Source organism: Streptomyces sp. NBC_00984 (assembly GCF_045162475.1).
Lineage (GTDB): Bacteria > Actinomycetota > Actinomycetes > Streptomycetales > Streptomycetaceae > Streptomyces.
Map to the genome: position 1 here is coordinate 4,804,375 of NZ_CP108734.1, position 56,459 is coordinate 4,860,833.

Here is a 56,459-nt window from a genome sequence, read left to right on the forward strand (position 1 = left end):
TATACGAAGGCATCGAACGATGTCGTACGCCATCCGCGTCTGAACAGTGACGCGAACCTGGCGCGAACGCATCGCGAGAATCAACGGCACACCGACGGCTCTGCCCGCTGAGGCATGACCCCGCCTGCGGCCGGGGCTCCCGAAGGTTCCGCGGCCCGGCCCGGCCCAGCCCCGAGACGATCACGCGGGGAGCGTGGCACGATCGTCCCGGAGTGCACGAGCACCCGGTGCAGGTCCGTCATCGGCACGGCGGTCACATCCGTCCCCCGGTCCGCGGCCATCGCCGCGAGCGCACCGGCCGCCTGCCCCGTCGCCATGGCCGTGGCCTGCACCCGCAGCGCGGAGTTGGCCGCCTGGTCGGAGCCGATGCAGCGCCCCGCGACGACGGCGTACGGATTGCCGCAACGGCAAGCCCGCCGTCGCATGCGTCGTCGGTGGGGACGCGGGTGTGTCAAACATCTGCGGCAACACGAACATCTTCAACCCCGACATTCTGGGCAGCTTGCTCAACCTGCTCTCCCCGCCGCCCACCACTGGCGGCGGCGGAGGAGGAGGCAACAACGGCGGAGGCAACGGCGGCGGAGGCAACAGCTGACCCCGCCTGGCCCTGGCGTGTTCGTGCCCTGGCCGGGGCTGTTCATCCAGCCGTGCACGGGCCCCGGCGCCCCGCACGTCTTCCGCCCCTGCTCGGTGAATCCGAATACCCCTCCTGCCGCCGCGCCGCCGTCGTCACACCGTGGGCGGTGAGCTCGGCGGTACGGGAGGCGCGGCCGGAGGGCTCTGCGGCGGCGGGTTGGGCGCCGGCTGGTCGGCCGACGGCAGGTGGGGCGGCGGCTGGTGGAGCGGCGGCTGATAGGCCGGCGGATTCTGGTGCGGCTGGTGCGGCTGGTGCGGCTGGTGCGGCTGGTGCGGCTGGTGTGGGTCGTACGGGGCCGGATACGGGTACTGCGGGGGCTGGTACTGCTGAGGCGGGTACTGCTGCCCGTAGATCACGGCGGGCGGCTCCGGCGTCGGATCGGGCCGGGACGCCACCAGCCGAACTATCGCCGCCAGCAGCCCCGGCCCCACGGCGACGGCCGCGATCATCAGCGGCCAGTACTGAGCCTCCCCGCCGGACGACTCGGACCAGGGGTCCGGCGCCTGGTCCTGGCAGTAGAGGTACGCGATCAGCAGGACGAGCAGGGAAATGCCGATGTAGATCCCGATCCACAGCCGCCGCGCCGAGGGATTGCGCACCGGGAGTAACCCGAGGACCAGCCACAAGAGCACTATCGGCAATCCAAAAGTTATGGCCATGCCAACCCCCCGTACGCATAGGTGACTTGACCTTCGCACAGCAGCATCCTGCTGTCACTGGGGTCTCACCCACCTTCCGCACCCGCTTCGCCAAGTCGGCGACTGTCGTCCACCGCCACCATCGGGGAACCAGCGGCTACTGCGGGGACCTCAGCCGGTCGCACCCGGCATCTGCTTGATGTCGTCGACGACGGCCCGCTTCATGATCGCGCTGGTGAACGTCACCGTGCCGCGCTTGACGACGCCGTCGGTCCCGCCGTCCCCGCGCACCTGGACACTGCGTTCGCCCAGTCCGCGAACGCGCTCGATTCCCCGGCCCGTACCCGGGTACGGGCCATGTGTGCTCACCCCTACCGTCTGTCCGGCACCCTGCCCGGAGTTCCCGTGACCCGCGTCACGTGACGCCCGGCGCGGAGTCGTACCCCGACCGGCAGGCCGATGGGTACCGTCGCCCCTACCGCCGCCGGGTCGCCGCCGCGACGGTGGCCATGAGTTCCGCGTCCAGTACCGACGGGTCGGCCAGCCGGGTCGGGGCGGCGTACGAGTTGAGCAGCGCCTTCGTGACGCGCAGGGCGGCCTCGGGGCGGCGCACGATGGGCTTGGTCCAGGCGGTGACCGCCGCGTCCAGGTCGCTCTCGGGCACGATGCGCTGGAGGATCGACAGCTCGTGCGCCTCGGTGGCGTCGAAGGCGCGTCCGGTGAGGATGAGTTCGCGGGCGCGGGCGGCGCCGACCTCGTGGATGAGCCGGGGCAGTACGCCGCCCCAGGCGGTGGGCAGCCCGAGCGCCAGCTCCGGCAGCCGGAAGCCGGCGGTGTCGGCGCCCACGCGCAGATCGCAGGCGAGGGCCAGCGCGAGGCCCGCGCCGATCGCCTTGCCCTGGATCCGGGCGATGGTGACGGCGTGATTGGTGGAGATCGCCTCGCAGACCCGGCGGGCCTTGTCACCGGCGATCCGGATGCCCCGCCCGGTGGGGTCGTCGTCGAGCCAGTCGGCGAACTCGTTCCGGTCGCCGCCCAGGCAGAAGTCGTCGCCGGCCCCGCTGAGCACCAGCACCCGGACATCGGGGTCCGGTACGGCCAGGACCATCAGCAGATCGTCCAGCATCGCCTCGGTGACCGCGTTGCCGGTGGCGGGGGAGTCCAGCTCCACGCGGAGGACGGCGCCCTCGCGTTCGGTGCGCACCGTGCCCGGCCGCCGGTTCGGGGTCAGATACTGCGAGAGCGAGAGCTTCATATCGCCACGCTCAGCGAGGTGACCCGCCTGAAGACCAGCCGGGACGCGTAATCGGCCGGCGCGACGGCGCGCAGGGTGGGGAAGCGTTTCAGCAACTGCGTCAGGAGCGTGCGTGCCTCCAGGCGGGCGAGGGCCGCGCCCAGGCAGTAGTGCACTCCGCCCCCGAAGGTCAGATGCGTACCGCCGCGCCGGACGTCGAAGGCGTCCGGGTCCTCGTTGCGCCGCGGGTCGTGGTTGGCGGCCCCGTACATGACGTGGACCATGCTGTCCTTGGCGATCGGGACGCCCGCCAGCACGGTGTCGTCCGCCGCGATCCGGGTGTTGATGTGGATCGGCGGGTCGTACCGCAGGACCTCGTCGACGGCGGAGTCGATGTATCCGGGGTTCTCCCCGAGCCACGCCCACCTGCCGGGCTCCTTCAGGAGCAGCTCCACCATGGCCGACAGCAGCGTGGCGGTGGTCTCCAGCGAGGCGATGGTGACGAACATGGTGAGCCGGTAGAGGATCTCGTCCGCCGCCTCGCGGTCGGGTTCCTGGGCGTCCCAGGTGTGGATCCAGCCGGTCAGGACATCGTTGCCGGGGTTGGCCCGGCGCTGCTCCACCAGGTCGGTGAAGTAGGCGCGCAGCTGGACGGTCGCCTCGGCGGACACGGCGAGCTGGCTCTTGGTGGGCAGCAGCTCCTGCGCGTGCACCTGGTTGTGGGTGATCTCCAGGATGTGGGCGTAGTCCTCGGGCGGTATCCCCAGCCAGGAGCCGATGGTGCTGATCGGGAGCTGCTCGCTGACCGTGCTGACGAAGTCGGCCTCGCCCCCACGCAGTTTGTCGGCCAGCTCGTCGAGGAGCCGGGTGACGTGCTCCTCGACGAGCGGGGTCAGCCGTGTGATGGTCGACCGGTCGAAGAGGTTGCCGAGGCTGCGGCGCTGACAGGTGTGCTCGGGTGCGTTGAGACGGGAGAGGGTCTTGGTCATCTCCTGCGTGGCGACGGCCTCCCAGCGCCCGGTGTCCGCCTGGCGTTCCTGCCAGGCGAAGTCGGGCGCCAGCCAGTTGCGGCCGCGCAGCACCTCGCTGCACGCGTCGAAGCCCGTGACGAAGTACGCGTCCCAGGGGGCGCGTACGACATCACCCATGGATCTCAGATCCGCCAGCAAGGGGTAGGGATCAGCCTGCCCCTCCGGCGATTTGAGACGTCTCAGGAGGGAGATGAGGGCACGGCGGTCGACGGGGGGCCTGTCTGTGCCACATATAGCGCTCACGCAGAGTTCCTTGACCTGGGCTCATGGTTACCGGCAGAACCTACCCCTCCGCATATGTCAGCCATGCGTGGATTGTTGTTGCCCGTATCACAGAGAAACCCTGCTTCAGCCCCTTGTTGTTCGCCGCTCGCGCCTCAACTCCCTCTCTTGTCACAGCCGTTACGGGTAAGAAAGCCCGTGTTATGCGTACAAGCCGTACGCCACGGTCAGGTAGACGTTCCTCACACCCGGAACACGTCCAGGAAGGAACTCCACCAGCCCTTCGTCTTCTTCTGCGGCTCCGCGTGGTCGTAGTGCGCGGCCGGCGTCTCGTTCGGGGCGGCATTCCGGGACGGAACGGGCGACTGCGCCGCCGACGCCGTGGTCCGGCGCGCCGGGGCGGCGCTGAAGATCACGGGCAGTGACACCAGGGCCCGGTGGAAGGGGCCCGGACGCCACTGGACCGCGGAGGGCGACACCGCGAGGGTGAGGTCGGGCACCGTGTTGAGGATCTTCTCGATCGCGGTGAGGGCGATGAGCTGCGCGGGAGACTTCGCCGGGCAGACGTGCGGGCCCGCGCCCCAGGCCAGATGGGCGCCCTTGCTCAGGGTCTGGCGGGCGTCGGTGAGCGCGGGGTCGCTGTTCGCGGCGGCGAAACTGATCAGTACCGGGGTGTTCGCCTTCAGCGTCACACCGCCCAGGTCGATGTCCTGGACCGGGTAGTGCGTCGCGTAGTTGGCGATCGGCGGGTTGTTCCACAGCACGTCGTCGAGGGCGTCCTCGACCAGCATCCCGGTACCCCGCCGCTGCGCGACCCCGGTGTCGCTGGAGAGCATGAGCAGCAGCGCGTTGGCGATCAGATTGCGCTCCGGCTCGACACCCGCGCCCATCAGCATGACGAGCTGGTCCTTGAGCTCCTCGTCCCGCAGCCCCGCCGGGTGCTGGATGAGCCAGGAGGTGATGTCCTCGCCGGGCTGCCGCCGCTTGAGCGCGACGAGCTCCATCAGACACTCGGTCAGATCGTCGTTGGCCCGGAGCACGTCCTCGCCGTCGAAGATCGCGGACATGCTGCGGGTCAGCCGGTCGCCGATGTCGCCGGGGCAGCCGAAGAGCTGGTTGAACAGCAGGAGCGGCAGCAGCTTGGCGTAGTCGCCGAGCAGGTCCGCGCTGCCGCGCTCGATGAACTGGTCGATGAGGTAGTCGGCGATCCGCTCCACGTCCCGGCTGAGCCGGGTGGTGTTGAGCCGGCCGAGGCTCTCGGTGACCGCCTTGCGCAGCCGCAGATGCTCGGTGCCGTCCGTGAAAAGGCAGTTGGGCCGGTACGCCATCATGGGCAGCACCGGGCTGTCCAGCGGTACGCGGCCCTCCCGCAGCGCGCCCCAGCGCCTCGCGTCACGGGCGAAGAAGGACGGATTCTGCAGCACCCGGAGCGCGGCCTCGTGCTGCACGACCAGGGTGGCCTCCACGCCGGGGGCCAGCTCGATCGGAGCGGCGAGTCCGTGCGCCCGGAACGCGTCGTACACGCGGTGCGGATCGGACGCGAACTCCGGCCCGTAGAGCGACGTCTGCCGCTCACCGCGCATCGGACACCCGGTGGGGGCGCTGTACGGGGTGGATCCCGGCGACGAGTCCATGTGTGATTCCTCGATGTGATCGCGGGCCCCGAAGGACCCGGACGGTGGACGGAAGACGGGCCCGGAAGCCATGGCCCGACCAGGGCCGTGCGAACGGCGGTCGGGCGACAGCCTCTCAGAGGCTGTCGGGTGACCTCCGACCGGGCGGCCACGCCCTGGCACGCACGCTTCCCGCGTTGTCGTCGGTCGCCAACGCTCCGCGTCGACTCCCTCCTCCGCCTTGGAATCGCACGCACCAGACCGCGTCCGCCATCCGATCCGAGGTCACCCGACAGCCTCTCAGGCCACGTGTGCCAGAAGGTGCTGGACCAGAGTGATCAGGGCCCGCGCGGACGATTTCTCGTCCCGGGCGTCGCAGTACACGACCGGGGTGTCCGGCAGCAGATCGAGAGCCTCGCGCAGCTCCTCCTCGGCATGCCGGGAGTACGGATCGAAGCTGTTGACCGCGACCGCGTATTCCAGCCCGTACGTCTCGACCAGGTCGATCACCGGGAAGGTGTCGGCGAGGCGGGCCGGGTCGACGAGGAGCAGCGCGCCGAGCGAGCCGCGCGCCATGTCCTCCCACAGCTCGACGAAGCGCTGCTGGCCCGGCGTACCGAACAGGTACAGCACCAGCTCGTCGCTGAGGGTCAGACGGCCGAAGTCCAGCGCGACCGTCGTGGTCACCTTGTCGGGTGCGCCCCGCAGATCGTCGATGTGCGCCCCGGCCTGGGTCATCCGCTCCTCGGTGCGCAGCGGAGTGATCTCGGAGAGGGTGCCGATGAGCGTCGTCTTGCCCACGGCGAAGTGCCCGACGACGAGAATCTTCGCCGCACGCCGCACCGCGTCCGGCACATAGATGCTGTCAGCCGAACCGGACGTGGAGTCCATGCAACACCTCTTCGAGGATCTTCCTGTCAACGAGCTGAGCCGGCGGTGGCGCCTTGCGGCGCATCAGGTGGCCTTGTTCCGCTAAGTCGTTCAGCAGCAGTCGCGCCACACCGACCGGCTGGCCGAGGTGGCCCGCCACCTCGGCCACCGACAGATAGCCGCCGGAGCACAGCTCCCAGATGGCCCGGACCTCGGGGCTCTGGTTCGGGGGCGGCTGCCGGTCGGGTGCGATGGTGACCAGGGTGACGAGGGAGAGGCCCTCCGCATCGGGCAGGCCGCGCCCGCCGGTGATGACGTAGGACCGGACGAACCCGCTGCTGACTGCCTGCTCCTCGCCCGGCATCGTCATACGTCGATTCCCGCGTCCTGGCGGGGAGGTGTGGTCATCGCCTTCCCCAGCGCGGTGACCTGCTGCTGCATGCGGAAGGACATGGCCTCCATGTCCACATCGGCCGCGGCGGCCGCCGCCAGATAGGCGCCGGTGCCCGCCGCGATCAGGAAGATCCAGCCGTGGTCGTACTCCAGCAGCGTCTGACGCCAGCGGCCCGGGGCCTGGGCCCCGATGAAGGGCGCGACGGCCCGGCTCAGCGACTGCATGGAACTCATCGCGGCCGCCACGGTCTCCGCGTCGTCCCGGCCGATCTCACTGGAGTTGGCCAGCAGCAGGCCGTCGGCGGAGACCAGGATCGCGTGCCGTGCTCCGGGTACCTGAAGCACATCGTTGAGTACCCAGGACAGATCGGGGTTCACTGGAACTCGGGTCCTTCCATCGTCGTCATGTCACGCCCGGACCGTGTTCCGCGCTGGAACGCGCCCAGGCGGGAAGCGGTCTCCTCGTTGCTGCGCACCGGACCGGGCTCGGCCGACGGCACCACCGACACCGGGCTCTTGCGACGACGCTTGGGCAGGCCACCGGCGGTGGTGGCGGGCCCGGTGGGCTGCGGAGCGGCGGCCGGGTGCGCGGCCGGAGGGAACAGAGGGGTCGGAGACGGCGCGGGCGCCTGACGCCGGGGGAGCGCCGCGACGTCCGCGTCGTAGCGCTCGGCGGCGACCGGGGGCGGCGCGGGCACATCGCCGGTCAGCAACTCGTCGGGCAGGAGAACCACCGCGCGTACGCCTCCATAGGGGGATACGGAGTCCACCGAGACCTTGAACCCGTAGCGGGCGGCCAGCATCCCGGAGACGGCAAACCCGAACTGCGGGGGAATGCCCAGGCTGGAGAGGCTGATCGCGGCCTGCGGAGCGAGGAGGGCCGCCGCGCGGTCCTTCTCCTCCTGGCCCATGCCGAGACCGGCGTCGTCGACGATGAGGCAGACGCCCGTCGGGACGGCCTGGATGTTGATCTCCACCGGGGCGCCGGGGGCGGAGTAGTTGGTGGCGTTGGCCAACAGCTCGGCGAGGACGACCGCCACGGGTTCCACGGCCTTGCTGACGACCGAGAAGTTCACCTGTCCGTTGACCCGCACCCGGTCGAACTGCCGGATACGGCCCTGGGCGCTGCGGGCCACGTCGAAGACGGAGGCGACGGTCTCCCGGCGCCCGAGCCAGCCGCCGCACAGCACCGCGATGCCCTGCGCCCGGCGCCCGAACTGGCTGTTGGCGTGGTCGATGGCCATCAGGTCGGCGAGCATGCCGGGGTCGTCGCCGTACTTCTGCTGCGCGTTCTCGATGACCACCTGCTGCTCGTCCGCGAGCCCCTGGAGGGTGCGCACGGCGGCCTTGAGGACCGCCTTGGTCTCCTCCTCGGCGTCCTTGCGGACCTCGGTCAGTTCGGCGGAGTGCTGATGCGTCAGGCCGCTGTAGGCGACATGGAGTTCGTCACGCTGTCTCTGCAGCACATCCCGTTGCTGGTGGAGTTCGGAGTTCTGTCTGCGCAGTCCGATATTGGTCTTGCGAGCCCGCAGAACGGCACCCACAGCGACCAGCGCGACGACAACCAGTGCCCACAGAAGAGGGCCCTGTGCAAATGTCATGAGACTCACTTCAAGTGCCATGGCTATGGATACGGCTTGACGCTCCCTCATGTGCCGCAAGTGCCTGGCTGGTCGGGCCATGGCTTGCGCCGCTCAGGGAGGGCCCCTCCGGGTGTGGGGCCGAGGAATTCATCCCTCCCGGAATGCCCCCATATGCCATCAGCCCACTGGAAGTAAGATGATCTTAACATCGGTCAGGCAGGCAATTGTCAAGACCGACACGCCAGTTGCACTCTTGACGCCGAATGTTCACAACCGGGGACGGTGGGGCAACGGTCCGTGACAAAGCGCTAAGGGGCCGGGCGGCCGGCCCCGCGCTCCGTGGCAGCTCCGGCGTACCGGCGCAGGTCCGCGGGCAGCAGATCCGCGATGCGGGCACGCTCATCGGCGTCCGGTTCCGGACTCGCGGCCAGTCGCAACAGCCCCAGATGGGCCTCGGCCACCTCCGATACGGCGATCAGCTGCCGGCCCGCGTCGATGCGTACGGCGACGGGCGCCGCGCGGTCCCCCAGCACGCCCTTCAGCGCCCGCACGGCCCGCCCGCGCGACGACCGCCACCGCGCGAGCTTCGCCGCCGCGGCGACCCGGTGCCGCGCGTGGGACCGCTCGCCGGACCGCTCGTCGTCGAGCACCCGGAGGCAGGCGGCCACCGCCTCCCGCCCGACATCCAGCTCCTCCCAGGCCGCCGCCGCGGCGAGATGCGCCTCGGGATCAGTGGTGTGCGCCCCGGACAGCTCCCGCAGGGCGCCACGGCCTTCCTCACCCAGATCCTCGGCGAGGAGAGCGGCGGCCTTCGCCCGCGCGGTCACGGGGGCGGCGGGGTCCGCGACGAGGGCGCGGGTGATAGGGATGCGGTTGTGCGCGCCGCTCGTGGCGAGGAACTTGCAGATGGCGACGCGGAGCTCGGAGGGTGTTTCCGGGTTGCGGGCGAGGGTGTGCCAGGAGCCGCTGAACGGCCAGAAGCTGGTCTCGGCCGCTGAGATCCTCTCCGTCAACGGGGCTTCGGGGTCGGCGGCCCATGAGTGGAGCAGGTCGTTCGCCCGCTTCTTGTCGTGAGCCTCCCTGGGCAGTCGGCCGAGGTTGCGCATGCTGGTGACGGCCTCTGGCCGGCGCTGCTCCAGAAGGCGGAGCCAGCGCGCGAGGGCCGTGTGGGGATCCAGTCCCTGGAGGGCTCCCGTCGGGGCCGAAATGCTTTCGGGGTCCCGGTAGTGGGACTGGTCCTCCCAGACCCCACCGTGTATTCCTTGTGAGGACATGCCCGCATGGGCGGTGTACAGGCTGAGGGCGACCATCGGATCGGTGCTCAGTTCGGCAACGAGGGCCTTCCACTTCGGGTAGGGGACCCACCCGAAGGAACGGGCCACGGCCCGCGCCCGGATCTGCGGCTCGACGGAGGGACCGTCCACTGTCCGAAGGATGCCCTTCCGGAGCAGGGGAACGATGTCCGTCCGGTACTGCTCGCAGTCGCTTTCGATCTCCAGGAGGGATGCGGCGGGAACGCTTGGGTCCTCCAGCAGGAGGTGCAGACGTTCCTGGAGCGTCGCGTCGGGAGTGAGGGCGTCGGCGAGGTCGAGAAGCCGGCACAGGTGCTCGTCCAGCAGCCCGGACTCGTCGAGCATCCGGTGCAGCGTGTCCGAAGCCGCACGGAGGTCGATCTCGGCCAATGTGGTGAGTGCGTCGATCCGGTCGCCCGTACCGACGAGCCGGTCCTCGGCCAAGAGGCGCAGCAGCCCCGAGGCGGTGTCCCGTTCCCCGCTGTTCAGGAGCTCTTCCGCTGCACTGTGGCGAACGCCGCCGGGGAGCGTGGCATCGGCCGCGACGGTGGTGAACGAGGTGTTCGGCGCTGCTGGAACCAGGGCGTGGAGTTGCGTGATCGCCTCCAACCGTTCGTGGGCCGCTGTGTCAGGATCCTCTGCCAGACGGTTCAGAACGCCGACGACCATGTCCTGCGCCCCCATGTTGACCAGTGCCGGAGCGCAACGGATGCGAGCACCGGTGGACAGTTCGCCGTTGTCCAGGGCGCCGACAAGGATTTCTCGGCTCCGGTCCTGCTGTCCGAGTTCGCGCAGTATCTCGGCCCCGCGGGGGACGATCCAGATGTCCGAGCAGCCGAAGAGGACTTCCTCCGTGCACTGCGCCGCGACGGTGTGCTTGCCGAGCTGAACGAGTCTCGTGGCCGCTTCGAGGCGGGTGTACCGGTCCAGCTGCGTGTTCCGTGCGGCACGCTCGACCAGTTCCTCCCCGAGAGAGCCGGAGACGGCTGCACTGACGGCGTCGCTGGAGGACTCCGGGTCACGGAGGATGCCGGAGAAGAAGATGTCGTCCTCGGAACCGGCCAGGTGTTCCTCGTCGTCCGACAGGTCCCATGTCGCCATGTACCGCAGGTGCACGGGGGCTGCGAGGTCCATGCGCAGGTTCCTCGCGAGCTCTGGCCGGTCGGGGGACAACAGGCGGCATTCGAGGTAACGGAGAATGTACGGATCGCCCTTGTCCAGGACCGGGTTGGTGGCCAGCGCATCCGCCAGCAGGGCACGTGTGGCGGGGTCCGATGCGGCATGAATCCCCAGCGCTGCCGATTCGACGTGATGCTTGGGGAAGTCGCTGGTCGCGAAGAGCTCGCTGAGGACCGTCGTGCCGGCGGCGCGGTCCACGGTCAGGAGTGCGACTGCTGCCCTGAACCTGGCCTCGGGCAGGTGACCGGGGTCGCGGGCCAGTTCGGTGAGGCGCAGCCCGGCCGCCGTGGGGTCACCCGCTTCGGCGAGCAGCTTGGCCGCCGATACGCGCAGGCCGACGGGGAGGTCCGGCTCGTCAGCGAGCTCGGCCGCGAGGGGCGCCGCCAGCTCGCTGTCGCGCCGCGCACAGTGCCACAGCGCATCGAGGCGTGCCCGATGGGGAGCGGCCGGGTTACGGACCACGGCTGCCACGCCCGCCGGGTCGAGCACCGCGTACAGCCGGGCCAGTACCTGTGTCGGTTCGAGATCACCGACGGAGAGGGAGCGGCCGTGCAATTTGAGCACCGCTCGGGTGAACTGCCTCGCCATGTCCTCGTTGATCACCAGCCCATCGCTCAGGACCGTGGCGCACAGGAGCAGGTCCCGCCAGCCGCCCCCGTCCACGACCGTGCGCAGGAACTTTTCGAGAGGCATGCCCCGTTCGTGCCAGCGCGCGGAGATGAACAGCACGATGTTGGGCTGCTCGGCGGCGATCGACTGGCGTACGGTCCTGAGCGCCTCCGGGTCCTTCGGGGTCAGCCGGTCGGCGATCGCGCATCCGGCGAGGTACTCCTGGATGGTCTGGTGCGGGAACTTGAGGTCTCCGCCGATCTGTGTGACCAGGCCGGTGAACATGAGCGCACGGGAGACCAGCTCCTTCGGGGGAGCGGCATCGGGCGCGTGCCCGCCGAGCAGCTCGACGGCCAGGTCGAGCAGCGGACGCGTATCCCCGCCCTGCCGCAGTTCGGCCGCCGGGCGCAGTACGTCGTGCACGCTGTTCAGCAGGTCCTCGGTGATGCTGTGGACGCCCGCCTCGGTGCGGGCGAGCCGTTGCGAACCCTTTTCCCGCAGAATCCGGACGAACCGCGTGTACAGCTCCGCGGGGTTGCGGGGCAGCTCCGTGAGAGCAGCGACCACGCAGATCATGGTGATGTAGAGCGGAATGCGAGCCACCTCGCCGAGCCGCCCGTGCCGGAGCCCGGCCGTCAGCTCCTGGGCTCGCTGCTCGGGGTCCGGGACCTTCAGCGCCTCGAACCAGGCCTGGGCCACCTCCGCGATCTGCCGGTCGCCGAGGCTGAGGAGCGAGTACCGCTTCAGCACCCGCAGTCGGTCCATGTCGGTGGTGACCAACGACCGGGTGGCCACCACGAACCGCAGATGGGGCTCCTGGGACCAGCGCTGGATCATCCGGATGACCTTGGCGCGGCCGTCCGGATCGAGCACCTCGTCGAGGCCGTCCACGCAGACCAGCCAGTCCACGGCCGGCATGGGCGCCGTCTCGAAGAACTCGGGCGTGGGCGTACGCCGCAGACCGGGCAGGTCCCGGCCGACCGCGGTCGCCAGAGCCTCCGGGAAGGGAAGGCTCAGCAACTGCTCGGCGGTGATCCGCACCGGCACGTACTGGGGAGCCTGTGCCGGGTCTGTGAGCCAGTCGGAGGCGGCGGTGAACGTCAGACGGCGCAGCAGGCTCGACTTTCCCGACCCCGCACCGCCGGTGAACAGCACATGGCGGTCGGAGTCGAGCACGCTCTCGGCCTTCGGTCGCTTCACGTGCGGCTGGCGGTCGCGGTCCTCATCGGCGTCGCCGCCGGTGTGAGAGGCGTTCTGCCGTACGTACACCGAGGAGAGCGGGATGTCCCGCACGTCGGTCAGCAGCGCCGCGTAGGGGTGCTCGTCCGCGGCGTCCCGCGCCGCTGCCAGGTAGTCCCGCAGCTGCGGACCGGGATGGCGGAACTCCCCGGCCCGCAGCTGTTCGTCGGTGAGCGTGTTCAGCCAGGCCACGGGCGCTTCGGGGAGCGGATGGCGGGCCAGGATCTCGGAGAGCGGGATCATGTGGGTGCTGCCGGCCTTGTTGGACCGTACGAGCATTCCGCACACCGCGCCCGTACGCCGATTGACCACCGGGCTGCCGCTGAAGCCCTCGCCCACCGGTGTCCCGTACGCGCGAGGCATCGCCATGGGGTCGTCGAAGGAGAGCCGTGAATCGCCCAGGTATTCCAGGGCGGCCCACTGTCCGGCCCGGAAGTCCCCGCGCGGATGACCGTAGACCGACATCCGATCAGCCAACGCGGTGTGGGGTGAGGTCAGTACGTGGGCGGGGGTGGGGGCGGAGGAGGTCGTCTCGTCCGGCTCGTAGTGGAGAAAGGCGAGATCGAGGCCGTTCGCGGCGCGGTAGCAGTCATCGGCTGAGACGGTCAGGACCAGCTCGTGCCCGGTGGCGACGACCCGTCCCCGTACTCGCGTCGCCTCCGACACGACGTGGGCGCAGGTGACCACAGTGCCCGGAGCGAGAACGAACCCGGTCCCGCAACCGCGGTCGTCCGGGAGATCCAGGGCGACGGTGGCCGCCTCCAGCAGTTTTCTCCAGCTGTCCACGCCTACGCTCCGGGGGTCCCCGGAGCGGGGGCGGGCGGCGCCCCCGGAGCGGGGGTGCCCGGCGGAGTCTCGGGCGCCGTCCATTCGAGCGTCACCTTCCACGCCGACTTGGACGTGGCCTTGCCGAAGACGGCGAGCAACTGACCGGTGTCGAGGGAGACATCGCACCCGAACTCGACCGTCGCCTTCGACGCCCCGGTCTGCTGGAGACGCGTGCCCATGGCCCTGGCCACATTGGTGAGTCCGTCCAGCACCGGCGCGAGAGTCGGGCGGCGCCAGCTGATCTCCTGCTCCTCGCCGAGCTCGGGCTGCGTCTGCCGTCCGCCGGGGGCGATCGAGAAATGCACGGTCTGGCCGTCCACGTCGACCGGGACGGTGACATCCGCTGATTCCTCAACGCCCGTGTCATCGCTCATTGTTCAGCCTTTCCCCCGTCGGTTGAGGGCCAATCGTAGTGCCGGGACGGGGCGGGACTACGGGGGCCGTTCACGCAGGCGTGGGCCTCGATGGCCTTGCGCAGCGGCTCCGCGGCTGCCCGGGGCGTGATGCCGGTGTGCAGTCCCAGTACCACGATGGTGCCCAGGTGCCCGCGCGGCCCGTCGACGCGGAGCACGCGCTCGGTGGGACTCTCCGAAGACGGGTGCACCACCAGTGCGGGCGGGGAGTCGGGGGTGGTGTATCCGGAGATGTAGGTGAGGAGTTGATGACGGTCGGGGGCCGAGACGTTCTTCTCCGCGTACGACTTGTACTTGGCGTCCACCGCCAGGAATCTCGTCCTCTTCGCGTCGTCCGGAGTGGGGAAGGCCAGCAGGACATCGGGACGGAACGCCGGAGTCCGGCTTCCGGGGCCGCCGTACGTGAGGATCTCGCCCTCCGAGGTCAGGGCCTCCCGGCCACCCAGCTCGGCGGCGGCGTCGCGGGCCATCTGCCGGACGACCATGGGCAACAACGTGACGGTACCTGCGGGAGGTTGTGCGCAGTCGGTGTGTTGCCCTCGCGAAGATTGTTCGCCGGTGACCAGTCCGTACACGGCTCCGGTTCAGACCATGATGTGAGACAACCTGTCTTGCATGGTGGATGTGATGCCATAGTTTCATCCTGCACGCACCAGGGAGGACGAGGGGCGAGGGAGGACTGCCGTGCGCCGTTGGATGATGCTGGCTCTCGGGACCGCGGCGCAGACGGTCGCCTGCACCTTTCTCTACGGGCTTCCGTACACCTCGGAGACACTCAGGCGGGACAACGGGCTGACGCTCAGTCAGGTCGGATTGCTGATCGCCTGCCCCACCGTCGGCCTCATGCTGACGCTCATAGCCTGGGGTGCCCTGGCCGACCGCTTCGGCGAGCGGGTCGTCATCACCTCCGGTCTGGCCATGACGGCTGTACTCCTCTCCCTGGGGGCCACGGTGAATGGCCTGGTTCCCCTGGGCGTGCTCCTGGCGCTGGCCGGGGCGGCGAGTGCCTCGGTCTCCGCGGCCAGTGGCCGGCTCGTCGTCGGATGGTTCTCCGCCCGGGAGCGCGGGCTCGCCATGGGTATCCGGCAGACGTCGACCCCGTTGGGCATGGGCATCGCCGCTCTGGTGGTCCCCACGCTCGCCGCGCGCAGCGGCGTGGCAGGGACCGTCCTGTTCTGCGCGGTGCTGTGCGGTGTCGTCGCCGTGCTCGTCGGCTCGTTGACCTCGGATCCGCCCCGTACCGCGCGGTCCGTGGGGCAGGAGCCGGCTCCCAACCCCTACCGCCACTCCGGCTTGTGGCGCGTCCATGCCTCCAGCGCACTGCTGTGCGTTCCGCAGTTCGCGACGAACGCCTTCGCGATGGTGTTCCTGATCGACGTCCGGGGCTGGAGTGCCGTGCACGCGGGGCAACTCCTGGTGGTGTCCCAGGTGTTGGGGGCCGCCTCGCGGGTCGTGGCGGGCCGTTGGTCCGACCGGGTCGGCAGCCGGATGCGGCCGATGCGGCAGCTGTCCGTGTGCATCGCCGTCGTCATGGGCGCGACCGCGCTGGGCGCCCTCTGGCCCTCGCCGCTGACGGACCTCGCCATGGTCGTGGCCTGCGGGATCACCGCGAGCACCAACGGCCTGGCCTTCACCGCCACCGCCGAGCTCGCCGGGAGCGCCTGGTCGGGGCGGGCCATGGGTGTCCAGAACACCGGCCAGAACCTCGCCGCCTCACTGACGCCGCCGCTGCTCGGCGGGCTCATCGCCTCGGCCGGTTACGCGCGGGGCTTCCTGCTGGCCGGAGTGCTGGCCGCCGCGGCGTGCTTCGTGATCCCCGTGCGCGGGAGTTCGAAGGCTCATTCCTGACCAGCGGCGCGCGGGGAGACCGGCCGCTCGAAGAGGGTCTCCAGGACCACCGTGGCCCGGGTCCCGTTGACTCCGTCGATCGCGTGGATCCGGCGCAGCACGTCCTGCAACTGCTCGGTGGTCGCGGTCCTGACCTTCACCAGCATTGAGGCGCTGCCGGCGATGACATGCGCCTCAAGGATCTCGGGGAGCGCGGCGAATCCGACACCCGGGCAGGTTTCATCCGCCGCGCCTTCGACGTACGGGAGGACGGCACCCTCTCGGACGGCGAGATCTTCGCGGAGGCCGGGGCCCGCCCGGCGGCCCCCTTCGACAACCTCCGCTTCGACGACGCCCTGCAGCAGGACGAGCAGCATGCGGGCAGGTGCGCGTGGATTGCGATAGATGCTGGCGCGACCGATGCCGAGGTGCTCGACGAGGCCGGCCATCGACGTGGCTTCGTAGCCGCGCCGCCAGAACAACTCAAGGGCCGACTGCAGCGCGGCGTCCGGATCGCATTCCTTGGTCCTGGCCACACAGGAGGCCTTGGACCCATGCAGAACGATCGGTCAGTAAAAGCCCGCCATCAACGGACCCAACAGAACACCCCAGCCATGAACAGGTCGTTGATCAGCAGCAACAGGCACTGGTGCCGACGGCTACTTCGGTGGGTTGAGCTTGCGGAAGTACGTCCAACTGGTCTCGTTCGGCTCGCTCCACTTCTCCGGGGCCTGTGCGAACTCCGGGTGGTGGTCGGCGATGTAGGCGCGGGTGCGCTCGGGGACCTCGGCGTACGAGCCGAGCTTGCGGCCCCGGCAGTGGAAGGTGAGGCCGCCGGGCCGCTGACTGCGGGCCATCCACGGGAGCCACGGGGACATCCGGGTCCACGACATGGTGGCCGGGACGCTGGGCGCCGGGCCGGCCAGGTCGGCGCGGTCGGCGAAGAACTGGAAGAGCTCCAGAGCCTTGTACGTGTCGCCGGCCGAGTGGACGGGGTACTGGGCCACCGGCAGCGGCGAGGGGTAGGCCAGCGGGATCTCCAGGCTGAAGCAGACCTGTCCGCCGAGCTCGGTCGTCGGGATCGGGAAGGGGCGCCACTTCTGGTTCGCCGGGTCGTTCCAGACGTGCACCACCGGCAGGTCCTGCCAGGTCTCCAGGATCTCGCGGGTGACGGGGTCCAAGTAGAAGGCGGCCTCGCGGGTGAGTAGTTGGTAGGCGTCCGGGCCGGCCTCGGCGTCCTGGACCAGGCGGGCGACGTTGAGCCCTTCGAAGCCGAAGACGCGCTGGTAGGGCTCGTCCGGGGCCCAGGAGTACACGTCTCCGGACCACCAGTACGTGACGTCCTCGCTGTCGAGCGAGGCGCGGGTGCGGGCGAAGGAGCGGAGCAGCTCTGCGGGTGTCGTCATGCGGAACACTCTGCGCGACCGCCGCCCCGGCCGGGCAGAAAACGGCAGGGCCGGGGCGGAAGCGGCCGGAATAAGCCGCTCCTGGGCCGACGGGCCCGGTAGGTCTCGAAAGAGATGGCCGAATCGCGTGCGTGACGCAGGCTGCCTGAATTCGATTTCGTGATGCGGGGTGGCGGAGTGGGATCCCCGGTCCGGGGCAGCACGGAAGTGGTCCGGATAATGAACCCGCTTTGATCTCTTATCAGGGCCTTCGTCATGGAGCGGGTGACGAGAATCGATTCCGCGTTCTGAGCTTGGGAATCACCAGAGCTTGCGGCATTCATGCACGCTTTGACCTTCCCTTGTTCAGCATCAGGGGTGCGGTCGGTTGGGTGCTTCGGCACCCTGGCGGACACGGACCGCTGTTTACCGCTCCGAAGGACACGGGCGGGGCATGAGAGCGGAGGATATCGCGTCGTGTGCAGCTGGTGGTTTGAGCGATGAGTAAGGAGGCGGGCGAGGTCGCGGTTGTCGAAGGGTTTGTTCTCATTGTTCTCATTGTTCTCCAGTTGATTGACCGGGCCGGCAAGGGGGATCTTCTTGGTGATGGGAGAGTGGTCGGCCCCGACGAGGTCGATCCCGGGGGCATTGGCGCGGGCCCAGTGGCCGCCGTTCGGCTACCGTTCGGCCGCCGATCGCTTTGGTGATCGGGGAGGCGACCGCCGTGGTTCGCCCGATTGGGTCGCTGGGTTGCCATTCGGTCAAGGCCGCTCGCATTTCACTTGGCGGCTGACTTGGTTCCGAAAGCCCCGCCGAAGCGGTGAGCCACTTCTCTTGGGTCTCGCCGCATTTCTCTACGAGGGCTGTGTTTCGCCCGGCGATACGAGATGATTTGTCTGCTGCCCTGTCGGAAGAAATTACTCGAAGGGTTTGACCGCGCCACCGTGAGGGCGGAGGTGTACGTAAAGGGATTGGCGGTTCGTTTTCGTGGTATAGTCCTAATGGATTTACAGGACGCCGCGAAAAAAGGGGAATGGCGTGAATACCGAGAAGGTTACGGCTCGACGTCTTACGGCCGGAGAGGTTTCGGAATTGGGCCTCCAGGACGACATCTTTGTCTCGGCGGAGATGGATGGCCTTCCTCTCGACTGCTACGCTCCGGCTTTCCTTACGGGGCCGGGTAAGAACTTCGAGGGAGGGTCCTTCACTGCGAGGACGATCTTCGGTGAGGAAATTCATGTCCTCCCGGACAATGCCGAAGAGCGCGGGATCTGGATTGCCGACAAGGCAGGGGAGGAAATCGAGGTTCTCCAGAGTGCCGGCGTCCTCCTGAACCTCGCCCTCTTTGTGCCTGACGGGAAGAAGGAATCCCTGGAGTCGCTCTACTCCGCCGCACGGGACGCGTTCGGCGCGGGGATCGTTCAGCGCTGGAGCGAGGAAACCGTCGAGGTGCCGGACGTCAAGGTCGACCTGTACGAGGAGCCGGCCCGGGGGCGGAAGAACACGAACAACCAGAACCGCGACCGCCGTGCCCTGGACATCTACCCGACCCGAGTGCGGTTCCTGGAGCCCAGCGATGGCTGGAGGTTCATTGTCGAACCGCACAAGGAGATCGTCGATGACACACCGACGATCTGACCTGATGGCAGGTTAGCTTCGATCTTTCCCGGGAGCCCGTCAGCTTGCTGACGGGCTCCTCTTCGTTTGTCGGGGCGTGCAGGCAGGCCGCCGGCCCGATTGTCGCGTCGGGTGGGCGCCGGAGTTCATGTTTCCGGTGGGATGGTTCAGGCTCGTCGGGACAGGTGGATCTGCTGGTCAACCGGGGTTCGGGAGGGCGCCGAGCGGATCAGCGTCCGCCGCCCCCGCTGGCACCCCCCCCGGAGGCCGTTGCGCCCCCTCATCTGTCGCGGGGCTCCTGCGTTTGTCGCCGGTCCCCTGCGGATTCGTCTGCGATCGGTAACAGAGGGAGCTTGCACGGGCCTTCGTATGTCTTGATGAGTGCAGGGCATCGGCGGAGACAGCAAAGGGGCGGGCGGACATGGCGAAGCACAAGGGAAGGGGATGGCACAGCCGGCTTCTCGCGGCGGCGCTCGGAGTGACAGCGGTGGCCGCTGCCACCTCGGTGTGGACCGCGCAGGCCGACACCGCCGGAGGACGGCAGCCGCAAGCGCGTGTCTCATCGCCGGACGCCCGGCCCCAGGACCGGACCGTGACCAAGGTGGCGGCGGACATCGCGCACGCCTCGGACCGCGGCGCCCGGGGCGTCAACATCACCATCGACGACGGACCGGACCCGGTCTGGACGCCGCAGGTGCTGCAACTGCTGAAGGACAACGGTGTGAAGGCCACGTTCTGCATGGTGGGCACGCAGGCCCAGGCACACCCGGACCTGGTCAAGGAGGTCGTGGCGGCCGGGCACCGGCTGTGCGACCACACGATCTCGCACGACACCGCCATGGACACCAAGTCCGAGGCATACCAGTCCCAGCAGATCCTGGATGCGGAACGCATGATCACCAAGGCGTCCGGAGGCGTCCGGCCGCAGTACTACCGGGCCCCGGGCGGCGCTTTCACCCCGTACAGCCGGCACCTTGCCGCGTCCCGGGGGATGCGGCCGTTGGGCTGGAACGTCGACTCCAAGGACTTCGAGCGTCCCGGTGTGGACACCATGGTCGCCACCGTCAAGAGGGAGATCTCCAACGGGCCGACCGTCCTCTTCCACGACGCGGGCGGGGATCGCTCCCAGACCTTGGCCGCGCTGCGCGAGATCCTGCCCTGGCTGAAGCAGCAGGGGTACTCCTTCGGCTTCCCCGTGCGGTGAGTGAGGCTCGCCCGCACTGACATCAAGACCCGGACCCCCGGCACCAGCAGACAGACATGACTCGTCGTGCTGCCGGGCTTTCCTCCGGACCGGACCTGCGGCGGCATTAGGCCCAGGCGGCGGTCTCGACCCGGTTGCGGACTCGGAGCTTGGTCTGGATGGTCGCCAGATGGCTCTTGACGGTGCTCAGGGAGATGAACAGGGCGGCGGCGATCTCCTGGTTGGTACGGCCCCTGGCGATGGCGCGGACGACCTCGATCTCGCGGGCGGAGAGCGGCTGGACGGGCCGGGCCGCGGTCGCCCTCCGGGCGGGGGCGAGGTCGCGTAGCAGACGCAGGGTGATGGAGGGGGAGATCAGGGCGTCGCCGCTGTTCGCGGCGCGGACAGCCTCGACCAGCAGGGCCGGGCCGGCGTCCTTGAGTATGAAGCCGACGGCCCCGGAGCGCAGGGCGCCGCGGACGTACTCGTCGAGGTCGAAGGTGGTGACGATGACCACCCGCAGCGGGTCGGCCACGCCAGGGCCTGCCAGGGCCCGGGTGACCTCGATGCCGTCCAGTTTCGGCATCCGGATGTCGACCAGACAGACGTCCGGGCGCATCCGCCGGGCCAGCTCGACCGCCTCGGCGCCGTCCGCCGCCTCGCCGACCACGGAGATGTCCTCCTGGTCCTCCAGGATGAGCCGCAGGCCGCGGCGGACCATCGCTTGGTCGTCGGCGAGCAGGACGGTGATGCTCAACGGCGGTCTCCCACGGGGAACGGCAGGGTGGCGAGGACGGACCAGCCGGTGTCGTGCTCCGGGCCGGCGGTGAGTGTGCCGCCGAGGGCCTCGACCCGTTCGCGCATGCCGATCAGCCCGAAGCCGCCCTGATGCAGATGGCGGGCCGGACCGCCCGGAGCGTCGTCGTGGACCGTGACGGTGACGCCGTCATGCTCCTGGGCGATGTGGACGGTGGCCGAGCGGGCGTGTGCGGCGTGCCGGGCGATGTTGGTCAGTGATTCCTGGACGATCCGGTACACGGTGGTGCTCACCTCCGGCGGCCAGGCCACCCGGTCAGCGGGCAGGTGCAGGTGGACCTCGGGGCCGTGGCCCTCGAACCGGCGGACGAGGTCGGTCAGTTGCTCCCGGCCCGCGACAGTGGGGGAGGTCGTGGCCGCGTCGTCGGTGTCCCGCAGCAGGCCGACGACGCGGCGCATGGCGGCCAACGCCACGCTGCCGGCTTCCTCGATGTCGGGCAGGGCGCCGTCCAGTGTCTCGGGTCGTCGTCGGCCGACCAGACGGGCGGCCTGGGCCTGCACCACGATGCCGGTGATGTGGTGGGCGACCACATCGTGCAGCTCCCGGGCCAGGGCGAGGCGCTCCTCGCGCCGCACGGCTTCGGCGGCCGCACGGCGGCGGAAGTCGAGGAGGCGCAGCCCGAGCCCGATCCCGAGCGCGAGGACCCAGACTTGCGTACCGACCCGGAACGGGGTGCTGGGAGCCTCGCTGGACAGCAGGCCGACGGCCATGAGCGCCAGCCCGCCGACCGCGATGCCACCCGCCTGGCGCCAGGGCAGCGCCCTGATCGCGGAGCCGCCGAGGACGAGCAGGGCCAGCACCGCGGCGGCGCCGGGCTCGCCGGGCAGGTGGGCGAGCCGGGCGGTCAGGCCGGCGATCCCCGCGACGGCGAGGCCGATGACGGCCGCCCGGCCCGGGTGCCGCTCTCGTCCCAGCGCGACCAGGCAGATCACCGTGCCGACCGCGCTGTCGAAGGCCCAGGCGCGGCCCTGGCCGGCGTACTGGACGGCCATCAGGGCCAACACCACGGAGAACACCACCCCCAGGATGGTGTTGACGGCGGCCCTCGGCCCCCAGGCCGGTCGATGTCCCGTGCTCACCGGGCTCACGCTAGGCGATCACCACCGGCCGCTGAACCGGCCGAAAGTACGACTCGGGGGCACCTGAACCGTTCTTCCGGTCGGTGCGGGGACTGCGGCGCGGTCAGCAGGCTGTGGCCATGGCAGACCTCATCTCCGCTCCTCTTGCGCTCGCAGCCTCGGCCGCCCAGGCCGAGAAGACCGTGCGAAGCCCGCTGCTGTACGCATGGTGGGCCCTCAATCTGGCCGTCCTTCTCGCGGTCGGCTACGGCATCTACCGGTTCGTGAGGAAGTCGCGCGAGAACCGCGGCTCGCGCGGCTGATTCGGGAGGAACACATGACACCGGTACTGGAAGCCGTGCGGCTCGGCAAGCGCTACGGCCACCACCCGGCGCTGACCGACTGCGACCTGGACATCCCGCAGGGGCGGGTGGTCGGCCTGGTCGGTCCCAACGGCGCCGGCAAGTCGACGCTGCTGAACATGGCCTGCGGGCTGATCAGGCCGAGCTCGGGCAGCATCCGCGTGCTCGGCGCGGAGCCGGCCGCGAACCCGGCCCACCTGGCCAAGGTCGGCTTCGTCGCGCAGGACACGCCCGTATACACCGACCTGTCGGTCGCGGACCACCTGCGCATGGGCGCCCGGCTGAACCCGAGTTGGGACGGTCGGCTCGCGCAGCGGCGGATCGCCCGGATCGGACTGGACCCGGAACGGAAGGCGGGCCGGCTCTCGGGCGGTCAGCGCGCCCAGCTCGCACTCACCGTCGCGGCAGCCAAAAGACCGGAGCTGCTGATCTTCGACGAGCCCGCCGCGGCGCTCGACCCGCTGGCCCGCTCCGGCTTCCTGGACAGCCTGATGGAGTCCGTTTCCGAACTGGGTGCCGGCGCGATCCTCTCCTCGCACGCGCTCGCCGACGTGGAGCGGGTCTGCGACTACCTCGTCGTGCTGGCCGGATCCCGGATCCAGCTCGCCGGCGATGTGTCCGAGCTGCTGGCGAGCCACTACCGGCTTGTCGGGGCCCGCGACGCCTTCGCGGCGCTGCCCGCGGCGGTGGAGTGCGTCGGCGTCGATCACACGCCGCGGGAGAGCACCGCGATCGTCCGCGCCGACGACGGGCTGCCGGCCTCCGGTTCCTGGACCGTGGACGCCCTCGACCTGGAGGAGCTGGTCCTGGCCTACATGACCCGGGCGAACCAGACCGCCGCCCAGCCCGCCCCGATGCCCACGGAGACCCCTTCGCCGTCCTCCCGCGGTAGTTCCTGAACCGCGGGCATCCCCTCACCGCCGCGATTGACCTGGCCGAAGGCCGGGTCACCTCCTACCCCTCGGACAGCACCGGAGCCCCAGGTCGTCGACCTGAGGCTCCGAAGAAGTGCGGGTGACGAGAACCGAACTCGCGCTCTGAGCTTGGGAATCAGCAGTGCTTGTGGTGATCGCATACCGTCTGACCTGGCGATAGCAATTCTGGACATCCTTCTGCCGGGGACTCCCGGTACCGCTGTTCACCGCTGTTGACCGTTCCGCTGGGCACGGATGGGGCACGGGCGGTGGCGATGCAGCGGTGTCCGCCAAGCTGCATGCCGCGGTTCGCCCCACAAGGGCGCCCCGAGGCGCAGCTTCTCGAAGTGGGCTTGTGGATCAGAGAGGGATGATGCGAACCCGGCTGCCGCAGAGCTTGGTCATGTCGTCGCTGTCGGACGTCAGCAGAGCGACCGGTTTCGGCTGGCGCAGTGCGACCTCGGCCACAGTGGCGTCGATGGCGTACTTGTGCCCGTGCAGTCCGGCGCCCTTGAGGAGTTCCGCTGCTGCTTTGGCCGCCTGTTCGGTGACTGGCTCCACCTTGATGCGGGACAGGGCCCAGTTCAGGCGTGGGATGTTGGTACGGGAGTGGCTGACTTCCACGATGGTGTTCGCCCCGATGACAAGGTCGGCTCCCATGTCGTGGAACACCTGCAACATCGCGAGGAACTTGCGGTCCTGCGCGATCCAGGCGGAGAGTCCTTCCGCGTCCAGGACAACGGTCTCGATGCGCTCACTCACGCGGCGTCCGCGTCCTTGGTGGAGCCGACGGCACCAAAGATCTTCGAGTGGGCCTCGGCGAGCTCCTCGTCGCTGAAGCGTCCGTGCTCTTGTTCATGGCGTCGTAGATCGTCGCCCAGCAGCTGGTGCCTGATTTGGCGGGCTACGGCTTCCGCCACGTAGCCGGAGACGTTGTCCGTGAGCTTGCGGAGCTCCGCCACCTGGTCGCTGGGCAGCGTGACGGTGATGCGAGTCGTTGAGGACATACACCAAGCATACTGAAGTATGCACAGGCTTGCGCTTGCTCCCATGGCCTCGTCAGTCAAGGTCGAGTGACCCGGAGGAAGTGCGGCTTGCGGGCGCTCCGGCACTCGCGGCGGGGCGAGCTCCGGTAGCGGCGGCGTGGTGGGCAAGCGAAAGGCCCCGGTCATTGACCTGGGCCTTCACCGAAGAGCGGGTGACGAGAATCGAACTCGCGCTCTGAGCTTGGGAATCACTCGGTGCTTGGTCCGTGTATAGCCTGTGAACTGCGGGAACGCGCTTTGGTGGCCTCGTCCTGATAGCGGCTTCAGCCCTTTGGTGACCGCTGTTTGCCGCCTCTTCTGGCACGTTGTGGCACGGCCTCCTGTGTGGCGTCAGGGGAGACGCCGGGCGGGAGGAAAGTCGTGTTGCGCGGCGCGGTGGTGGGGCTCGGCAGGATGCCCGGTTGTATGGGCGTCAGCTTGGCGTGCCGCCGTCCATGTATCCGTTCCGAGGGCCTTGCCAGGTTGGTGGGCGGCAGAGCCGGGAAGCGGGGTGTCGCTCCTGTGCGGGGCACGTCGGCACCAGCATGTCCGTCTTCCGGTCGGACGCAGCGCGCGACCGAGCGCACCGGGCGTGATTGTTCAGGCGGGCGGTGCCCCTCGCAGGTGGCGCATGAGCTGCTCGAGTGCGTACCAGTTCTCGGGGGTCTCTCCGTCGCCGAGTGGGTAGTAGAAGCCGGGCCGGGCGTTCGGGCCCAGTTGCACCGGGCGTTCCTTGAGCGGTGTCCTGCTCGCGGTGTCGCGTCCTGCTTCCCGGACCTCCGCGGGGCCCAGTACGAAGGCGTAGGGCAGCGGCGGGTGCTCGAAGTGGGGCGGGGTGCTCAGGTCCCGGCGTGCCGCGCGCAGTTGGCACAGCATGGTCTTCAGTCCGTGCCGGGTCACCAGTTCGTCGGCCAGCTCCGGCAGTGCCTCCAGGGCCGGCTTCTCACCCTCACCGTGCCCCACGGTGAGGGTGATGTCCTCCTCCACGCCCTCCGGGGTGCGGATCACTCGCAGGGTGGCGACGGCGGGCCGGTTTGGGGCGCCGACGACCACCGTCCAGGTGGGCCGTGGGGCACGTTCGTACGCCAGCTCGGTCAGCTGCCGCCTCGACCAGGCCAGACCGGCCAGCTCCGATGTTCCCCAGCCGGCCGGCGGGCCACCGGCCAGCGCCTGCCAGGCGGCTTCCAGCGCGCCGCCGAGGACGAGGTCCGCCCTGGGAGGGTGCAGGGTGCGGAAGGAAACGACGAGCTGGCGCTCGCCGCTGGGCCGAACCTCTGTGAAGGCCTCTGCCACCGGAGTCTCACCGCTTTCGTCCCGGGCCGGGGAGAAGGCGTCGTCCTGCCAGCGCAGTACCGCGCCGGTCAGTCCGTCGTAATAGCCGCACCGTTCGTCCTGGACCACCCAGCGCGAGGGTGTGGACTGCAGCAGCATGCGGGTGGGCAGGGAGAGACGGCAGTGCGGTGGGGTGACGATCTGCAGGGACCGGTCGCTGTCCACGGTGGCCCGCAGCGCCTCGGAGAGCCAGCTGGTCATGGGGACGACCGGTCGGTCCTGGAGTACGACGGCAGCCTTGTCGGTGAGCATGTCGACGGCCGGCTGGGCGGCAGCGGGGGCCGGTACGGCAGTGACGCCGGAGACATCGACCGGGCGGGCCGCCCCGACGGTGCCGGGGGCGTCCGGCGGCCAGACCCTGCCGCCCAGGAGCATGGTCAGCCGGGCTGCGAAGGCACCCGCGAGCTGTTCGGCCTGGGGGACGCCCGCGGCGGCGCGGGCCTCGACCCACCACGCCGGACCGTCGCCCGGCGGCTCGACGCCGGGCCCCAGCAGCCGGTTCGCCTCACCCTGTACCTGGAGCAGCAGCGGCACCTCGATCGAGACGAGCGGCCGCCCGTCGGCGTCACACAGCTGGACCACAGCGCCCTGGCCGGCGGTCTCGACCAGCAGGTCCGGGCCACCCGCGAGCAGGCCCGCCAAGATACTCAACGCGTCCGGCATTCGCCTGGTGAGCGCGATCACGTCCTTGGTCATGCGATGTTTTCTCCGATCATGCGTGGTCGGCCGTCGTCTCGATGCCGCCGTCCGCGGCGGCACGGATCACCGTCCCGTATCCCGCCGCATGGCCCCAGGGCGTCCGCACCACGCGAGCCGGCAACCGCTCGATCTCGGGCGGCTCCGGAGGCGTTCATCAAGGCGACGAGGCCGGGGACGCGGGTCCGGTGTGACGGGGACTTTCGAGCGCGTCGTGGATCACGTCGTCGATGTCGTCCGTCGGCCGACCGTCGAAATCCGTGCCGCACAATTCACGATGGCGGTGCATGGGACGGCTCCTGGCTCCTCTGAGCTCGTCGCCCGAAGAGCTGCTCGATTTCGAAACCAGAAGAACGGGCAGCTCGGCGAAACCAGTCACCTGCTGCGGAATTCATGGAACCGGCTGGACGATGCCGGGCCCTATTGTGACGGGCGGCGCGGAGGAATCACTCGCACCTGTCCGCCTCGCGCACCGATCCACGCCTCGAGTTCTGCGTCGGCCAGCTCTCGGGACGATTCGCCGCTGAAAACGGTGATCGGCCCGAAAACGGTGCCGGTCAGGCCGCGCACCACTGTAGCGTCGTCGACTTTGATCTCGAAGAAGTTCTCGTCAAGGACGGCATCAGTCAGGTCCGCTCCCCTCATATCGGTGTCGATCAGCGAAGCGCCGAGAAACCGTGTTCTGCGGAAGCTTGCTCCCGACGCGTCGGCATCGCACAGCGAAGCCCGGACCATGTCCGTCCCGTCGAGCCGCGCCGATCGGAGCACGGCCTCGTCCAGGTTCGCCCTGACGAGATCCGCTCCGGTCAGATCCGCTCCGGTCAGATCGGCCGACTGAAGGTCGGCCCGGTAGAAGGACGTGCCGACAAGTCGTACGCCCACCAGGATTGCGTCGGTGAACCATGCATTCGAGAAGTCCCCGCCCGAGAGGTCGGCGCCCCGGAAGTCACGCTCCATGCCGTTGAGGTTGTACTCCCCCGAGGCAAGCCATTCCTGCAGTTGCCGCGTGGCTTCCGGATCAGTGGGGAGCACGATCGGCTTCCAGTTCTTACGGGTACCAGATGACACGATCTCCTCAACCGCGGCTTTCAATAGCTGCCTTGACGCTGTCGATTGCTGCTTGATTTGCATTCCGGATGTCAATAATTACTATACGTCCACGCTTTTCGATCTGCTTCGCCAGCTGTTTGTTGACCCACGCCTCATTATTGGCCGGGTCGTACGCACCCTTGAACGGCTGGGACTTGTCGCGCTGTTCTCGCCCTGCTAACAACAGAAGACTCGATTGTCCTCATGTCTCACGAGAGTCTGACAGGGAGGGGACTACCGGGCATCTGGCACGGATGTGGCACGCGACGCATGGAGCAGGTCTCAGACAACAAACAAGGCCCTGGTCTCTGACCAGGGCCTTTGTCATGGAGCGGGTGACGAGAATCGAACTCGCGCTCTGAGCTTGGGAATCACCGTTGCTCGGTGGGATCGTCAGCTATCTGACCTGCGGGAACGCTCTCATGGGTGGCTCTTGGCGGTGATCCGGTCGTACTCGTTCTGACCGCTGTTCACTGCTCCGAAGGGCATGGTTGGGGCACGGTCGGCTCAGCTTGAATGGGCAGGTTCTTCCCCCGCCAAGGAGTCGAGTGGCGTCCCTACTGCGTCGTGTCGCAACTCTCGCAGCGGCTCACAGCCGCCCGCTCGAGGTTGCCCTGGGTGGCGCGGAGCGGGCTGGAGGGCGCGAGACGACGCCATGCCCCGGGTGAGGGGGTGAGCACCCAGCCGTAGCGGGGTGGCCGGATGTCGGCCGGGACGATGTGCGTGCAGCCGGGAAGGTGGGCCTTGCCGCTGGCGTGGATGATGATCGCAGCCACCGGCCAGCCGTCCCATTCGCTGGTGGGTGCGCTGCCGCGGGGGGCGTGCGGAGCGCATTCTGCGCAGTTGTGCATTTCATGGCGTTCGCAGTACTGCATGGTCCTCACCCTGTCAGGTTTCGAGCCGTTGCTCGGTGCGCTCGAGCCAACTTCGGTACCAGTACGCGAAGTCATGCCCGGTCGGCTCGATCCCCCGGTCCATCGGTCTCAGATCCTCCCAGATGGCACCTCGGTGCGGGCCCGTCATCACCATCAGCGACGCATAGCCGCATCCCTGCTCGCTGAGGAACACCGCGCCCGCCTCCTGCGCGTCATACAGCTCCTCGTAGCGCGCATCCCAGGCCGCGTACGCGCGGCGGAACTTCTCTTCGGCCGCGAAGGCGTCCTTCTCGGGCTCCTGCGCCTCAAGCGCGGCAAGCTCACTTTGCAGCGCCTCGGCCACGAAGGGCCGTCCGGCGAACTCGGCGGTGGTCGGCTGCGCAGAGAAGGCGAGTCCGATGCCGCGCCACTGCCACCCGCCGTCGCCCAAGGTCGGTGTCATCAGGCCGTAGTCGGGGCCTGCTCCCCCTCCTCCGACATGGAGGAGAAAACTCCGATACTGCGCGGGAAGACCCACGCCCAGGTCCGCCTCCAGCGCCCGGAGCTGTTCCTCGCTCATGACCGGACCGAGGCGAAAGCCATGCCCCTGTGCCCCGAAGACTTTGCCCGCTCCGGAGTGTTCGGTGAGCCGGAGCACCCGCTCCCGCACTCCCGCCCACATGTCCTCACCCATGGGTACACGCTAGGGCGACGCGCACCGCACCGACACGGAATTCACCGTGGAGCACAAGTGCCCAGCGCACGCTGTCCTCTGCCGTCGCCGGCGTGATCGCTCGCGACGGCAGGAACCAGATCGGCGGGCTCGCCGGCCGTACGCGGCAAGGGTGCCGACCGCACCGGCCGAGAAACCTGAGAGGTCTAGACAACAAACAAGGCCCAGGTCGCTGACCTGGGCCTTCGTTCAAGAGCGGGTGACGAGAATCGAACTCGCGCTCTGAGCTTGGGAATCACCCGGTGTTTGCGCGCCGAGGTGAAGGCCGTCGCCGACCGGATCGTCGAACTTGCCAACCTCGGCATCGACCCGGTCGAACTCGGTGCTCCCACCCCTGGCACGGCTCGCCGTCACATGCTCGCCTCCGGCGGATGGTTCGAGACCCAGGCGCTCCCCCGGACAAGGCCACGTCTCCTCGCCGTGGTCCTGGTCGTACCACCGCTGCACCTGCTCTGACTGCAGCCGCCACACCGGCGCCAGTGTTCCCCAGCCGCAGGCCCTACGCGTCGACTGCGGCCGGGTCGAGGGAGTCGACATCCTTCATGAAGCTCAGCATCCGGGCGTTGACCACGTCGGGATGGTCGATCTGCGGTCCGTGGCCCGTCGCGGCGATGATCTCGGCGCGGGCCCCGGGGATCAGGCGCGGCACCCGCTCCAACTGCCGTTGCGGGTGTACCAGAAGGCTGCGCTTGCCCATGATGACGTAGAGCGGGGTCCGGATGGAGTGCAGCGCGTCCTCGGCCAGCGGCAGCGGTGCGGGGCGGCGGATCCTGAAGGCCCGGGCGCCCACCTGGACCCACTTCCGCAACTCGGGAACGGCGATGACCGGCTGCTCCAGCCAGGAGGCGAGGCGGGGGCGCAGCGCCTTGGGGGCGAAGCTGGCGAAGAGGCTCACGAAGACCCAGGCGAAGAAGCGCAGGCCCACCTTCTCCAGGCCGCCGGGGTCGAGGGCGGTGACCGAGGCGAGCCGTCCGGGTCGGCGGTGCGCCTGGTTGAGCACCAGCCAGCCGCCATATGAGGAGCCGACGAGGTGGACCCGGTCCAGGCCGAGCGCGTCGAGGGCCTCGTCCATCCACTGGGCGGCACGCTCGGGCTGCCACATGGGCTCGCGGTGGACGCTGCGCCCGGCGTCGCCGGGGGTGTCGAGCGCGTAGACGGGCCGTTCGCCGCTGAGCGCGGGGGTGTTGGGATACCACATCGCCGAGCAGTAGCCCGCGCCGTGGATCAGGACGACCGGCGTGCGGGATTCGGCGGCGGGGTCCGTGGGACCGTACCGGTAGACGTGCGTGGTGCCGAAGCTCGTCTCGACGTCCGTCTCGGAACGAACGGGTGCGCCCATCGCGTAGAGGACGTCGCTGGCGGCGAAGTAGCGGTCGCGCAGGGTGTCGTTGACGTAGCGGCCGACGTCGCGGCGCACACGGGTCGTGTTCTCGGGCACGGGGCACCTCCGGGAAGATCCGTTCTTCGTAATACGACCGTACCATGGGGGTGGTACGGCGGTACCATAAAGGTGTCCGGAGAGAGCGGACGGCGAACCCCACCACCGACGGGCGGAGACACCGGCACATGCCAAAGCGCGTGGATCACGAGGAGCGGCGCACCCAGATCGCTGATGCGTTCATCCGGGTCGCGGGGCGGCGAGGACTGCACGCCGTCGGCATGCGCGACGTGGCCGCGGAGGCCGGAGTGTCACTCCGGCTCGTGCAGTACTACTTCGAGACCAAGGAGAAGCTGCTCTTCTACGGGGTCCAGCACCTGACCGATCGCTTCACTGCACGCGTGGGCACCCGCCTGGCTGCCGCCGGCCCGGACCCGGGCCCCCGCGCGACCATCGAGGCGATCCTCCTGGCGTCCCTCCCCACCGACGAGGAGAGCCGCACCTTCCACCTCCTCTACAGCTCCTACTCGATCCTGTCCGTGACCGATGAGGCGCTGGCTGCTCAGCCCTTCCTCGACAACCCCGACGCCGCGGAGAACGCCCTGACAGGCTTGCTCGAACAGGCCCAGGCATCAGGCCTGGCCGATCCCGGCGTCGACGCGCGCACAGAGGCGATCAGTCTGCTCGCGATGACGGCGACCATGGGCACCAGCATCCTCGTGGGCCAGCGGAGTCCGGAGTCGGCCATCGAGGTACTCCATCACCACCTGGACCGGATCTTCGTGACCGTCGAGACGTCGGCGGCTGGGGAGGGTCCAATCTGACGTGCCGTTGCGGCACTTGTGGCACGCGGATAGTGCGCGGCGCTGAAGGATTCAGGCAACACAGAAGGCCCAGGTCGCTGACCTGGGCCTTCGTTCAAGAGCGGGTGACGAGAATCGAACTCGCGCTCTGAGCTTGGGAATCACTCTGCACGTGATGGACCACAGAGCTGCTGACCTGCGAGAACATCCACTGAAGGTACTGTTCTTGCCACCTTGGCCGATGCCTTGTCGACCGCTGTTCACCGCCGCTACTGGCACGTTGTGGCATGCGGTGCTGCCAGGGGACGGAGGAGGCGAAGCTCCTGCCCAGTACCGTCGTTTCCCGGCCAGCACCCCACACGCATACATCCAGAACCCGCATGATTGCGTGAGCGAGCCCCGGACCGGGGCGGTCCGGGGCCGCCGTAGCCTGCGGCCGGACCCAGAGGATCCCGGTTCCGCCGGAGGGGTGGGGAAGGTCAGGCCGGGTTGATGTTCTCCGCCTGGGGGCCCTTCTGGCCCTGGGTGACGTCGAACGTCACGACCTGACCCTCCTGGAGCTCACGGAAGCTCGAGGAGTTGATCGCCGAGTAGTGGGCGAAGACGTCCGGGCCGCCACCGTCCTGAGCGATGAAGCCGAAGCCCTTTTCCGCGTTGAACCACTTCACAGTTCCCGTAGCCATGTCTCATGCCTTCCAGTCGACTGACGTCTCCCGCTCCATGCGGAAGGCGGAGGTGATCGTCCTGGTTCCTGCGGCACAGCACAGCAAAACGCCCACACCGAAGGGGTGGGCAGAGGGAACTTCCGAACCACGACAACTCACCGGGACGGTACACGTCCGCACACTCCGTCACCAGAGGAATCGCCTGCACCTGTGCGGGGTGCCCGCCGGTGTCCGGCGGGCACCGCCTCAGTCCGCGGTCGGCGGCTCTGCCGATTCGGCGGCGCGGCGGTACTCGGCGTTGATGCGCTGCGCCTCTTCCAGCTGGTCTTCCAGGACGACGATGCGACAGGCGGCCTCGATGGACGTGCCCTGGTCGACCAGTTCGCGGGCGCGGGCGGCGATGCGCAGTTGGTAGCGGGAGTAGCGGCGGTGGCCGCCCTCCGAGCGCAGCGGGGTGATCAGACGGGCTTCGCCGATGGCGCGGAGGAAGCCCTGGGTGGTGCCGAGCATCTCGGCGGCCCGGCCCATCGTGTAGGCGGGGTAGTCGTCGTCGTCAAGACGGCCGTACGAGTCGTCTGCTGTCACTTGCACCTCTCTTGTGGAACGCGTGGAGGGGCCCTGGTGCCGTACGGCACCAGGGCCCCGAAGGAACTACTACACCACCTGCCGGCCCTGATACTGCACCGGCATTCTGTATCCGCGGCCCCGACCTGGCTGCTGTCGGGTGTGCGGGGATCGCGGTTGCTTGACCGGAGACCACCTCACTATCGATGTCCTGCGGTACCCGGGCCAAAGACTCCAGCCCAGGCGATCCTGATGGCGCGGGCTCCTCCGTTCTTCCCTCGGTGATCAATTACCTACCATGGGGGTACTGCGTACTACTGGTACTGCTCTACTGCGTACTGCTGGTGTGCGAACTGCTCAGTGGCCTGTGACAGCGCCACTCTTCGGCAGCCAGCCCCGTTGCCCGTCCTGCGTCTGCTCTGGCTTGGAACCCCACTGCCGAACTTCCCGGTGCGCGCGTCCGCAGCCGACGCCTTCACCGAGGTACCGCTCAGTCACTTCACTGCTGGGTACTGCGGACTGCACTCACGGGCACCGCAACGACAGCGGTCCCGCTCCGGCGGCCCCTCACTGCGGGCCACCCGGTCCGGCTGTCAGTCCCGTCGCCGTCCTTCAACAACCCTGGCTTCGAAACTCCACTGCCGCACCGCCCTGCAACTACATGTACTACCGGCAGTTCGTCTCTGCCAGGTCTTGCTGTCTCTCTGGGTTACGAGAGAAACCATAACCACGTCACCACCCAATGTCTACTCTGGCCAATAGAGATTTTTGTGTGTCTCGTGAGGAGGTAATCGACCTCGCCGGAGACTTCGGCCGGCCCGTGGTCAACCGACTCGTCAGAGCGACCGCGATCAGCCGGCGGGCCTCTGAGGGGAAGACGGTGACTGCCCGTCTCGCTCGGCAGTACGACCGGTCGAGGGGACGGACGGGACGACCCGCGAATAGGATCGGCTCTCATGTCGAAGCCTGACGAGCTGCTCGTTGACGTCGCCACGCTGGTGGAGTCCGGGCACAACAATCAGATGTCCCTGACCGTGGTCACCGGTGGTGCTGTCATCACCGGCCGGCTGGCGCCCGAAGCCGTGTGGAGGCAACGGGTGTCGGAGGTCCTGACGGACTCGTCCCGTCTGGGCGAGTTCTCCGCCGCGTTCACCGCTACGACGCGGGGGGACGGGCCGCCCGCGTATCTGCACTTCCATATGGCGCGGATCCTTCAGGGCACGGTGGGGATTCCGGAGACGGGTGGGATGTACCGCGTCTCGATCGCGGATGTCAGCGCCTGGACCATGGGCGACTTCAGCTACTCCGATCACTGACGTCGCGCCGCGTGGAGAAACTCACCGGTACGCGGGAGGGCCCGACCGGCGTGTGCCGGTCGGGCCCTCCCGACTGTTCAGGTGTCAGCTCGCGCTTCCCATCGGCCAGGTGGCCAGATGGTCAGACGGCCACCGGAGTGCCGAGCATCGCGGAGGCGTGCTGGAGTGGGCTGAGGGCGCGGGTGGGCGCGGCGGTCCGGGGGAGGCTGCGGCAGGTGAAGCCGAGCTTGGTCATGGCCCGCAGGACTTCGTCGGCGCTGAAGTCGCGGCGATCCTGGCGGGTGATGACCTCGCCGACCTGCTTGACGGGGTAGGCGCGGCGGCCGATGGTCACGGACTCGCCGACGACCTCCTCGGGCTTGATGCCCTTCATGGATTCCAGGACGCCGCTCTTGGTGAGTTCGAACGGGAAGCGGGCGATGACACAGCGCACGATGCCTCACAGGGAGAAGAAGGGGATTGTTCCGCCGTGGTGAGACGGTTCAGAGGGCCAGGGCGAGGACGCCCGGGGCGCTGTCCTGCTCGTCCACGACGGACTGGGTAGCGAGCCGGCGGCGGTGCGTGGCGTGCTCGGCCATCATGGTGGCGGGCGAGGTGTGCGGCCCGCGGTCGCCGAGGATGTCGCGCAGCTGGAGCCGGTCCGTGTAGGCGGGGCCGTCGCGGACGATGGTGAGCTGGGCCCGGGTGACCAGTCCGGTGCACAGGCTGTCGTTGTCGCAGACCCTCAGGTGTCCGGTCCTGGCACTGGCCATGACGGACAGGGCCACCTCGACGGTCATGTCGTCGCTGACCTGTGGCCCGGCCGTGTTCATGGCCTTGAGCGCCGTCCGGGGCGCGAGGCCGGCGTTCGCCGGGTGGGGCTGCATCTGGACCAGTGTCACAACGTGCCTCCTGCAGAGATGGGTCAGCTTCCGGACCACGCGGTGCTCAGGCCGCCGCATCGAAGGCGGACTGTCGCCCGCTCACGCGCCGGGCAGCCGCGGCCGGGTTGCGTCGACCGCGGGAGGCCGTGCCGCGCTTGCGCCGCTCGGGTGTCGGCGCGGTGATCGTCACGGGGATGCCGGAGGGGGTCCGGGCGCCGGTGATCCGGCTGAGTGCTTCCTCGCCGGAGCGGACCTGGGTGGTCCGGGGCACGATGCCGGCGGCCGCCATGAGGCGCGTCATGTCGCGGCGCTGGTTGTTGGTGACCAGGGTGACGACACTGCCGGACTCGCCGGCCCGCGCGGTACGGCCGCCGCGGTGGAGGTAGTCCTTGTGGTCGGTCGGCGGGTCCACGTTCACGACGAGGTCGAGGTGGTCGACGTGAATGCCGCGCGCCGCGACGTTCGTCGCGACCAGGACAGTGACGTGCCCTGTCGGCATCCCGCCGACGACAGTGGTCAGGCGCAGCTTCACAGCGCGGGCGTAAGGGGTGAGGGCATCGGTGACCTGCTGAGCGAGTTCCCGGGTGGGAACCAGAACCAGGGCCAGCGGCTGACGGGGCTCGGCGCGCTGCCCGGCGGTGCGGGCCAGCAGGGCCAGGCCGAAGGCGAGAGTCTTGCCGGAGCCGGTCCGGCCGCGGCCCAGGACGTCGCGGCCCGCCAGAGAGTTCGGCAGCGTCGCACCCTGGATCGGAAACGGCATGGCCACGCCTTGCGCGGTGAGCGCGGCCAGCAGGCTCCTCGGCATGTCGAGGTCGCTGAACACCTCGACTGCGGGCAGCGCCGGAGTGATCGTCTCGGGCAGGGCGAACTCTCCCTGCATCGCGGCGGGCCGCCGACCACCCGAACGGCTCGGACCTGCTGAACGGTTCGGACCTGCCGAACGGTTCGGGGCGGACGAACCGAAGCGACTGCCCCGAATCGAACCAGCAGTGGAGTCGTACCCGTGGCCGCCGTTGCGGCGGGCACGGGAGGAACGGCTTTTCGTGCGTGTGGGGTTCATGCAGAACCTTCCTTGATACGGCGCGTATCAAGGAATTCCGCAGCGTAAGAGCAGCGCGGGGAATCACAGGCACGGGCCGAATGGAATGCGAACGTGGCCCACGGGAAATTCGTGTCGACGTACGCAAAAATGGGAGATGGCGTGCGAAAAAGAATCCGGTGCATCGCCGGGCGCGGCTCCGAGGAGCCTGTGCGCCTCAATATTTTATTCCCGTGGATGAATCGCTGCGGAAATGCGTGCAGCTGGGGCCCGCACCCCGAGGGATGCGGGCCCCAGCCACGAAATGCGCGCCAGCGTCAGGCGGAAACGATGTTCTCGGCCGTCGGGCCCTTCTGGCCCTGCGCGATGTCGAAGCTGACCTTCTGGCCTTCCTGCAGTTCGCGGAAGCCCTGGGCGGCGATGTTCGAGAAGTGGGCAAACACGTCAGCGCCACCACCGTCCTGCTCGATGAAGCCGAAACCCTTTTCCGCGTTGAACCACTTCACGGTGCCAGTAGCCATGTCATATCTCCTTTGGGCAGTACACCGGAATCCGTACTGTACGGAAACCGCGTCGCCGCGATGATGCCCCGCCCGGAAAATGACCGGAAATACAAAGCGCTACCCTGCGGCATCGAGGCCGACCGGAGGCGCTTGAAGTTTTTGGGTACCAAAACTGCAACCGAGTCCGACAGTAGCACGCCATGGAGGATTGCGTGCGACAAATATTTCCCCGTGCGCGCTGCGGCAGAAACTCTCCCAGTAAGGGCCGTTAAATTCTGAGGCGGCCGGCACAGGTATTCATTTACCTCGAGTGCAGCGTTTTTCGAAAGCAAGGTGGCCAATCGGCTGCGACGTCTGCAGCCCATCGGAACCTGCGTCTGCGCCCCGGGGCGCCCTCCCGGCAGCCCGCAGGAGACCCTGTAGCCGCGAGCCCGCCGACCTTCGCCGGTCAACCGTCGTTCCGGGAAGGGGAGTTCGCGTGGCGAGCACAGTGGAGTATGCCGAGTGACGAATGCCCGCCTGGGACGAGTCCTCAGCACCGACAAGCAAAAGTGGCGTCCGGAGACTGAACGGTTCCGGCAGTGACGGCTGCCTTCGTCCATCGGGCCGAGGATGGCTTGCCGAACGGCGGATGGGCTGCGGGGGCTTCGGCTCCGTAATGGAGGCGGCTGTCGGCTCAATCGAGGGTGGCGAGATGATCGGCGCCGCCGCCACGCCACTCGATGAGTTGCTCATCACCGAACACATCATCTGCGCGGCGACAAAGCGGTCGTTGCCGAACTGCTCATTGATGGCCCTGGGACAGGCCGGTACTGGCCCGTCGCGCGTGGCGGTGGGCCCGGTAGCCACCGACGCCATGCTCGCCGCGTACAGGCAGGCGTGTGGAGGGTGCGGAGAGGTCTCCGGCCAGGGCCTTCATTGTGGAGCGGGTGACGAGAATCGAACTCGCGCTCTGAGCTTGGGAATCAACGGTTCTTGAACGGTCGTAGTGGCTCTGACCTGCATGTTTGGCCGGAGCGGCCGAGGGTGGCGTGGTCTCTGGGCGCCGTGCTTGACCGCTGCTGTTCGCTCCGAAGGGCACGGATGGGGCACGGGGTGGTCGATGACGCCGCGCCGTGGGTGGGAAAGTCCTGCCGCGCTGGATCAGGTGCCCGCCGTCGTGAAGCTTCACCCCCTCGGTGATCTATTGCAGGGCGTACCGGTCGGCTGTCTTCGGTTCGGATCCGTAGTGCCGGTGGCCGGCGGACCGCGTCTCAGTGCGGCCACCAGCAAGGAACTCCAACATGAGGTACTAAGGTACCGTGAGTGTGGAGGTGGGATTCATGACCACGGCTTCGAAGCCGCCCCGGCAGGCGCCGCTCAAGGTGGACCCGGCGACGGACAAGTTGATCAGTCAGGGCGCGCATTTCCTGGGCCTGACGAAAAAGGACCTGGTCGCGGAGGCGGTACGGGTTTACCTGGACCAGCGGCGTGAGGATTTGCGTGAGGGCATGGTGGAAGCGCTCAGTGTCCTGGACGGTTCCCTGAAGTCGGACGTCATGCTCCTGACCGGTCTGACAGCGGAGGAGATCGACGCGGTCGGCGGGATCGACGAATGACCGGTCCCGCCGCGATGCGGCCCGCCAGGCCCACCCTGCGGTGCCTACGTGATGACCTCGGACTCCCCGTACCGGCGGTGACTGACCCCCTGGACGAGATTGAGCACCCGATCCTGGCGAAGACCGTCGAGCAGTTCGCGGCGGACGATGCCAAGCACGAGCGCATCCGCGCTGTCGATGACCAGGTGTTGTTCAAGGTGAAGGTCCAGCGCTGGCGCGGGGCAGTCTGGGTGGACGCCGATCTTCCGTGGCTGGTGGCAGCCGGCCGCCGCGAGGACGGCTCCACCGACGACTTCTACGCCGCCCTCGAAGCCGACGGCAAGACTGCCCGAACCCGCTACAACGCCGACAACACCGACGCGCTCAAGTCCGCCACGTACACCGCCCACTTGCTCCCCGCTCGCGAGGACCACGTCCGCTATCGCGCCGAAGCGGGAGTCCGTTTCGTCCGGCGGCTCCGGACCACGGTTCTGACTCTGAGCCGTTCTACGCTCCGGGACGGCCAGGAGCACACGGTGGATTTCGACACCTTCACCGTCGGCCTTCAGGTCCGCGCCGACGATGGCCACGAAACCTACCTCGCAGTGCGGATTACGGGTTCGGTCCCGCCGAACCTCACCACTTTGATCCTGCGCAACGTCCCCGGCTGCGAGGCTGACGGCTGGTACCCCGAATACGCCCTGCCGGAGCGGGACCTGCTCCCCGCCGAACAAGCCTGGTCCAACCTGATGGACCCTCGCGAGGCCGCCCGACTCCTCGACACAGAGCTGTAGCACTCGGAAACAAAAACAAGGCCCAGGTCACTGACCTGGGCCTTCGTCATGGAGCGGGTGACGAGAATCGAACTTGCGCTCTGAGCTTGGGAATCACTCGGTGCTTGGTCCGTGTATAGCCTGTGAACTGCGGGAACGCGCTTTGGTGGCCTCGTCCTGATAGCGGCTTCAGCCCTTTGGTGACCGCTGTTTGCCGCCTCTTCTGGCACGTTGTGGCACGGCCTCCTGTGTGGCGTCAGGGGAGACGCCGGGCGGGAGGAAAGTCGTGTTGCGCGGCGCGGTGGTGGGGCTCGGCAGGATGCCCGGTTGTATGGGCGTCAGCTTGGCGTGCCGCCGTCCATGTATCCGTTCCGAGGGCCTTGCCAGGTTGGTGGGCGGCAGAGCCGGGAAGCGGGGTGTCGCTCCTGTGCGGGGCACGTCGGCACCAGCATGTCCGTCTTCCGGTCGGACGCAGCGCGCGACCGAGCGCACCGGGCGTGATTGTTCAGGCGGGCGGTGCCCCTCGCAGGTGGCGCATGAGCTGCTCGAGTGCGTACCAGTTCTCGGGGGTCTCTCCGTCGCCGAGTGGGTAGTAGAAGCCGGGCCGGGCGTTCGGGCCCAGTTGCACCGGGCGTTCCTTGAGCGGTGTCCTGCTCGCGGTGTCGCGTCCTGCTTCCCGGACCTCCGCGGGGCCCAGTACGAAGGCGTAGGGCAGCGGCGGGTGCTCGAAGTGGGGCGGGGTGCTCAGGTCCCGGCGTGCCGCGCGCAGTTGGCACAGCATGGTCTTCAGTCCGTGCCGGGTCACCAGTTCGTCGGCCAGCTCCGGCAGTGCCTCCAGGGCCGGCTTCTCACCCTCACCGTGCCCCACGGTGAGGGTGATGTCCTCCTCCACGCCCTCCGGGGTGCGGATCACTCGCAGGGTGGCGACGGCGGGCCGGTTTGGGGCGCCGACGACCACCGTCCAGGTGGGCCGTGGGGCACGTTCGTACGCCAGCTCGGTCAGCTGCCGCCTCGACCAGGCCAGACCGGCCAGCTCCGATGTTCCCCAGCCGGCCGGCGGGCCACCGGCCAGCGCCTGCCAGGCGGCTTCCAGCGCGCCGCCGAGGACGAGGTCCGCCCTGGGAGGGTGCAGGGTGCGGAAGGAAACGACGAGCTGGCGCTCGCCGCTGGGCCGAACCTCTGTGAAGGCCTCTGCCACCGGAGTCTCACCGCTTTCGTCCCGGGCCGGGGAGAAGGCGTCGTCCTGCCAGCGCAGTACCGCGCCGGTCAGTCCGTCGTAATAGCCGCACCGTTCGTCCTGGACCACCCAGCGCGAGGGTGTGGACTGCAGCAGCATGCGGGTGGGCAGGGAGAGACGGCAGTGCGGTGGGGTGACGATCTGCAGGGACCGGTCGCTGTCCACGGTGGCCCGCAGCGCCTCGGAGAGCCAGCTGGTCATGGGGACGACCGGTCGGTCCTGGAGTACGACGGCAGCCTTGTCGGTGAGCATGTCGACGGCCGGCTGGGCGGCAGCGGGGGCCGGTACGGCAGTGACGCCGGAGACATCGACCGGGCGGGCCGCCCCGACGGTGCCGGGGGCGTCCGGCGGCCAGACCCTGCCGCCCAGGAGCATGGTCAGCCGGGCTGCGAAGGCACCCGCGAGCTGTTCGGCCTGGGGGACGCCCGCGGCGGCGCGGGCCTCGACCCACCACGCCGGACCGTCGCCCGGCGGCTCGACGCCGGGCCCCAGCAGCCGGTTCGCCTCACCCTGAACCTGGAGCAGCAGCGGCACCTCGATCGAGACGAGCGGCCGCCCCCCGGCGTCACACAGCTGGACCACGGCACCCTGGCCGGCGGTCTCGACCAGCAGGTCCGGGCCACCCGCGAGCAGGCCCGCCAGAACGCTCAACGCGTCCGGCACGTGCTCGGTGAGCGCGATCACGTCTTTGGTCATGAGGTACTTCCCCAGGGGAGCGTGGACCGGGTCGGGTACCCAGCCGAGCACTGCATTGGTGAGATCTGGTCCCTGATCGTCGCTGATGTGGGGCGCCTTGAGCCCGATCTCATTTGCTCCACCAGAATGTCGGTCTTCATTTAGAAAAGGGTTTCGAAGTCCCACACCTGGCTAACCGGGCGGCAGTGGCTGCTCCGGCGCATTATTGAACAAATAATCATACATATCGCGAAGGTAGGTTCGAAGGGTTTCTCTGTCGGGAAATTCGATATCGGTAAGTCGCTCGTATTCGGCTGGCCCAAATGAGTCATCTGAAATGATCTCTTCGAATCCCGAACGGATCAAATCCACATATGAATCACTGAAGCTCAACAGGGTGGGCCTCAGGTCGCCACTCGTCTCATATCCTCGCTCAAGATCCAGGTTCACTCTGATGAAATTCTTGAAACGTGCGTCCATTGGAATCCTTCTCTATGGATGCCGACCCGGGGCCGGGTTGGCAAACATGGTGTGCAGGCGGTACTGCCCATCGGGCATTAGTCGGTATACAGGCACGATGGTTCCACCCTCGAAGTCCACCGGCTTGAACTCGTTCAGGTTGGCGGGGTCGCGATAGTAGCCCGTGAATCGCCTCTCGGATTCGGGCCCGAGCACATCACTGATCGGTGTCTCCATCGGTTCACTTCCGGTGCGTGCCATTTCTTCGCGGAAGTAGGCGTCGGCGTGCACCATGTCTTCCGCGCTGTCGAAACGCGTCGCGAACGCGCCGACTCGGTGTGCGCCGCCGGTCACACCGTCCACCGTAGTGCCGGTCAATGGGTCGATGTTATTTTCGGACTTTACCAGCCCTGGATAGTTCGAGTTCGGCCCGTACAGCTTTGGCGCCCCGTTACTGTCTCGGAGAACCGTGCCGAGTCGGTCGGTCAGGATTTGGTCGTTCGGGTAGAGGTGTCGGCCTGGTGCATGGCCCTGTCCTCCCTGTCGGTCGTCCAACTCCGTAATGCGTTCGTCAACCGCCTTCGGGTCCATCGGCTGGTGTTTCGAACCACTTTGCAAAGAGTCGGGTACGTCGCCATGCCCGCTTGCATCGGAGCCGCCCGGGGCGCCGTGGCTCCCACTGTCCTCCTGGTGGGGGACGCCCGAGCCGTGGCCGTCTCCGCCCGTTGTGTGGGGTTCGCTATGGGCGGTGGTTTCCCCGCCCGTTGCGCTGGTGCCAGTGCTCCCGGGAGGCCCGGAGCTATTGTCACCTGGTGCCGTGTGGCCGTTGTGGACCGCGTTGTCGGCCGTGCCGCCTGGGGAGTGGAGGGTCGTACCTCCCAGGGTGTGGTTGGCCTTGGCCGCCGAGGGAGTCTCGTGTGTGGCGCTGACTCCCGCCTGGTGCGCCGAGCTGGTTGGGTGGCCTGCTGCGTTCTCCGCGTGGCTGGGGCCACCCGCGCCCTCGAGCACCCTCTCCTCGGCGGGGCTGGTTTCATGCGGGTTGGGCAGGTCGTCCTTGTGAGGCTCCCGGACTGGCTGGCTGTCGGGTACGACGTTGCCGTGCTCGTCCCTGATGTACGCATCAGCTCCGATGATGCGCTTGTTGCCCGCGTGGTCGACGTATTCACGGCCGGGAAGTGGCTCTGCTCCGCCCGGGTGGGGCAGAGCCTCGGTGGGTGCGTTGCGGGCCATGTCGTCGATGCCGGCCTGGCTGGCCTTGAGGCCTTCCATGAAGTCGCCGACCTTCAGCTTGGTGACACCCGCCGCCTTGCCGAGGTAACTCATCGGATCGGCGAGTGCGCCCGCCTTGCCAATCACGGTCGCGGCCTTCGCGCCCACACCCAGCTTTCCGGCTTTGCCGAGCTTGAGCAATGAGCCCGAACCGAGCGTCGCACCGTTGAAAAGTACCGTCCCGAACGCCCGCGAGGGATCCTTGTCCCACTCGTCCCACGCGACCAGCGACTTGCCGAAGTTGCGCAGAGCCGCCTTCTGCTGTTCACGGTCGCTGTGGTCGACCGGGCCGAACATTTTGTCCATCGCCCAGTCATACGGCGTGATGATGTAGGCGCTGATCCCGCCGAAGACACTACCGATGCCCGACCAGGTCTTCTTGAAGTTGTCCCAGTCGAACACGTTGACCATGCTGCCCAGGCCTTTGATCGTGCCCCAGACACCGTCGACGAAGAACCCCTTCAGCCCACCGCCGACATGGCCCTTCGTCCACTCCCACGCAGCCCGAAGCCCCGTGTACTCACGCTCATCGGCCGTCCCCCAAGGCGTTTCCCTGGCATCCTTGACGTCACTCTCCTTGAAGCCATACATGCCGGCCTTGTGTGAGCCGTCATCAACAACGAAGCGCGTACCACCCACCAATGAAGTGATCTTGTTGGCCGCATCACGTTCAACGCCCTGGAACGCCACCCATGTCGTACCGACCTCACGGACAAGACGCGCGTTCTCGTCGATCTTGTCCTGGTCCTTCTGCCAGTCGTCGTCTTCCTTGTTCTCCGCGACGAATTTCTCCGCATCCTCGCGGAGATGCTTCATCTTGTTCACCAGCGGACGGGCGGTCGAAGCGAACTCTGTCAACGCACCACTGACGGACTCCAGCTTTTTCGCGAACTCATCCGCCTTGTCCCGCACCGGGACGGTCGAATTGAGCAACTCCTCCTGCTCGGGAGCGTCATAGACCGCGTCCAAGGCTTGGAAAGCGTTGTGAGTGTCCTAGCCCGTACCGCGAATGCTGGAGGCAGTTGTCTTCAGTGAAGTCGCCTGCGTCTCCAAGGCCTCCAGATCGCCCGTGAAGGTCGGTATCTTCTCCAGGTCAATCACTTCTTGAGACCCTTCAATTCTTCCGGAGTCGGAGCCTTGGAGTACTCCTTCTGCTTGTTCCTTGCCATCTCCAGGTCGCCCTTGATGTACTCCTCAGTGGCCAGGCGTGCCCCGGAGATGGACTTCCCCGTCCGGACAGCAAGAAATTTCAATTCGCCGTTCGTATGGTCCTGGAACTCCTGCAACGCCTGAGCCACGGGGCCGAACGCGCCCCCCTTGGGGATTTCGGTCCCGCCCAGAACCATCGTTCCCGCACACGTCGCGGCGCCCAGCAATCCCTCGCCGTACGACGTGAACTCTTCCTCGAACTCGCCGCCGACCTCGGCTGTCCTGCTCAGGACTCCACGAACGCCATCCGGCTTGATGTCCCACTTGGACACGGTCCCCCCGCTCCGTAATCGTCTTTTCCCAGTGCCCCGGCGTCCGCCGATGGCCTCGACGGCGGCCGTGGCCCTGACCGGCGCCTGGTGCGCCGTGCCGTCGTTGTACCCCAACGTCGAGCGCGCGATGATCAAGCAGGTCTCGGTCACCATCTCGTGTCAGTCATCGGTCCGGTCAACACCGCTTGATCACACCGCACTTCACGAGCTGGACACCGTCGCTTCCCAGGGCCCGCCGTCCGATCACCACGGCCTGCACCGGTGCGTCATGTCTATCAACAGCGCATTACCACTTGCAAAGTGGATAGAGGAACGTCCACATACCTTTTACCGTAGCAGTGGTATTCATCATGGAATCAGCCACCGCTGCAATGCAGTTGCGGCAAAGTGCGGCTCGGCCAGACAGATGAGCAGCCGCGCTCGGCAGGGACGATATGGCAGCTGACCTCGGCGGGAGTCGGCCCATGCACTTGGGCAGGTCCTGTTCCGCCATCTTGACAAGGCCTTGGGCCGGCGGCGGCTGATTGGCTGCTTCCGCGCCTGCGGGCCGATGCGCTCCGAAGGGCAGATGGCCTTGCGCCGGAGTTCGGCGCTCACGCCCCGCTCGCCGGACGGTTCGCCAAGGCTGCTCCGGGGCTGGTGGCGAGGGCGACACCAAGTCGACAGTGGATGTCCTCGCGATCCACTTTCCGGCCATCCTCCGCAGGGAGCTCGGCGCGGCTCCTCGACCGGTTCGCGGAGGAAGAGCCTGACGGGCTGCTGTTCGTGGCGGAGGAGGGAGTCCCGCGGCTCACAGGCCAGACCCTCTCTGCCCGGTCCAGCGCCACACTGCCGATCAGTACTCGGACACGGATCGTCGACCAGCTCGTACGGGCTCGGCGCACAGCGGCGGACCACTGGGCATCTGGCACGGATATGGCACGCTACGCATGGAGCAGGTCTCAGACAACAAACAAGGCCCTGGTCTCTGACCAGGGCCTTCGTCATGGAGCGGGTGACGAGAATCGAACTCGCGCTCTGAGCTTGGGAAGCTCATGTTCTACCATTAAACTACACCCGCGAAGCGTGCCGCTCGAGCGGCGCCTACCGTCCCATACTGTACCCCATCGCAGGTCTCCGGCGTTTGAGCCGTGGGGCCTTTTTGCTATGCGTGGAGAGTGGATGCGGGTGCCGTGGGCGGGAGTTGGGGGCGTAGCGTGGGTGGTCGGAGTGCCGCCTGGAGTGGCGTCCTGTTCATCCCCTAATGTGGCTTTCTCGTTCAAGGCTTGTTGGGGAAGGGACTTGATGGACTCCATGGAGCGCACCGTCGTCCGCTGTGCCGAAGGGCACGTTTTCGCTACCGCTTCGTTCCCGATGCAGCATCTCGGGGCCGGGCGGATCGGTCCCGGGCGGCTCATTCGCTGTCCGCGTTGTGCGCGGTTGCGGCATGCCGTGCCCGTGGTGTTCGAGCGGCGGTAAGCGGCGGTGGCAGGCGCGCGGGTGGTCCCGGATTGGGGTGGGCCCGCGCGTTCTGCGTATCCTCGGGGCGTGCTTCTCTCAGATAAGGACATCCGGGCCGAGATCGACGCCGGACGTGTGCGCATTGATCCGTTCGACGCGTCGATGGTGCAGCCCTCGAGCATCGATGTGCGGCTCGACCGCTACTTCCGGGTGTTCGAGAACCACCGCTATCCACATATTGATCCGGCCGTCGAGCAGGCCGATCTGACTCGCATGGTCGAGCCGGACGGGGACGAGGCGTTCATCCTGCACCCCGGTGAGTTCGTGCTCGCTTCGACGTACGAGGTCATCTCGCTGCCCGACGATCTTGCGTCGCGGCTGGAGGGAAAGAGTTCGCTGGGGCGGCTCGGGCTTGTGACGCATTCGACCGCCGGGTTCATCGACCCCGGTTTCTCCGGGCACGTGACGCTGGAGCTGTCGAATCTCGCGACGCTGCCGATAAAGCTGTGGCCGGGGATGAAGATCGGGCAGCTGTGCATGTTCCGGCTGAGTTCGCCCTCGGAGTTCCCGTACGGCTCCGAGCGGTACGGGTCGCGGTATCAGGGCCAGCGCGGGCCGACCGCGTCGCGTTCGTTCATGAATTTCCATCGGACCCAGGTGTGATGCCCGATGGGCGGTGATGTGAGTGACGTGCGGGAGAACCTGACGTACGAGGGGTTCGGCCGCGCTGTGCGTGAGCTGGCGCAGACCGTGGCGGACGACGGGTTCGAGCCCGACGTCGTGCTCAGCATCGCTCGCGGCGGGGTATTCGTCGCCGGCGGGCTCGCTTACGCCCTGGACTGCAAGAACATTCATCTGGTGAACGTGGAGTTCTATACCGGGGTGGGCACCACCCTGGAAATGCCGGTCATGCTGGCGCCCGTTCCGAATGCCATCGACTTCTCGGACAAGAAGGTCCTGATCGCCGACGACGTCGCCGATACCGGGAAGACGCTGAAGCTGGTGCGTGATTTCTGTATCGATCATGTCGCCGAGGTGCGCAGCGCGGTCATCTACGAGAAGTCGCATTCGCTCGTGAAGTGCGAATACGTGTGGAAGAAGACCGACCGCTGGATCAACTTCCCGTGGAGCGTGGACAAGCCCGTCGTGCGGCGCAGCGGGCAGGTTCTGGACGCCTGAGCAGGATGTGAGAAACCCCCGGCGCATTGTGCGTGCCGGGGGTTTTCGGTGTCCTTGGGCGGGCGGGCCGGTGGGCGTCAGATGGTGCCCAGCTTGATGATCGACAGCAGTGCGATCAGCTGGATCGCGGACGCGCCCAGTGCCTTCGGCCACGGCAGGTCGTGCGATTTGCTCACCATCGATGTGAAGAGCGCGGCCGAGGCCAGCCAGGTGACCCAGCCGAGAATCTGGACCAGGGAGTTCTCGCCGCCGAGGAAGAGCGCGAATATCAGCCGGGGCGCGTCCGTGATCGACATGATCAGCATGGACAGGCCCACCGTCGGCTGCCACGCGCCGTCGCCGCCCAGCTGGCGGGCGAGCGTGTGCGTGACCGCGCCCAGGACCAGGCCGCCGATGACGAAACCGATGCCCGTGATGACGACGTAGGGCACCGCTGTCGAGATCGTGGCGTGGATCGCGTCGTCCCGGGCCTGGTCGAAGCCGAAGAGCGCGAGCAGGCCGTACAGGAACGTGACGATGAGCGCCGGACCCCAGACGGGGTAGTCGCGCATCTGCCAGAACGTCGGTCCCGGGCGGAGCACGATGCCGGTGAGCAGTTCCTTCCACCGCAGTCGGGGGCCCGAGGGCTGGGCGGGGGCCTGGCCGGCGCGGTAGGTGTCGCCGGGGCCGTACGGGTCCTCGCCGATACTGAACGCCTGGGTGTGGCCGGGGGAGTTGGCGTACGGGTCGCCCTGCTGAGGGGAACCGTGGGGGTGCTGGGGCTGGTTGTACGGGTCGCCGAAGTACTCCGGTTCGCCGTGGCCGCCGTCGTTGTAGCCGTTGCCGTTGTTGCCGTTGTTGCCGTAGCCGCCATTGCCGCCATTGCCGTAGCCGCCGTTGTTGTACGGGGGCGGGGCCGCGTTGCCTCCTGCCTGCGGCCAGGGCTGCTGGCCGTACGGCGGTGGTGCCTGTGTGCCGTACGGCTGCTGCCGCGGTTGCTGTTGCGCTTGCTGCGGGGTGCGGTTGTCCCGGCCGCGTCCGATCCTGAATCCAGCCACGTCATCGAACGTACCTGGTCCGGGCCGGTGCGGTCAGAGGGCCTGGGGAACCTGCCGCCATTGCGGCCGAGCTGTGACATCCCCTAGGGGAACCCCGGGGGGACTGCCCCAGGGGCGCGGGAAGGCAGAAGCGGCCGGTCCCGCCCCCGAGGCAGGTCCGGCCGCTTCTGTCGCGCGACGGAACGGATTACTTCACCGGCTCCGGCTCCGGCTCGTCCGCCGACTCCGTCTCGCCGGCCGGGTCGGCAGGGGTCTTCACGGAGTCCAGCAGCAGCTGCGAGACGTCGACCACCTGGACCGACTCCTTCGCCTTGCCGTCGTTCTTCTTGCCGTTGACCGAGTCGGTCAGCATGACCAGGCAGAACGGGCAGGCGGTGGAGACGATGTCCGGGTTGAGGGAGAGGGCCTCGTCGACGCGCTCGTTGTTGATGCGCTTGCCGATCCGCTCCTCCATCCACATCCGGGCGCCACCGGCGCCGCAGCAGAAGCCGCGCTCCTTGTGGCGGTGCATCTCCTCGTTCCGCAGGCCCGGGACCTTCGCGATGATCTCGCGCGGCGGGGTGTAGATCTTGTTGTGACGGCCCAGGTAGCACGGGTCGTGGTACGTGATCAGGCCCTCGACCGGGGTCACCGGGATCAGCTTGCCCTCGTCGATGAGGTGCTGGAGCAGCTGGGTGTGGTGGATGACCTCGTACTCGCCGCCGAGCTGCGGGTACTCGTTCGCGATGGTGTTGAAGCAGTGCGGGCAGGTGGCGACGATCTTCTTCGCGGCCTTCGCCTTCTTCGTCGAGTCGTCCTCGTCGTCCTCGCCGAACGCCATGTTCAGCATCGCGACGTTCTCCTGGCCGAGCTGCTGGAACAGCGGCTCGTTGCCCAGGCGGCGGGCCGAGTCGCCCGTGCACTTCTCGTCCCCGCCCATGATCGCGAACTTGACGCCCGCGATGTGGAGGAGTTCGGCGAAGGCCTTGGTGGTCTTCTTCGCCCGGTCCTCCAGGGCGCCGGCGCAGCCGACCCAGTACAGGTAGTCGACCTCGGACAGGTCCTCGACGTCCTTGCCGACGATCGGGACCTCGAAGTCGACCTCCTTGGTCCACTCGACGCGCTGCTTCTTCGCCAGGCCCCAGGGGTTGCCCTTCTTCTCCAGGTTCTTGAGCATCGTGCCCGCCTCGGACGGGAACGCGGACTCGATCATCACCTGGTAACGGCGCATGTCGACGATGTGGTCGATGTGCTCGATGTCGACCGGGCACTGTTCCACGCACGCACCGCAGGTGGTGCACGACCACAGCACGTCCGGGTCGATGACGCCGTTCTCCTCGACCGTGCCGATCAGCGGGCGCTCGGCCTCCGCGAGAGCCGCGGCCGGGACGTCCTTCAGCTGCTCCGCGGTCGCCTTCTCGTTGCCCTCCATGTCCTTGCCGCCGCCGGCCAGCAGGTACGGGGCCTTGGCGTGCGCGTGGTCGCGCAGGGACATGATCAGGAGCTTGGGGGAGAGCGGCTTGCCGGTGTTCCAGGCGGGACACTGCGACTGGCAGCGGCCGCACTCGGTGCAGGTGGAGAAGTCCAGCAGGCCCTTCCACGAGAACTGCTCGACCTGGCTGACACCGAAGACGGCGTCCTCGGCCGGGTCCTCCCAGTCGATCTCCTTGCCGCCCGAGGTCATCGGCTGGAGCTCGCCGAGCGTGGTGGCGCCGTCGGCGTTCCGCTTGAACCAGATGTTCGGGAAGGCCAGGAAGCGGTGCCAGGCGACGCCCATGTCCTGCTTCAGGGCGACCGTGATCATCCAGATGAAGGAGGTGGCGATCTTCAGGCCGGCGAAGAAGTAGGTGAGGTTCTGGAGGGTGGAGACGTCCATGCCCTCCAGCCAGTTGACGACCGGATACGAGATGAAGAAGGAGGACTCGTAGCCGTCGACGTGGTGCTGGGCGCCTTCGAGGGCGTGCAGCATGAAGATGCAGACACCGACGATGAGGATGACGGCCTCGACGAAGTACGCCTGGCCGAAGTTGGACCCGGCGAAGCGGGACTTGCGGCCCGGCTTGCGCGGATGGGCCAGCTGGCGGATCACGATCAGGGTCAGGATGCCGAGTACGGTCATCGTGCCGATGAACTCGACGAAGACGTTGTACGGCGCCCAGTCGCCGATGATCGGCAGGAGCCAGTCGGCCTTGAAGAGCTGGCCGATGGCGTTGACGATCGTCAGCAGCAGGGAGAAGAAGCCCACCGCCACGAACCAGTGCGCGACACCGACGATGCCCCAGCGGTTCATCCGGGTGTGGCCGAGGAACTCCCTGACCACGGTGAGGGTGCGCTGCGCGGGCTCGTCCGTGCGGGTGCCCGCGGGCACGTTCTGGCCGAGCCGCATGAAGTTGTAGATCTGCAGGAGGGCGCGGAGGAACAGGGCCACGCCGACCACGATCAGAACCAGCGACACGATGATCGCGGCGAGTTGCATTTGGGGGCTCCTCGGGCCTGCGAGGGTGGGATCCAGCGTCAATGAGCGAGTACTGGCGATTATCCGTGATTACTAAGCAGTAACTTAATCAGTCTGTGCTGACACTACCCACTTCTTCTGCCGTGCTGTAGCCGGACAGGCGGTGATCTGTGTCGCTCAGGTGTCCCTTGCCGGGCCGGGCGAGCCCTCGGGCCGCCCGGCGCAGCGGGGCGTGTGCGGCCCTCACCAGGATGGCCAGGTCCAGCCCCACCCATTGATGCTCGGCGTAGTGCTGGTCCAGCAGGGCCGGCTCGTCCCACGGCATCCCGGAGCGGGAGTGCACCTGCGCCAGGCCGGTGAGGCCCGGCTTCAGTTCATGCCGCCAGTGTCTCGCGGCGGGGGAGGTGCCGGAGCCCGGGGTGCGGGTTTCGCCCTGGACGCGGGGTCCGTCCTCCTCGTCGGGCGCCAGGGGTGCCGGGCCGACCAGTGAGAGGTCTCCCCGTACGACGTGCGGCAGCCTGGAGAGCAGGTCCAGCCGCAGTCGCCGGGTGCGCAGCGAGCGCAGTACGAAGACACGGCCGTCCAGGCCGACCCGGGGTGAGCGGGTCAGTACGCCGCCGGGGGGTCGCCGCGCCGCCAGGGCGAGGGTGCCCGCGGCGAGCAGGGGGGCCGCGAGGGCCAGGAGGGCCGAGCCGAGGGTCAGGTCCAGTACGCGCTTGGCCGACGGCCGCTCCCGACGCCGCTCCCCTTGCCACCTCCGTGTCCACGTCCGCGTCCACGTCCGTGTCCGCTGTGCCCGCGCCCGCGCGCGTACTGCCCTCTGCCTCTGCCTTTGCCTCTGCGTCTGCATCGTTCGCACCTGCCTGGGTTCTCGGCGGTTCGAGTGCCGGTTTTGCGTGGCTCACGGCATTTTGTGACAGAACGATCCCACGGGGGTGATGATGGGGAGGGGCTGCGCCGCCAGGGGGGCGGGGAGTGTCGCGTGCGATCGGCCGGTGCGTGCCCCGTTCGCACCCCCGTGTGTGCCTCATGGGTGGAGTCGCGCGTCGGTCGTAAGGTCGGGAATCCCCAGTTGGCGCAGGGTGCGTGCACGATAGTTGAGCCTCTTCGACTCAAGTCTGTTGACAGTGGGGCGGGTGTCATGCATCCTTGAGTCAGATCCACTCAAGTAGTCAAGCTGGAGGAATTGAAATGGCACGTGCGGTCGGCATCGACCTGGGCACGACTAACTCCGTCGTCAGCGTTCTCGAAGGCGGCGAGCCCACCGTCATCACCAACGCAGAGGGCGCCAGGACCACGCCGTCCGTCGTCGCCTTCGCGAAGAACGGCGAGGTGCTGGTCGGCGAGGTCGCCAAGCGCCAGGCAGTGACCAACGTCGACAGGACCATCCGCTCCGTCAAGCGCCACATGGGCACTGACTGGAAGATCGACCTGGACGGCAAGAGCTTCAACCCGCAGCAGATGAGCGCCTTCATCCTGCAGAAGCTGAAGCGTGACGCCGAGTCGTACCTGGGCGAGAAGGTGACCGACGCGGTCATCACCGTCCCCGCGTACTTCAACGACTCCGAGCGTCAGGCGACGAAGGAGGCCGGCGAGATCGCGGGCCTGAACGTCCTGCGTATCGTCAACGAGCCGACCGCCGCCGCGCTGGCGTACGGGCTCGACAAGGACGACCAGACGATCCTCGTCTTCGACCTCGGTGGCGGCACCTTCGACGTGTCGCTGCTGGAGATCGGCGACGGCGTCGTCGAGGTGAAGGCCACCAACGGTGACAACCACCTCGGTGGTGACGACTGGGACCAGCGCGTCGTCGACTACCTGGTGAAGCAGTTCGCCAACGGTCACGGCGTGGACCTGTCCAAGGACAAGATGGCTCTCCAGCGTCTGCGCGAGGCTGCGGAGAAGGCGAAGATCGAGCTCTCGTCCTCGACCGAGACCACGATCAACCTGCCCTACATCACGGCGTCCGCCGAGGGCCCGCTGCACCTGGACGAGAAGCTCACGCGCTCGCAGTTCCAGCAGCTCACGGCCGACCTCCTGGACCGCTGCAAGAGCCCGTTCCACAACGTCATCAAGGACGCGGGCATCCAGCTCTCCGAGATCGACCACGTCGTTCTCGTCGGTGGCTCCACCCGTATGCCGGCCGTCGCCGAGCTCGTCAAGGAGCTGACCGGTGGCCAGGAGGCCAACAAGGGTGTGAACCCGGACGAGGTCGTCGCCATCGGCGCCTCGCTCCAGGCCGGTGTCCTCAAGGGCGAGGTCAAGGACGTCCTGCTCCTCGACGTCACCCCGCTGTCCCTCGGCATCGAGACCAAGGGCGGCATCATGACGAAGCTCATCGAGCGCAACACCACGATCCCGACCAAGCGCTCCGAGATCTTCACGACGGCCGAGGACAACCAGCCGTCCGTGCAGATCCAGGTCTACCAGGGCGAGCGCGAGATCGCGGCGTACAACAAGAAGCTCGGAATGTTCGAGCTGACCGGCCTGCCTCCGGCCCCGCGTGGCGTCCCGCAGATCGAGGTCGCGTTCGACATCGACGCGAACGGCATCATGCACGTCGCCGCCAAGGACCTCGGCACCGGCAAGGAGCAGAAGATGACCGTCACCGGCGGCTCCTCGCTGCCGAAGGACGAGGTCAACCGGATGCGTGAGGAGGCCGAGCAGTACGCGGAGGAGGACCACCGCCGCCGCGAGGCCGCCGAGTCGCGCAACCAGGGCGAGCAGCTCGTCTACCAGACGGAGAAGTTCCTCAAGGACAACGAGGACAAGGTCCCCGGTGACGTGAAGACGGAGGTGGAGACCGCGCTCACCGAGCTGAAGGAGAAGCTCAAGGGCGAGGACACCGCCGAGATCCGTACCGCCACCGAGAAGGTCGCGGCCGTCTCGCAGAAGCTCGGCCAGGCGATGTACGCCAACGCCCAGGCCGACGGCGGCCCGCAGGGTGACCCGCAGCCGGGCGCCCAGCAGGCCAAGGCCGACGACGATGTCGTCGACGCCGAGATCGTGGACGACGAGAAGGACGCCAAGGGCGGTGCGGTGTGACCGAGGAGACCCCGGGCTTCGAGGAGAAGCCCGACGTCCCCTCCGGCGCCACCCCTGACGGAGCCGAGCCGAAGGACGCCTCTTCCTCTTCGGAGGAGGGGGCGGCCCCGGCCGGGGACGGAGTGCAGACAGTCGGCCTGACGGCCCAGCTGGACCAGGTCCGCACCGCGCTCAACGAGCGCACGGGCGACCTCCAGCGGCTTCAGGCCGAGTACCAGAACTACCGCCGCCGCGTCGAGCGGGACCGGGCCACGGTCAAGGAGATCGCTGTTGCGGGTCTCCTGTCCGAGCTCCTGCCCGTGCTCGACGACGTCGGCCGCGCCCGGGATCACGGCGAGCTCGTGGGCGGGTTCAAGTCGGTGGCCGAGTCTCTTGAGACGGTCGTCGCCAAGCTGGGCCTGCAGCAGTTCGGCAAGGAGGGCGAGCCCTTCGACCCGACGATCCACGAAGCCCTGATGCACTCGTACGCGCCGGATGTCACCGAGACGACCTGCGTGGCGATCCTGCAGCCGGGGTATCGGATCGGCGAGCGCACCATCCGCCCCGCGCGGGTGGCGGTGGCCGAACCCCAGCCGGGGGCGACGCCGGCCGCAGCCAAGGAAGAGAAGGCAACCGACGAGGAGAGCGGTGACACCGAGGAGGTCTGACATCCCGTCTGACCACCTCGCGGCCCACCGCCCGGCCATGCGACCGGCCCACGGGCCGGTCGCATGGCCGATCGTCCGGAAGGAGGGACGTCGATGAGCACGAAGGACTTCGTCGAGAAGGACTACTACAAGGTCCTCGGCGTCCCCAAGGACGCCACCGACGCCGAGATCAAGAAGGCGTACCGGAAGCTCGCCCGCGAGTTCCACCCGGACGCCAACAAGGGTGACGACAAGGCGGAGGAGCGCTTCAAGGAGATCTCCGAGGCGAACGACGTCCTCGGCGACAGCAAGAAGCGCAAGGAGTACGACGAGGCACGCGCCCTCTTCGGCAACGGCGGCTTCAGGGCCGGGCCCGGAGGAGCGGGAGGCAACTTCAACTTCGACCTCGGCGACCTCTTCGGAGGCACCCAGGGCGGGGGCCAGGGCGGCGGCGCCGGCGGTTTCGGCGGCGGCGGTCTGGGCGATGTCTTCGGCGGCCTGTTCAACCGGGGCGGCACGGGGACCCGGGTGCAGCCGCGCCGCGGCCAGGACATCGAGTCCGAGGTGACGCTCAGCTTCACCGAGGCGGTCGACGGGGCCACGGTCCCGTTGCGGATGTCCAGCCAGGCGCCCTGCAAGGCGTGTTCCGGCACCGGTGACAAGAACGGCACCCCCAGGGTCTGCCCGACCTGTCTCGGCACCGGCCAGGTCTCGCGCGGCACCGGCGGCGGCTTCTCGCTCACCGACCCCTGCGTGGACTGCAAGGGCCGGGGCCTCATCGCCCAGGACCCCTGCGATGTCTGCAAGGGCAGCGGACGGGCCAAGTCCTCCCGGACCATGCAGGTCAGGATTCCGGCGGGCGTCTCGGACGGCCAGCGGATCCGGCTGCGCGGCAAGGGCGGTCCGGGCGAGCGCGGTGGACCGGCCGGCGATCTGTACGTCGTGGTCCACGTCGGCGCCCACCCGGTCTTCGGCCGCAAGGGCGACAACCTCACGGTCACCGTGCCCGTCGACTTCACGGAGGCGGCGCTCGGCGGCGAGGTGAAGGTGCCCACGCTCGGCGGCCCGCCGGTCACCCTGAAACTGCCCGCCGGCACCCCCAACGGGCGCACGATGCGCGCCCGCGGCAAGGGCGCCGTACGCAAGGACGGCACCCGGGGCGACCTGCTGGTCACCGTCGAGGTGGCGGTGCCCAAGGACCTCGGCAACGAGGCCAGGGACGCGCTGGAGGCCTACCGGAAGGCGACCGCGGGCCATGACCCGCGGGCGGAACTGTTCCAGGCGGCGAAGGGAGCTTGAGGTGGACGGCCGACGACGCAATCCGTACGAACTGACCGATGAATCGCCGGTGTACGTGATCTCGATCGCGGCCCAGCTCTCGGGCCTGCATCCGCAGACGCTGCGCCAGTACGACCGTCTCGGCCTGGTCTCGCCCGACCGCACGGCCGGGCGCGGCAGGCGCTACTCGGCCCGCGACATCGAGCTGCTGCGCACCGTGCAGCAGCTGTCGCAGGACGAGGGCATCAACCTCGCCGGCATCAAGCGCATCATCGAGTTGGAGAACCAGGTCGCCGCGCTCCAGCAGCGCGTCGCCGAGCTCTCGGCGGCCGTGGACGGCGCGGCACAGGCGATGCAGCAGCGCGAGGCCCAGGTCCACGCCTCGTACCGGCGCGATCTGGTGCCGTATCAGGATGTGCAGCAGACCAGTGCGTTGGTGGTCTGGCGCCCGAAGCGTCCCAAGGACTGAGCGGGGGCGGTCCGGGCCGGGCGCGGCTGCGCCCGGTGGACCGCCCACCCGCGCGACGAAGGGCCGGGGAGCCGACTTACGGGTCGGCTCGCCGGCCCTTCGTCGTACGCCCTCGGTGCGGCGTCCGGAACCCGACCCCGGTTCGATCATGGCTGGCGACAATGGGCGGGGGCCTGTCATGGCCCCGCCCGTCGGCGCAGTCAGGAGTCACGTATGTCCATGGTCGGTCTCTTCTGGATCACCGACGCGGCCGCCCACATAGGCGCTCCGCCGAACAGCCCCGGCCCCGGCGTGCTGCTCACCGAGGAGGGCCTGACCGGGCTCGGGGAGGACCAGGGCGGCCGGTGGGCGTGGCAGGACATCCGGCGCGTATCGGTGGCCGGTGCGCCCGTGCGGTCCTCGGTGGCCAGGACCGCCGGGATTCTGCTGGACACCGTGATCACATCGGCGTTCGGCGGGGGCGACGACGGCCCCGCGATGTTCGTTCGCCTCGAAACCCCCGAGGAGGAGGTGGAGTTGACCGTCATCGCGACCGCCGCCTCCTACAGCCCCGCCGAGCACCGGCTGTCGCAGGACCTGCTCGATGCCTACGCGACCGGCCGGGCCACCCCCGCCGCACTGCTCGCCTGGGGACGTACCCATGGCGGCGGCACTCCCGGTCGCGCGGAGCGGGAGGAGTTGCTTGCGGGGTGGGGCGGGCGTGCGGCTCGTCGGTGAGCGGCTTGCCGGCGCCATTTCTCCGGCCGTTCCTCGCCGAGGAAGGAAGGGTTCTACGCGCGCGGCGGATCGGTCTCGGTGATCCCGGAGCGGACGAGGAGGGCCCCGAGGTGGGTTCGGCTGGTGGCGCCGAGCGTCTGCATGAGCTTGGAGATGTGGGCGCGGCAGGTGCGGACGCTGATGCCGAGCTTGTGGGCCACCGCCTGGTCGGCTTCTCCCTCGGCGAGCAGGCGGGCGATACGCATCTGGGCCGCCGTGACGGAGGTGCTCGACGGGGCCGCTTGCAGGGGTTCCGTGAGCGGGGTGGCCTGGGCCCACAGGACCTCGTACACCTGGATCAGATAGCGGACGAGCGCGGGGTGGCGGATCTCCAGGGCCACGTCGCGCTCGGCGTTGGCGGGGATGAAGGCCACGGCGCGGTCGAAGATGAGCAGTCGCTCGACCGTCTGCTCGATGGTGCGGACCTGGATGCGGCCGAGTGGCAGCTCGTCCAGATAGGCCTTGAGAGCAGGGTTGTAGCGCGCCGGATGCTGGTAGATGTGGCGGAGCCGGGCGCCCCGCTCCACCGTCGACAGGGCGCGGCCCAGTCCCTTCCTGAGCTGTTCTGCCGGCCGGGTGCTGCCGGGCTGGAGGGTCAGGACCTCTTCCCGTGCGTCGCTCAGGGCGTCGTGGATGGTTCTGTCGATGAGCGGGAAGCCTTCGAGGAATTGGTGACCACCGACTCGTCCGAGGCGTGGCCACGCCCACCCGTCGTGCGGCCACGTACTCCGCCGGGAGCGGGGGCGCGAGGTGACGTCCGGTCAGGAATCCTGGTCGAGGATCCTTGACTGGGCGATCAGATAGCCGAGCTGGGCGCGGCTCGTACTGCCCAGGACGGCGGACAGCTTGGCCACGTGTGCCCGGCAGGTGCGGACGTTCATGCCGAGGCGGCGGGCGATCGAGTCGTCCACATGGCCTTC

At 68.3% G+C, this 56,459-nt stretch carries 56 protein-coding genes, 1 tRNA gene and 1 pseudogene (1 of these 58 running past the window's edge); 18 read left to right on the top strand and 40 right to left on the bottom strand.

Annotated features, from left to right (window positions below; all coding sequences use genetic code 11):
- Positions 1-80: 80 nt before the first annotated feature.
- Positions 81-425: an FAD-dependent oxidoreductase gene (locus tag OG520_RS21370; RefSeq protein ID WP_406014227.1), complete on the bottom strand. Its 345-nt coding sequence runs from the start codon at positions 423-425 to the stop codon at positions 81-83.
- A gap of 23 nt (positions 426-448) precedes the next feature.
- On the opposite strand from OG520_RS21370, the gene OG520_RS21375 reads away from it, so the two are divergent.
- Complete coding sequence (locus tag OG520_RS21375) at positions 449-595, top strand: hypothetical protein (protein WP_406014228.1); 147 nt, start codon at positions 449-451, stop codon at positions 593-595.
- 134 nt (positions 596-729) lie between these two features.
- Here OG520_RS21375 and OG520_RS21380 read toward each other — a convergent pair whose 3' ends face one another.
- The 12 genes from OG520_RS21380 to OG520_RS21435 all read right to left on the bottom strand — a co-directional run bounded on the left by OG520_RS21380 (position 730) and on the right by OG520_RS21435 (position 14,266).
- A complete protein-coding gene (locus tag OG520_RS21380; RefSeq protein WP_406014229.1) occupies positions 730-1,278 on the bottom strand; it encodes a hypothetical protein in 549 nt (182 codons plus the stop codon).
- A 168-nt stretch (positions 1,279-1,446) separates the two neighbouring features.
- Positions 1,447-1,644 (bottom strand): hypothetical protein, encoded by a 198-nt coding sequence (locus tag OG520_RS21385; protein WP_406014230.1) that lies wholly within the window; start codon positions 1,642-1,644, stop codon positions 1,447-1,449.
- Positions 1,645-1,750: 106 nt separating this feature from the next.
- Complete coding sequence (locus OG520_RS21390; protein ID WP_406014231.1) at positions 1,751-2,530, bottom strand: enoyl-CoA hydratase/isomerase family protein; 780 nt, start codon at positions 2,528-2,530, stop codon at positions 1,751-1,753.
- Positions 2,527-3,657, bottom strand: a complete 1,131-nt coding sequence (locus OG520_RS21395) for a cytochrome P450 (protein ID WP_406014232.1) — start codon at positions 3,655-3,657, stop codon at positions 2,527-2,529. Before OG520_RS21395 ends, OG520_RS21390 begins: the two co-directional genes overlap by 4 nt.
- A gap of 347 nt (positions 3,658-4,004) precedes the next feature.
- Positions 4,005-5,396 (bottom strand): cytochrome P450, encoded by a 1,392-nt coding sequence (locus tag OG520_RS21400; protein ID WP_406014233.1) that lies wholly within the window; start codon positions 5,394-5,396, stop codon positions 4,005-4,007.
- 279 nt (positions 5,397-5,675) lie between these two features.
- Entirely contained in the window at positions 5,676-6,266 is a 591-nt protein-coding gene (locus OG520_RS21405) for an ATP/GTP-binding protein (RefSeq protein WP_093547819.1), read from the bottom strand.
- Entirely contained in the window at positions 6,241-6,615 is a 375-nt protein-coding gene (locus OG520_RS21410; protein WP_406014234.1) for a DUF742 domain-containing protein, read from the bottom strand. The genes OG520_RS21405 and OG520_RS21410 overlap by 26 nt, the downstream gene beginning before the upstream one ends.
- Positions 6,612-7,016 (bottom strand): roadblock/LC7 domain-containing protein, encoded by a 405-nt coding sequence (locus OG520_RS21415; RefSeq protein WP_266417211.1) that lies wholly within the window; start codon positions 7,014-7,016, stop codon positions 6,612-6,614. The genes OG520_RS21410 and OG520_RS21415 overlap by 4 nt, the downstream gene beginning before the upstream one ends.
- Complete coding sequence (locus OG520_RS21420) at positions 7,013-8,239, bottom strand: ATP-binding protein (protein WP_406014235.1); 1,227 nt, start codon at positions 8,237-8,239, stop codon at positions 7,013-7,015. The genes OG520_RS21415 and OG520_RS21420 overlap by 4 nt, the downstream gene beginning before the upstream one ends.
- 290 nt (positions 8,240-8,529) lie before the next feature.
- Positions 8,530-13,326: a trypsin-like peptidase domain-containing protein gene (locus OG520_RS21425; RefSeq protein WP_406014236.1), complete on the bottom strand. Its 4,797-nt coding sequence runs from the start codon at positions 13,324-13,326 to the stop codon at positions 8,530-8,532.
- 2 nt (positions 13,327-13,328) lie between these two features.
- Entirely contained in the window at positions 13,329-13,742 is a 414-nt protein-coding gene (locus tag OG520_RS21430; RefSeq protein ID WP_399328445.1) for a CU044_2847 family protein, read from the bottom strand.
- The gene (locus OG520_RS21435; RefSeq protein WP_406014237.1) at positions 13,739-14,266 is read right to left on the bottom strand and encodes a hypothetical protein; all 528 of its coding nucleotides are present in this window, start codon (positions 14,264-14,266) and stop codon (positions 13,739-13,741) included. The genes OG520_RS21430 and OG520_RS21435 overlap by 4 nt, the downstream gene beginning before the upstream one ends.
- 199 nt (positions 14,267-14,465) lie before the next feature.
- On the opposite strand from OG520_RS21435, the gene OG520_RS21440 reads away from it, so the two are divergent.
- Entirely contained in the window at positions 14,466-15,629 is a 1,164-nt protein-coding gene (locus OG520_RS21440) for an MFS transporter (RefSeq protein WP_406014238.1), read from the top strand.
- Here OG520_RS21440 and OG520_RS21445 read toward each other — a convergent pair.
- Both OG520_RS21445 and OG520_RS21450 read right to left on the bottom strand, forming a co-directional pair.
- Positions 15,620-16,144: an Lrp/AsnC ligand binding domain-containing protein gene (locus OG520_RS21445; RefSeq protein WP_406014239.1), complete on the bottom strand. Its 525-nt coding sequence runs from the start codon at positions 16,142-16,144 to the stop codon at positions 15,620-15,622. The two genes, OG520_RS21440 and OG520_RS21445, sit on opposite strands and share 10 nt — an antisense overlap.
- Positions 16,145-16,267: 123 nt before the next feature.
- The gene (locus OG520_RS21450) at positions 16,268-17,014 is read right to left on the bottom strand and encodes a DUF1838 family protein (RefSeq protein WP_406014240.1); all 747 of its coding nucleotides are present in this window, start codon (positions 17,012-17,014) and stop codon (positions 16,268-16,270) included.
- 1,017 nt (positions 17,015-18,031) lie between these two features.
- Between OG520_RS21450 and OG520_RS21455 the strand changes: the two genes are divergently transcribed.
- Positions 18,032-18,631, top strand: a complete 600-nt coding sequence (locus tag OG520_RS21455) for a hypothetical protein (RefSeq protein ID WP_399328435.1) — start codon at positions 18,032-18,034, stop codon at positions 18,629-18,631.
- 400 nt (positions 18,632-19,031) lie between these two features.
- The gene (locus tag OG520_RS21460) at positions 19,032-19,814 is read left to right on the top strand and encodes a polysaccharide deacetylase family protein (protein ID WP_399328433.1); all 783 of its coding nucleotides are present in this window, start codon (positions 19,032-19,034) and stop codon (positions 19,812-19,814) included.
- Between the two features lie 106 nt (positions 19,815-19,920).
- Here OG520_RS21460 and OG520_RS21465 read toward each other — a convergent pair whose 3' ends face one another.
- Together OG520_RS21465 and OG520_RS21470 are read right to left on the bottom strand one after the other, a co-directional pair.
- Complete coding sequence (locus tag OG520_RS21465) at positions 19,921-20,550, bottom strand: response regulator (protein WP_406014241.1); 630 nt, start codon at positions 20,548-20,550, stop codon at positions 19,921-19,923.
- Positions 20,547-21,689 (bottom strand): sensor histidine kinase, encoded by a 1,143-nt coding sequence (locus tag OG520_RS21470; protein WP_406014242.1) that lies wholly within the window; start codon positions 21,687-21,689, stop codon positions 20,547-20,549. The genes OG520_RS21465 and OG520_RS21470 overlap by 4 nt, the downstream gene beginning before the upstream one ends.
- Before the next feature lie 119 nt (positions 21,690-21,808).
- On the opposite strand from OG520_RS21470, the gene OG520_RS21475 reads away from it, so the two are divergent.
- On the top strand, positions 21,809-21,991 hold the full coding sequence (locus OG520_RS21475) for a hypothetical protein (RefSeq protein WP_399329269.1): 183 nt from the start codon (positions 21,809-21,811) through the stop codon (positions 21,989-21,991).
- Between the two features lie 14 nt (positions 21,992-22,005).
- Entirely contained in the window at positions 22,006-22,929 is a 924-nt protein-coding gene (locus tag OG520_RS21480; RefSeq protein WP_406014243.1) for an ABC transporter ATP-binding protein, read from the top strand.
- 375 nt (positions 22,930-23,304) lie between these two features.
- Here the strand turns inward: OG520_RS21480 and OG520_RS21485 are convergent, their stop codons facing one another.
- From OG520_RS21485 to OG520_RS21510, 6 genes are all read right to left on the bottom strand, one after another.
- A complete protein-coding gene (locus tag OG520_RS21485; RefSeq protein ID WP_406014244.1) occupies positions 23,305-23,706 on the bottom strand; it encodes a PIN domain-containing protein in 402 nt (133 codons plus the stop codon).
- Positions 23,703-23,951 (bottom strand): hypothetical protein, encoded by a 249-nt coding sequence (locus OG520_RS21490; RefSeq protein ID WP_406014245.1) that lies wholly within the window; start codon positions 23,949-23,951, stop codon positions 23,703-23,705. The genes OG520_RS21485 and OG520_RS21490 overlap by 4 nt, the downstream gene beginning before the upstream one ends.
- 618 nt (positions 23,952-24,569) lie before the next feature.
- Positions 24,570-25,997, bottom strand: a complete 1,428-nt coding sequence (locus tag OG520_RS21495) for a DUF6177 family protein (protein WP_406014246.1) — start codon at positions 25,995-25,997, stop codon at positions 24,570-24,572.
- Positions 25,998-26,417: 420 nt separating this feature from the next.
- Entirely contained in the window at positions 26,418-27,128 is a 711-nt protein-coding gene (locus OG520_RS21500) for a pentapeptide repeat-containing protein (protein WP_406014247.1), read from the bottom strand.
- A gap of 515 nt (positions 27,129-27,643) precedes the next feature.
- Positions 27,644-27,862 carry a hypothetical protein gene (locus OG520_RS21505; protein WP_406014248.1) on the bottom strand — a complete coding sequence of 73 codons (219 nt, stop codon included), beginning with the start codon at positions 27,860-27,862 and terminating at the stop codon, positions 27,644-27,646.
- 112 nt (positions 27,863-27,974) lie between these two features.
- Positions 27,975-28,634 (bottom strand): SMI1/KNR4 family protein, encoded by a 660-nt coding sequence (locus tag OG520_RS21510; RefSeq protein ID WP_406014249.1) that lies wholly within the window; start codon positions 28,632-28,634, stop codon positions 27,975-27,977.
- 285 nt (positions 28,635-28,919) lie between these two features.
- Between OG520_RS21510 and OG520_RS21515 the strand changes: the two genes are divergently transcribed.
- On the top strand, positions 28,920-29,129 hold the full coding sequence (locus OG520_RS21515; RefSeq protein ID WP_406014250.1) for a hypothetical protein: 210 nt from the start codon (positions 28,920-28,922) through the stop codon (positions 29,127-29,129).
- Positions 29,130-29,172: 43 nt separating this feature from the next.
- Here the strand turns inward: OG520_RS21515 and OG520_RS21520 are convergent, their stop codons facing one another.
- Complete coding sequence (locus OG520_RS21520) at positions 29,173-30,111, bottom strand: alpha/beta fold hydrolase (RefSeq protein ID WP_406014251.1); 939 nt, start codon at positions 30,109-30,111, stop codon at positions 29,173-29,175.
- 128 nt (positions 30,112-30,239) lie between these two features.
- Between OG520_RS21520 and OG520_RS21525 the strand changes: the two genes are divergently transcribed.
- A complete protein-coding gene (locus tag OG520_RS21525; RefSeq protein ID WP_399329277.1) occupies positions 30,240-30,875 on the top strand; it encodes a TetR/AcrR family transcriptional regulator in 636 nt (211 codons plus the stop codon).
- Between the two features lie 458 nt (positions 30,876-31,333).
- Here the strand turns inward: OG520_RS21525 and OG520_RS21530 are convergent, their stop codons facing one another.
- Together OG520_RS21530 and OG520_RS21535 are read right to left on the bottom strand one after the other, a co-directional pair.
- On the bottom strand, positions 31,334-31,537 hold the full coding sequence (locus tag OG520_RS21530; protein WP_406014252.1) for a cold-shock protein: 204 nt from the start codon (positions 31,535-31,537) through the stop codon (positions 31,334-31,336).
- 228 nt (positions 31,538-31,765) lie between these two features.
- Positions 31,766-32,104, bottom strand: a complete 339-nt coding sequence (locus OG520_RS21535; protein WP_259927793.1) for a helix-turn-helix domain-containing protein — start codon at positions 32,102-32,104, stop codon at positions 31,766-31,768.
- A gap of 935 nt (positions 32,105-33,039) precedes the next feature.
- On the opposite strand from OG520_RS21535, the gene OG520_RS21540 reads away from it, so the two are divergent.
- Entirely contained in the window at positions 33,040-33,399 is a 360-nt protein-coding gene (locus OG520_RS21540; RefSeq protein WP_266417280.1) for a hypothetical protein, read from the top strand.
- A gap of 121 nt (positions 33,400-33,520) precedes the next feature.
- On the opposite strand, the gene OG520_RS21545 is transcribed toward OG520_RS21540, so the two are convergent.
- The 4 genes from OG520_RS21545 to OG520_RS21560 all read right to left on the bottom strand — a co-directional run bounded on the left by OG520_RS21545 (position 33,521) and on the right by OG520_RS21560 (position 35,822).
- The gene (locus OG520_RS21545; RefSeq protein ID WP_266417282.1) at positions 33,521-33,832 is read right to left on the bottom strand and encodes an SCO5918 family protein; all 312 of its coding nucleotides are present in this window, start codon (positions 33,830-33,832) and stop codon (positions 33,521-33,523) included.
- A 49-nt stretch (positions 33,833-33,881) separates the two neighbouring features.
- Positions 33,882-34,280, bottom strand: a complete 399-nt coding sequence (locus OG520_RS21550; protein ID WP_406014253.1) for a hypothetical protein — start codon at positions 34,278-34,280, stop codon at positions 33,882-33,884.
- Positions 34,281-34,326: 46 nt separating this feature from the next.
- A complete protein-coding gene (locus tag OG520_RS21555; RefSeq protein WP_406014254.1) occupies positions 34,327-35,322 on the bottom strand; it encodes a DEAD/DEAH box helicase in 996 nt (331 codons plus the stop codon).
- Between the two features lie 296 nt (positions 35,323-35,618).
- Positions 35,619-35,822 (bottom strand): cold-shock protein, encoded by a 204-nt coding sequence (locus OG520_RS21560; protein WP_072489439.1) that lies wholly within the window; start codon positions 35,820-35,822, stop codon positions 35,619-35,621.
- A 1,304-nt stretch (positions 35,823-37,126) separates the two neighbouring features.
- On the opposite strand from OG520_RS21560, the gene OG520_RS21565 reads away from it, so the two are divergent.
- Positions 37,127-37,402 carry a hypothetical protein gene (locus OG520_RS21565; RefSeq protein ID WP_123462118.1) on the top strand — a complete coding sequence of 92 codons (276 nt, stop codon included), beginning with the start codon at positions 37,127-37,129 and terminating at the stop codon, positions 37,400-37,402.
- Positions 37,403-37,479: 77 nt separating this feature from the next.
- A complete protein-coding gene (locus tag OG520_RS21570) occupies positions 37,480-38,175 on the top strand; it encodes a hypothetical protein (RefSeq protein WP_406014255.1) in 696 nt (231 codons plus the stop codon).
- 484 nt (positions 38,176-38,659) lie between these two features.
- Here the strand turns inward: OG520_RS21570 and OG520_RS21575 are convergent, their stop codons facing one another.
- From OG520_RS21575 to OG520_RS21595, 5 genes are all read right to left on the bottom strand, one after another.
- Positions 38,660-40,087 (bottom strand): DUF6177 family protein, encoded by a 1,428-nt coding sequence (locus OG520_RS21575; protein ID WP_406014256.1) that lies wholly within the window; start codon positions 40,085-40,087, stop codon positions 38,660-38,662.
- 171 nt (positions 40,088-40,258) lie between these two features.
- Positions 40,259-40,546, bottom strand: a complete 288-nt coding sequence (locus OG520_RS21580; protein WP_365750825.1) for a hypothetical protein — start codon at positions 40,544-40,546, stop codon at positions 40,259-40,261.
- A gap of 12 nt (positions 40,547-40,558) precedes the next feature.
- Positions 40,559-42,763, bottom strand: a complete 2,205-nt coding sequence (locus OG520_RS21585; RefSeq protein ID WP_406014257.1) for a hypothetical protein — start codon at positions 42,761-42,763, stop codon at positions 40,559-40,561.
- Between the two features lie 128 nt (positions 42,764-42,891).
- Positions 42,892-43,428 carry a DUF6507 family protein gene (locus OG520_RS21590; protein WP_406014258.1) on the bottom strand — a complete coding sequence of 179 codons (537 nt, stop codon included), beginning with the start codon at positions 43,426-43,428 and terminating at the stop codon, positions 42,892-42,894.
- A gap of 833 nt (positions 43,429-44,261) precedes the next feature.
- Positions 44,262-44,335: transfer RNA gene (locus OG520_RS21595), tRNA-Gly, on the bottom strand.
- A 467-nt stretch (positions 44,336-44,802) separates the two neighbouring features.
- Between OG520_RS21595 and dcd the strand changes: the two genes are divergently transcribed.
- Positions 44,803-45,378 (top strand): dCTP deaminase, encoded by a 576-nt coding sequence (gene dcd, locus OG520_RS21600; RefSeq protein WP_072487843.1) that lies wholly within the window; start codon positions 44,803-44,805, stop codon positions 45,376-45,378.
- Positions 45,379-45,384: 6 nt separating this feature from the next.
- Positions 45,385-45,894 (top strand): phosphoribosyltransferase, encoded by a 510-nt coding sequence (locus tag OG520_RS21605; RefSeq protein WP_399329289.1) that lies wholly within the window; start codon positions 45,385-45,387, stop codon positions 45,892-45,894.
- Between the two features lie 77 nt (positions 45,895-45,971).
- On the opposite strand, the gene OG520_RS21610 is transcribed toward OG520_RS21605, so the two are convergent.
- The 3 genes from OG520_RS21610 to OG520_RS21620 all read right to left on the bottom strand — a co-directional run bounded on the left by OG520_RS21610 (position 45,972) and on the right by OG520_RS21620 (position 50,215).
- Positions 45,972-46,931, bottom strand: coding sequence for a Yip1 family protein (locus OG520_RS21610; RefSeq protein ID WP_406014259.1), 960 nt, complete (start codon positions 46,929-46,931; stop codon positions 45,972-45,974).
- Positions 46,932-47,118: 187 nt separating this feature from the next.
- Complete coding sequence (locus OG520_RS21615) at positions 47,119-49,386, bottom strand: (Fe-S)-binding protein (protein ID WP_399329291.1); 2,268 nt, start codon at positions 49,384-49,386, stop codon at positions 47,119-47,121.
- Between the two features lie 88 nt (positions 49,387-49,474).
- A complete protein-coding gene (locus tag OG520_RS21620) occupies positions 49,475-50,215 on the bottom strand; it encodes a sugar transferase (protein WP_406014260.1) in 741 nt (246 codons plus the stop codon).
- A 341-nt stretch (positions 50,216-50,556) separates the two neighbouring features.
- On the opposite strand from OG520_RS21620, the gene dnaK reads away from it, so the two are divergent.
- The 5 genes from dnaK (at position 50,557) to OG520_RS21645 (ending at position 55,500) form a co-directional block, all read left to right on the top strand.
- Complete coding sequence (gene dnaK / locus OG520_RS21625; RefSeq protein ID WP_266417309.1) at positions 50,557-52,410, top strand: molecular chaperone DnaK; 1,854 nt, start codon at positions 50,557-50,559, stop codon at positions 52,408-52,410.
- A complete protein-coding gene (gene grpE / locus OG520_RS21630) occupies positions 52,407-53,057 on the top strand; it encodes a nucleotide exchange factor GrpE (RefSeq protein ID WP_406014261.1) in 651 nt (216 codons plus the stop codon). The genes dnaK and grpE overlap by 4 nt, the downstream gene beginning before the upstream one ends.
- A gap of 93 nt (positions 53,058-53,150) precedes the next feature.
- Positions 53,151-54,335, top strand: a complete 1,185-nt coding sequence (gene dnaJ, locus OG520_RS21635) for a molecular chaperone DnaJ (protein WP_385325909.1) — start codon at positions 53,151-53,153, stop codon at positions 54,333-54,335.
- A 1-nt stretch (position 54,336) separates the two neighbouring features.
- Entirely contained in the window at positions 54,337-54,783 is a 447-nt protein-coding gene (locus OG520_RS21640; RefSeq protein ID WP_072487850.1) for a heat shock protein transcriptional repressor HspR, read from the top strand.
- Between the two features lie 213 nt (positions 54,784-54,996).
- On the top strand, positions 54,997-55,500 hold the full coding sequence (locus OG520_RS21645) for a hypothetical protein (protein WP_406014262.1): 504 nt from the start codon (positions 54,997-54,999) through the stop codon (positions 55,498-55,500).
- Between the two features lie 53 nt (positions 55,501-55,553).
- Here OG520_RS21645 and OG520_RS21650 read toward each other — a convergent pair.
- Positions 55,554-56,204, bottom strand: a pseudogene (locus OG520_RS21650) (LuxR C-terminal-related transcriptional regulator); the annotation flags it as partial.
- A gap of 96 nt (positions 56,205-56,300) precedes the next feature.
- Positions 56,301-56,459 carry the final stretch of a helix-turn-helix transcriptional regulator gene (locus OG520_RS21655; RefSeq protein WP_406014263.1) on the bottom strand. It continues 852 nt past the right edge of the window, so only the last 159 of its 1,011 coding nucleotides appear in the window; its start codon lies off the right edge, out of view; its stop codon occupies positions 56,301-56,303.

Excerpts from the sequence above, each read along its gene's own strand:
- OG520_RS21370 (WP_406014227.1), bottom strand. The coding sequence starts at position 425 with ATGCGACGGCGGGCTTGCCGTTGCGGCAATCCGTACGCCGTCGTCGCG.
- OG520_RS21390 (WP_406014231.1), bottom strand. The coding sequence starts at position 2,530 with ATGAAGCTCTCGCTCTCGCAGTATCTGACCCCGAACCGGCGGCCGGGC.
- OG520_RS21395 (WP_406014232.1), bottom strand. The coding sequence starts at position 3,657 with ATGGGTGATGTCGTACGCGCCCCCTGGGACGCGTACTTCGTCACGGGC.
- OG520_RS21400 (WP_406014233.1), bottom strand. The coding sequence starts at position 5,396 with ATGGACTCGTCGCCGGGATCCACCCCGTACAGCGCCCCCACCGGGTGT.
- OG520_RS21405 (WP_093547819.1), bottom strand. The coding sequence starts at position 6,266 with ATGGACTCCACGTCCGGTTCGGCTGACAGCATCTATGTGCCGGACGCG.
- OG520_RS21410 (WP_406014234.1), bottom strand. The coding sequence starts at position 6,615 with ATGACGATGCCGGGCGAGGAGCAGGCAGTCAGCAGCGGGTTCGTCCGG.
- OG520_RS21420 (WP_406014235.1), bottom strand. The coding sequence starts at position 8,239 with ATGACATTTGCACAGGGCCCTCTTCTGTGGGCACTGGTTGTCGTCGCG.
- OG520_RS21430 (WP_399328445.1), bottom strand. The coding sequence starts at position 13,742 with ATGAGCGATGACACGGGCGTTGAGGAATCAGCGGATGTCACCGTCCCG.
- OG520_RS21435 (WP_406014237.1), bottom strand. The coding sequence starts at position 14,266 with ATGGTCGTCCGGCAGATGGCCCGCGACGCCGCCGCCGAGCTGGGTGGC.
- OG520_RS21450 (WP_406014240.1), bottom strand. The coding sequence starts at position 17,014 with ATGACGACACCCGCAGAGCTGCTCCGCTCCTTCGCCCGCACCCGCGCC.
- OG520_RS21460 (WP_399328433.1), top strand. The coding sequence starts at position 19,032 with ATGGCGAAGCACAAGGGAAGGGGATGGCACAGCCGGCTTCTCGCGGCG.
- OG520_RS21475 (WP_399329269.1), top strand. The coding sequence starts at position 21,809 with ATGGCAGACCTCATCTCCGCTCCTCTTGCGCTCGCAGCCTCGGCCGCC.
- OG520_RS21480 (WP_406014243.1), top strand. The coding sequence starts at position 22,006 with ATGACACCGGTACTGGAAGCCGTGCGGCTCGGCAAGCGCTACGGCCAC.
- OG520_RS21490 (WP_406014245.1), bottom strand. The coding sequence starts at position 23,951 with ATGTCCTCAACGACTCGCATCACCGTCACGCTGCCCAGCGACCAGGTG.
- OG520_RS21495 (WP_406014246.1), bottom strand. The coding sequence starts at position 25,997 with ATGACCAAGGACGTGATCGCGCTCACCAGGCGAATGCCGGACGCGTTG.
- OG520_RS21500 (WP_406014247.1), bottom strand. The coding sequence starts at position 27,128 with ATGCAAATCAAGCAGCAATCGACAGCGTCAAGGCAGCTATTGAAAGCC.
- OG520_RS21510 (WP_406014249.1), bottom strand. The coding sequence starts at position 28,634 with ATGGGTGAGGACATGTGGGCGGGAGTGCGGGAGCGGGTGCTCCGGCTC.
- OG520_RS21525 (WP_399329277.1), top strand. The coding sequence starts at position 30,240 with ATGCCAAAGCGCGTGGATCACGAGGAGCGGCGCACCCAGATCGCTGAT.
- OG520_RS21530 (WP_406014252.1), bottom strand. The coding sequence starts at position 31,537 with ATGGCTACGGGAACTGTGAAGTGGTTCAACGCGGAAAAGGGCTTCGGC.
- OG520_RS21540 (WP_266417280.1), top strand. The coding sequence starts at position 33,040 with ATGTCGAAGCCTGACGAGCTGCTCGTTGACGTCGCCACGCTGGTGGAG.
- OG520_RS21555 (WP_406014254.1), bottom strand. The coding sequence starts at position 35,322 with ATGAACCCCACACGCACGAAAAGCCGTTCCTCCCGTGCCCGCCGCAAC.
- OG520_RS21560 (WP_072489439.1), bottom strand. The coding sequence starts at position 35,822 with ATGGCTACTGGCACCGTGAAGTGGTTCAACGCGGAAAAGGGTTTCGGC.
- OG520_RS21565 (WP_123462118.1), top strand. The coding sequence starts at position 37,127 with ATGACCACGGCTTCGAAGCCGCCCCGGCAGGCGCCGCTCAAGGTGGAC.
- OG520_RS21575 (WP_406014256.1), bottom strand. The coding sequence starts at position 40,087 with ATGACCAAAGACGTGATCGCGCTCACCGAGCACGTGCCGGACGCGTTG.
- OG520_RS21580 (WP_365750825.1), bottom strand. The coding sequence starts at position 40,546 with ATGGACGCACGTTTCAAGAATTTCATCAGAGTGAACCTGGATCTTGAG.
- OG520_RS21590 (WP_406014258.1), bottom strand. The coding sequence starts at position 43,428 with ATGGTGACCGAGACCTGCTTGATCATCGCGCGCTCGACGTTGGGGTAC.
- OG520_RS21605 (WP_399329289.1), top strand. The coding sequence starts at position 45,385 with ATGGGCGGTGATGTGAGTGACGTGCGGGAGAACCTGACGTACGAGGGG.
- OG520_RS21615 (WP_399329291.1), bottom strand. The coding sequence starts at position 49,386 with ATGCAACTCGCCGCGATCATCGTGTCGCTGGTTCTGATCGTGGTCGGC.
- OG520_RS21620 (WP_406014260.1), bottom strand. The coding sequence starts at position 50,215 with ATGCAGACGCAGAGGCAAAGGCAGAGGCAGAGGGCAGTACGCGCGCGG.
- dnaK (WP_266417309.1), top strand. The coding sequence starts at position 50,557 with ATGGCACGTGCGGTCGGCATCGACCTGGGCACGACTAACTCCGTCGTC.
- dnaJ (WP_385325909.1), top strand. The coding sequence starts at position 53,151 with ATGAGCACGAAGGACTTCGTCGAGAAGGACTACTACAAGGTCCTCGGC.
- OG520_RS21645 (WP_406014262.1), top strand. The coding sequence starts at position 54,997 with ATGTCCATGGTCGGTCTCTTCTGGATCACCGACGCGGCCGCCCACATA.